Origin of the sequence: Pseudomonas sp. SWRI99, from assembly GCF_014270125.1 — a bacterium.
GTDB lineage: Bacteria > Pseudomonadota > Gammaproteobacteria > Pseudomonadales > Pseudomonadaceae > Aquipseudomonas > Aquipseudomonas hamedanensis.
The window spans coordinates 113,707-171,377 of the sequence record NZ_JABWQR010000008.1; the positions used below are offsets into that span (position 1 = coordinate 113,707).

Sequence of the window (57,671 nt, forward strand, 5' to 3'; positions counted from 1 at the left end):
CGTTCGGGCTACACCGGTGAAGACGGTTTTGAAATCTCGGTGCCGGCCGCCGAGGCGGAAAAACTCGCCCGCGCGCTGCTCGCCGAACCCGAAGTCCAGGCCATCGGTCTCGGCGCGCGCGATTCGCTGCGTCTGGAAGCCGGCCTGTGTCTGTACGGCCACGACATGAGCACCGACACCACGCCAATCGAAGCCAGCCTGCTGTGGGCAATCTCCAAGGCACGCCGCGCCGATGGCCCGCGGGCCGGCGGTTTCCCGGGCGCAGCGCAGATCTTTGTCCAGCAACAGAACGGCGTCGCGCGCAAACGCGTCGGCCTGCTGCCGCAGGAACGTACGCCGGTGCGTGAAGGCGCAGAGATCGTCAACGAGGCCGGCGAAACCATCGGCAGCGTGTGCAGCGGCGGTTTCGGTCCGACCTTGGGCGGCCCTTTGGCGATGGGGTACCTCGACAGCGCCTACGTTGCTCTCGACACACCCGTTTGGGCCATCGTTCGTGGGAAAAAGGTGCAAATGCTTGTAAGCAAAATGCCATTTGTTCCGCAACGCTACTATCGTGGCTGATTGACTGTTTCTATAAGTAACGCGATTGCGTTATGCATGCACTAATGTGTAACGCAATCGCCATAAAACAGTGCGTTTTTTAACAATCGAAACGAATATGAACGTTGCTTATAACGTTTGAAGAAAATAGAACCGAACAATCGTCTAAGGCCACACTAGTGGACTGACTAATTCCCGCCAAGCGCAATAAAACCGGGCCCCTCACAGGGGTTGTTTTTTCTCCCGTAGTTGGCGTAGAGTTTATCCACTGTGTTTGCATGGGTCAGCTTTGAATCGTGACCTGGGCAGTAGCCTACAAGTTAGCTACATCCCGCTCGACGTCTTCTTACTCCTTGCAACCAGCTCCAGTACTCTTTCATGAGAAAGAGGCTGTCATCAATTTTTGCGTCAAAGGAAATAAGAAATGTCCCAACGTCAGAGCGGTACCGTCAAGTGGTTTAACGACGAGAAAGGTTTTGGTTTTATCACGCCTGAAAGCGGTCCGGATCTGTTCGTGCACTTCCGCGCCATTCAGGGCAACGGCTTCAAAAGCCTGAAAGAAGGCCAGAAGGTGACTTTCGTCGCTGTGCAAGGCCAGAAAGGCATGCAGGCTGACGAAGTACAAGCAGAAGCCTGATCTCAGTAACGAAAAAGCCCCTGATATTGATATCAGGGGCTTTTTTGTGCGCGCGAATCCGTAAAATGGCGCTTCATTTTACGGCCAGAGGCTGCCATGTCGAAAAACCAGCTCACTCCACAGGGCGACTTTCCCGCCGTTGGCCTTGGCCGTCGACTGGCAGCGGTGTTTTATGACTTCCTGCTGTGCACCGCCCTACTGATCGTCACCGGATTCGTTTACAAGCTGATCCAGGCCGCGATCATCGGCGAAGAGCGCCTGCGGGCGCTGACCGATGCCGGGCAGCTTGATGGTGATCCGCTGTACTCGACGGTGCTGCTGTTGGTGTTGTTCGGCTTCTTTGCCAAGTTCTGGACCCATGGCGGGCAGACGCTGGGCATGCAGGTTTGGGGCATTCGAGTGCAGAACGCTGACGGCACGGCGATCAGCCTGTGGCAGGCGCTGCTGCGGTTTATGGTCTCGATCGCGTCGTGGCTGTGCGTTGGGCTGGGGTTCTTCTGGTCGCTGTATGACAAGCAGAAACGCACATGGCATGACATCTATTCGGATACTCGCTTGGTGCGAATCCCGAAAAAGAGTAAATAACCTACATACGCTGAGAGCTAATGTAGGAGTGAGCCTGCTCGCGATAGCGGTGTGTCAGTCAACTTATTGCTGACTGACACACCGCTATCGCGAGCAGGCTCACTCCTACAAGGGGTTTGCTTAAGCGTTACCGGCCAATTTCATCCGCGCCGCCTGGGTGAAGTCGAGCATGCGCTTCAACGGCCGGATCGCCTGGGGAATCAGCGCCGGATCGACAAAGATCTCGTTGCTACCTTCCTGCAAGCACTTGAGCGTGCGCTCAAGGGTGTTCATGGCCATCCACGGGCAATGTGCACAACTGCGGCACGCCGCGCCGTTACCGGCAGTAGGTGCCTCGATGAAGACCTTGTCCGGGCACAGCTGCTGCATCTTGTAGAAGATGCCACGGTCGGTCGCCACGATGAAGGTCTTGTTCGGCAGGGTTTGCGCAGCAGCGATCAGTTGGCTGGTGGACCCGACGGCGTCCGCCAGTTCGATCACCGATGTCGGCGACTCCGGGTGCACCAGAATCGCGGCATCCGGATACAGCGCCTTCATGTCCTCCAATTGCTTGGACTTGAACTCTTCGTGAACGATGCAGGCACCGTCCCACAGCAGCATGTCGGCGCCGGTCTTGCGCTGAATGTAGGTGCCCAGATGTTTGTCAGGCCCCCAGATGATCGTCTCGCCGTTATCCATCAGGCTCTCGACGATTTCCAGCGCGCAGCTTGAAGTTACCACCCAGTCAGCCCGAGCCTTTACCGCGGCGGAAGTGTTGGCGTAAACCACCACCGTGCGTTCCGGGTGCTGATCGCAGAACGCCGAAAACTCGTCGACCGGGCAACCCAGGTCCAGCGAGCAGGTCGCCTCCAGCGTCGGCATCAGCACGCGTTTTTCCGGGTTGAGGATCTTTGCGGTCTCGCCCATGAATTTAACGCCGGCAACCACAACGGTCTTGGCCGGGTGGGCATTGCCGAAGCGGGCCATTTCGAGGGAGTCGGAGACACAGCCGCCGGTCTCTTCGGCCAGGGCCTGAATCACCGGATCGCAATAAAAGTGAGCCACCAGCACCGCGTCCTGAGCCTTGAGCTCGGCGGCAATGGCAGAACGGTAATAAGCCTCTTCTTCGGCCGTCAGCGGTTTTGGCTGCTTGGCATCGAGGTGGGCTTGCACCAGAAGGCGTTCGGAAATCTGCGTCATGTTCGCAAGACCTGCAGGCGCTTTCGCGCGAAAGTCGAGTATACACCCGGCTCCGGACCGCTTGAGGGTACCGCCGGGAGAGTGAGTGTCATCAGGCACGGACAGCGTTGAAGCTGCGCAAGGCTACAGAATATCCCGTTGATACAAAAGATGATTCTGATCTGTGTCAGGCCGGGTGGCGCTGAAACGAAGGGCGTCTGAAATGCAGGCAAAAAAAAACCCGGAAATCCTCACTTTCGTGGGCCTTCCGGATTTTCTAAACCGCCAAATATGGTGGGTCGTGTGGGATTCGAACCTACGACCAATTGGTTAAAAGCCAACTGCTCTACCAACTGAGCTAACGACCCGCTGTGTGGTGGCGCGTATAATACTGATTTTTAAGGACTATTCAACACCTTTTTGAAAAAAATCAAAAATAAGGGGTTGGATCGCTCACACCCGCCGCTGCAAAGCCTTCTGCACGCAAGCGGCAGCTGTCGCATTTGCCGCACGCGCGGCCGTCATCGTCGGCCTGATAGCAGGAAACGGTCAGGCCATAATCCACGCCGAGCTTCACGCCGGCCTGGACAATCTGCGCCTTGCTCAGGTTCTGCAAAGGCGCCTGAATGCGGAAGCCATTGCCTTCCACACCAGCCTTGGTCGCCAGATTGGCCATGCGCTCGAACGACTCGATGAACTCGGGGCGGCAATCCGGGTAGCCGGAATAATCGACCGCGTTCACGCCAATGAAGATGTCGCGAGCGCCGAGGACTTCTGCCCAGCCCAGCGCCAGAGACAGGAATACCGTGTTGCGCGCCGGCACGTAGGTCACCGGAATGCCCTCGCCCAGCTCTTCGGGAATGTCGATACTGGTGTCGGTCAGGGCTGAGCCACCCATGCCGTTGAGATTGAGGCCGATCACCTTGTGCTCGACCACACCCAGATCGCGCGCCACCCGAGCGGCAGCGTGCAGTTCGGCGTGGGAACGCTGGCCGTAATCGAAGCTCATGGTGTAGCAGGCGTAGCCTTCAGCGCGGGCCATCGCTACCACGGTGGCCGAGTCGAGGCCGCCGGACAGCAGGATGACCGCGCGTTTTTCGGTGGTGTTCAGTTGTTCAGTCATGTCAGCGCCCCGGCTCGTCATTCCAAAGATATTTGTGCAACTGCAATTGCAGGCGTACTGGCAGGTTGTCCGCCACCACCCAGTCCGCCAGATCCCGTGCGTTGAGATCATGGTGACTTGGCGAGAACAGGACTTCGCCGGCACGTTGGTCGAGACCGTACTGAATCAGCTTGGAGACGGCCCAGTCATAGTCTTCCCGCGAGCAAATGACAAACTTCACCTGATCGTTGCGGGTCAGCAGTTCGATATTTTCGTAACGGTTGCGATGGGCTTCTTTGGAGCCCGGCGTCTTCAGATCGACCACACGACTGACGCGCGGATCGACCGCCGAAACGTCGAGGGCGCCACTGGTTTCCAGCGAGACCTCGTAACCGGCATCACACAACTGCTTGAGCAATGGAATGGCGTTCGGCTGCGCCAGCGGCTCACCGCCGGTGACGCAAACGTAGCGCGGACGAAACCCGGCCACTTGTTCAAGGATGTCGTCGAGGTTGCGAACGGTGCCGCCGCTGAACGCATAGGCGCTGTCGCAGTATTGGCAACGCAAAGGGCAACCAGTCAGGCGCACGAAAACCGTGGGCAGCCCAGCAGTCCGCGTTTCCCCCTGCAACGAGTAGAAAACTTCGGTGATTCTCAATGTGTCTTGCATAGTCGCCACGGGCGTAACAGCTAAACAGGCTGTCCGCCTCCGTCAGGCACTTCAGGCAATCCCGCCAACGCGTAGACCGCCAGAAGCGTGTTTCAGAAAAAGGGCGTGAATTCTAACGAAAAAACCCGCGACAAGCGCGGGTTTCTTCGTGAAGGGTCAAACAGCCTTACATGCGCTGCAGATCGCGTTGGGCCAGCTGCGCGGCGGAAGTGCCCGGATACTGGGCGACCACCTGCTGCAAAATGCCTTTGACCTTGTCGGTATGACCGAGGCGGCGCTCGACATCAGCCAGCTTGTACAGCGAGTCCGGCACTTTGTTGTGCTTGGGATAGAGCTGCGAAACCTTGGCAAAAGCCTGACCGGCGCCTTGCAGATCGCCTTTGGCCAGGTTCACTTCGCCCAACCAGTATTGGGCGTTGCCCGCGTACTGGCTGTTCGGGTATTTGCGCAGGAACGCGGCGAAAGCCTGGCTGGCCTTGTCGAAATCCTTGGCCTTGATCAGGTCGAAAGCGGCATCGTAATACAGCTTTTCCTTGGCCGGATCAGCCGGTTCGCTACTCGCTGCCGGCGCCTGGGCAGCCGCCCCGGCTCCTGCAGCAGCACCGGCAGCAGCACTTGCATCGCCACCGGTAGAAGAATTCTCTGGAGTCGCGGCTGGTGCAACGCCGGATCCTATGCGCCGATCAAGATCCTGGTATCGCTCCAGGGATTCCTGCTTCATGCGCGCAACCTGATTCTGCAGTTCTTCAATCACGCCTTGCTGGCGCGAGATCTGATCCTGCATCTGTTGCAATTGGTTGAACAGCATGCCTTGTGCCGAGGCAGGGGCCGAAGCCGCTCCCCCGGCATAGGCGCCGTTCGTACCGTAACCCGCAGGCGGATAACTGCTCCCGCTATTGTTATAACCGGAGTTGTCATCGACCACAGGAACCGCAGCCCACGCCGCAAGCGGCGCGAGACTGAGAGCCAGAACAGTTACAGCACGACGGCACGTTCGCATATCGAATTACTTACGCAGTTCGACGCGACGGTTCTGGGCCCAGGACTGCTCGTCGTTGCCGGTAGCAACTGGACGCTCTTCGCCGTAGGAAACCAGTTCCAGCTGAGCTGGGGAAACGCCTTGCAGTACCAGGTAGCGCTGAACGGCTTTCGCACGACGCTCGCCCAGTGCCATGTTGTACTCACGAGTACCACGTTCGTCGGTGTTGCCTTCCAGAACAACGCGAGCGCCGTTTGCTTTCAGGTCTTTGGCGTGAACGTCCAGAGCGCGCATGGCTTCTGGCTTCAGGTCCGAGCTGTCGTATTCGAAGTAGAAGGTGGTGATTGCGCGCAGAGCAGCTTCTTCGCTCAGGGAACCGTCAACGGCACCAGTGTTTGCGCCGTAACCAGCGTTTGGATCAACAGCGCCTTCACCGGCGTTGTCGCCGCCTTTGGACGAGCAACCTACAGCTACAGCCATGGCCAGAGCCAGCGCAGCAAATTTACCAAACTTCAGCATTTCCATCGTGAAACTCCTAATGAACCCCAGTGTGTTAAGTAAAACGTGTAGCGCCGCGTCAGTTCAGGTAAGGGGACCAGGACGGTTCTCTGACTTCGCCTTGAGCGGTAGGAAGCGGGAGCCTCACGCGTCCATTAATGGACACGAGCATCAAGACTCCCCGGCCCTGCTGGCGGGTGGCGTAGATTACCATGGTGCCGTTGGGCGCAACAGTAGGTGACTCGTCCAGAGTGCTATCAGTGAGGATCTTTACACTGCCTCGCTGCAGATCCTGAGCTGCCACCTTGAAATTGGTGAAGCCATCCTGACGGTGGATCATCACCAAAGTCTTTTCATCGGCCGAGAGTTTAGGGTTGGCGTTGTAGTTGCCTACGAACGTCACACGCTCGGCACCACCGCCACTGGCGCTGGTTTTGTAGATCTGCGGCTTGCCGCCACGGTCGGAGGTGAAATAGATGGTCGAGCCATCCTTGCCCCAGTACGGTTCGGTGTTGATGCCAGGACCTGCGGTCACGCGGGTGATCTGACGCGAACCGAGGTTCATCACGTAGATGTCCGGGTTACCGTCCTTGGACAGCACGAACGCCAGGCGATTGCCGTCCGGCGACCAGGCTGGCGCACCGTTCAGGCCTTCGAAGTTGGTGATCTGCTCACGGCGACCGGTATCAATGTTCTGCATGAAGATACGTGGGCGCTTCTGCTCGAACGACACGTAGGCGATACGCTTGCCATCCGGTGCGAAACGCGGCGACAGGATCGGCTCGCGCGATTGCAGCAGGGTCACGGCGCGGGCACCGTCATAGTCCGAACGCTGCAGGGTATAGCGGGTGTTCTTCTCGGAGAACCGCTCGGCCGTCACGTACAGCAGGCGGGTCGAAAACGCGCCTTTGATACCGGTGAGCTTTTCAAACGACTGATCGGAGATGTAATGCGCCATGTCGCGCAGCTGTTCGGTGGTACCGGAAACGCTGCCATCGGCCACTTTCTGTTCGGTAGCCACGTTGAACAGTGCCCACTGCACCTGCAGGCGACCGCCCGCTGGAACAATGCTGCCGATCATCATGTATTGCGCACCGACAGCCTTCCAGTCACGAAAGATGATTTCGCTCGGCTGGCTTGGCTGGCTGATCATGTTCTGCTTTGGAATCGGCGAGTAGTAGCCCGAGTTGCGCAGGTCGTTGCCAATGATCTCAGCCATGTCGTCCGGCAGGACGGCACCGCCCTGGAAGCCGAACGGTACAACGGCGATCGGGGTGGCCCGATCGCTGCCGCTGGTGACCAGAATGTTCTTTTCATCCGCCATCGCGATCCCTGCCATGCAGCAGATCACGACCAGCATTCCTCGAAGAAGGTTTCTCACAAGGCTAAATCCTCAGGTGTGAATGTCATCTTGAACGAACGATACGGAGCGAAATCGCTCGGCTTCATTCCCTGCATTTCTGTCAAACGTCCAATATTCTTGACCGCCGCCACTGCCGAAGCATCGAACGGACCGTCGCCACTGGATTTGGCCACGCTGACCGAGGTCACCGTGCCGTCCGGCAACATGCCGATTTGCAGCACGACCGTCATGCCTTTGCGTGCCGAAGGAGGACGCGCCCACCCTTCTGCCGCTCGTGCCCGAATCAGGTCATCGAAACTGCCCGCGACTTCGTCGCCCTGCTCATCGGCCAGGGCCTGCTGGCGCTGCGGCGTATCGGAAAGCAAATCTGCCAGGGCCTGAGCCTTTTTGTCTTCGGCGGATTTACGTGCCGCTTCCTGCGCTTTCTTCTTCGCAGCATCGGCAGCCGCTTTCTTCTTCGCGTCCTCGGCGACTTTCTTCTTCGCCTCGTCAGCTTCAGCTTTCTTCTTGGCGTCTTCGGCGGCTTTCTTCTTCGCGTCTTCGACGATCTTCTTCTTGGCTTCTTCGGCAGCGGCTTTCTTGGCCTCTTCCTCGGCAGCCTTCTTCGCTTCGTCTTCGGCTTTCTTCTTGGCTATATCAGCCAATTGTTTCTCTTCAGCCTTTTTGGCCTCGGCTTTCTTCGCGTCGTCGGCTTTCTTGGCTTCATCAGCCTTTTTCGCTTCGTCCGCTTTTTTCGCCTCGTCGGCCTTCTTGGCTTCCTCGGCCTTTTGAGCCGCCTCCTCTTTCTTTTGTTCCGCCGCCTTCACCGCTTCCTGCTCGATCTTTTTCTGTTCCATCTGTTCGACTTCGGTCTGGCGCGCGGCGGATTTCTTCGCCTCACCCGCAATCTTCTGATTGGTCTGGGTGGTCGCCTGACTTTTTGATTTCAGCTGGTACAGAGTCGCCTGGACGATCGGCTTGGCCGGCGGCAGTTCCGGCGTGAAGGCAAAGCTGACGAACAGCATGCCGAACACCAGCACGTGCAGGACAATTGCCAGAACACTAGGCCAGAAGTAGCTTTCCGAGGCGGACGGCTCTCGCTGTTGCTGCATCAGGGGGCCTCGGTAATCAGACCAACGTTACCGACCCCGGCTTTCTGCAGCCCGCCCATGGCACCCATGACGGCGCCGTAGTCGACGGTCTTGTCGCCACGAATGAACACCTGGGTACGTTTGCCGCCCTCGGTGCCGGCGCGAATGATCTTGGTCACCGCGTCCGTCATTTGCGGCAGGGTCATGGCCCTGTCCTGTTGCTTCTCGGTGTCGACTTCGCTGCCAAGGTTCCAGTAATAGGTCTTGTCAGCCTTGATCGAAATGGTCAGGACCTGAGTGTTGTTGTCCTGCGGCAAGGCTTCGCTGGAAACCTTGGGCAGATCAACTTTCACGCCCTGATTGAGCATCGGCGCGGTCACCATGAAGATGACCAGCAGCACCAACATCACGTCGATGTAAGGCACCACGTTCATCTCGGCGACCGGCTTGCGCTTTTTGCGAGCTCGAGCGATTAAAGCCATGGGGAAATACCTGCTTATTCTTCGCTGGTGTGCACTTTGCGGTGCAGGATCGCCTGGAATTCATCGGCGAAGGTGTAGTAACGGCCCAGCAAGGTTTCGCTGCGGGCAGCAAAACGGTTGTAAGCGATGACCGCCGGGATCGCGGCGAACAGGCCGATCGCGGTGGCGATCAGGGCTTCGGCGATACCCGGGGCCACGGTGGCCAGGGTCGCTTGCTGGGCACTGGCCAGGCCGCGGAAGGAGTTCATGATGCCCCATACGGTACCGAACAGGCCGATGTACGGGCTGACCGAACCGACAGTGGCGAGGAATGGCAGGCTCTGCTCGAGCTTCTCTTCTTCACGGGAGATAGCCACGCGCATGGCACGGGCCACACCTTCCATCACCGCTTCAGGATCGACCCCTGGCTGCTGACGCAGGCGGGAGAATTCCTTGAAACCGGCACGAAAGATCTGCTCGACGCCCGAATCCGGATCCGGGTTGCTGCCCGCCTGACGGTACAGCTTGGACAGGTCGATACCCGACCAGAAGCGCTCCTCGAAGCTCTCCAGGGCGCGTCGACCGGCACGCAGCAAGTTGCTGCGCTGAAAGATCATGATCCATGAGGTCACCGATGCGGCCACCAGAGTCAACATTACCAACTGCACCACGATGCTGGCATTGCTGACCAGGCTCCACATGGAGGAATGGTCGACGACGTTAGCTTCCACGCTTTATCTCCTGCTTTGAGTGTGTACCCGGGCCGACCGCGTCGGCGAAGGCCGCACGCAGGTCTTCGGGAAGGGCCCGGGGTTTCAAACTGTCGGTGCGCACGCAGGCCACCAAAAACTGCCCTTCACAGAGCAGCACATTATCCGTGGCCCGCCTGACCTGCTGTTTGAAGCGCAGGCTGGCACGGTTCAATTCGGTTACATCAGCGCTTACCAGCAGTTCGTCGTCCAGTCGCGCCGGCGCGTGGTAGCGCGCTTCGCTGGAGTGCACGACGAACAACAGGTCCTCTCCGGCAAGCTGCGATTGGGCAAAGCCCAGTTCGCGGAGCCGCTCGGTTCGAGCCCGTTCCATAAACTTGAGGTAATTAACGTAATACACGATGCCGCCCGCATCGGTGTCTTCGTAATAAACGCGACAACGATGTGCGAACGGCCCAAGCCCGTTTTGCGCGCGCATACTCTAGTGCTTACTCCTCAGGTTGCCAATCCGGCCAGGCAACTGTTTTTCATTGATTCGAGGCTTTACCGTAAAAGTACCGTCGTCTGACAGTACAAACCCTGAATAAATCGACAGCAAATGTGTATCAGTCGTCCACGGCATCAAGAAACTCGTCTGCCACGGGCATTTCGCCCATTCGTGACGGAATGTTTAAACCGAAATGCAGATAGGCATGCCGCGTCACCACCCTGCCCCGCGGCGTGCGCATGATATAGCCCTGTTGAATCAGATACGGTTCCAGCACGTCTTCAATGGTATGGCGCTCTTCGCTGATCGCGGCGGCAAGACTGTCGATCCCGACCGGCCCGCCATCGAACTTCTCGATCATGGTCAGCAGCAGACGCCGGTCCTGATGATCGAAACCGTGTTCATCGACATCCAGCAGGTTCAACGCCAGGTCCGCCACCGCTTTGGTGATGTGGCCCTTGGCGCGGACTTCAGCGAAGTCGCGCACTCGACGCAGCAGGCGGTTGGCGATCCGTGGCGTACCCCGGGCGCGACGAGCGATCTCGAACGCCCCCTCCGGATCGAGCGGCAAACCAAGAATGGCCGCCGAACGACTGACAATCGTCGCCAGATCCGCCGTGCTGTAGAACTCAAGGCGCTGGACGATACCGAAACGGTCACGCAGCGGGTTGGTCAGCATGCCGGCGCGGGTGGTCGCGCCGACCAGGGTGAACGGTGGCAGATCCAGTTTGATCGAGCGTGCTGCCGGCCCTTCGCCGATCATGATGTCGAGCTGAAAGTCTTCCATCGCCGGGTACAGCACTTCTTCCACGATCGGCGACAGACGATGGATTTCGTCGATGAACAACACGTCGTGCGGCTCAAGGTTGGTCAGCAATGCCGCCAGATCACCCGGACGCTCAAGCACCGGCCCCGAGGTGCTCTTGATCGACACGCCCATTTCCTGCGCGATGATATTGGCCAGGGTCGTTTTGCCCAGCCCCGGCGGACCAAAGATCAGCGTGTGATCCAACGATTCGCTACGGCCGCGAGCGGCCTGGATGAACAGCTCCATCTGCTCGCGCACGGTCGGCTGGCCAATGTAATCGGCCAGGCTGACCGGACGAATCGCCCGGTCCTGGACTTCTTCGCGTTCGCGCGGGCTGTGCGCGGCGGCAATCAGACGATCAGCTTCAATCACTTAAATCATTCCCTTCAGGGCGCGGCGGATCATGTCTTCACTGCTCAGGTTTTTCTCTTTGATCGCGGAAATCGCCTTGCTCGCTTCCTGCGGCTTATAGCCCAGGGAAATCAGTGCGCTGACCGCATCGTTCTCGGCGGTATTGACCGGCGCCGGGCCGTCCGGCTGATTCGGCACCAGCGCAAACATCGCCGGCGAGGTTTCCCAGGCCTTGAAGCGATCCTTGAGCTCGACCAACAGACGCTCGGCGGTCTTCTTGCCGACGCCCGGCACCTTGGTCAATGCCGACGTATCCTGGGACTGCACGCAACGAATCAGCTCATCGACTTCCAGGCTCGACATCAGCGCCAGCGCCAGTTTCGGCCCGACCCCATTGAGACGGATCAACTCACGGAAAAAGTCTCGCTCACGCTTGCCGGCAAAGCCATAGAGCAACTGCGCGTCTTCGCGTACGACCAAGTGGGTGTGCAGGGTCAGCGGTTCACCGACCGACGGCAGACGATAAAGGGTGGTCATGGGCACTTCCAGCTCATAGCCAAGGCCGTTTACATCCAGAATCAGGTGCGGCGGCTGTTTCTCAGCCAGGGTGCCGCGCAAGCGTCCAATCACGTTTTGAATCCTTGAGCGCTGGCCAGCCGTGGGCTGGCGACGATTGAATAGGGCTTGCGCGCCGACAACACAGGCATCGTAAAGCCACTTTCAGGAAAATTGATGCTGATGCTATCAGAGACGCAGGCGCCCGCCACGACTGCGTGCGGTTCCCAAGCCGTGCGGCAACAGACTGGAGCGGGTGTGGGCGTGACAAATGGCAATAGCGAGGGCATCCGAGGCATCGATTTGCGGTTTGCTGGTCAGTTTGAGCATGTGCATGACCATCATTTGCACCTGCTCTTTATTGGCAGCACCGGTGCCGACCACAGCCTGCTTGACCTGCGTGGCGGTGTACTCGGCGATTTCCAGGCATTCTTCTGCGCCGGCAACAATCGCTGCGCCGCGCGCCTGACCCAGCTTAAGCGCCGAGTCGGCGTTCTTCGCCATAAAGACCTTTTCGATGCCCATGGTCACCGGGCCATAGGTCTTGATGATCTCGCGCACGCCGCGATAGACGATTTGCAGACGCTCATGCAGCTCGCCGGACCCGGTGCGAATACAGCCCGAGGCCACGTAGATGCAGCCGCCCCGCCCGGTATCGCGAACGATCCCGTAACCGGTGATGCGCGAACCGGGGTCGATACCAAGAATTAGAGTCATAACGCCTGCAGATTCATAAAAACGATTTACCTGACACCCATTACAAATGTGGGAGCGAGCCTGCTCGCGAAGGCGGTATGTCAGCAGATACAGGTGCTGAATGACACACCGCTTTCGCGAGCAGGCTCGCTCCCACAGGAAGACTAGTCGCTAATCAGCCGAGCTGGGCGGCCACGTCTTCGGGGATATCCGCGTTGGAATAAACGTTCTGCACGTCATCCAGGTCTTCAAGCATGTCGATCAGCTTGAGCACTTTCTCCGCACCTTCCAGATCCAGTTCGGCGCTGGTGGTCGGCTGCATGACGATTTCCGCGTCATCACCTTTGAATCCAGCGGCTTCCAGTGCGTTACGCACCGCATAGAAGCTGGTGAAGGAGGTGAACACGTCGATCGAACCGTCTTCGTGAACGACGACATCATCGGCATCAGCTTCCAGCGCCGCTTCGGTCAGCGCGTCTTCGTCGACGCCTGGCGCAAAGCTGATCTGACCCTTGCGCTCGAACAGATACGCCACCGAACCGTCAGTGCCCAGGTTTCCGCCACACTTGCTGAAAGCGTGGCGCACCGCGGCGGCGGTACGGTTGCGGTTGTCGGTCATGCACTCGACCATCACCGCCACGCCGCCCGGGCCGTAACCTTCGTAGGTCAGCTCTTCGACGTTGTCGGCCTCGGTGGCACCGGCACCGCGCGCCACGGCGCGGTCGATGATGTCACGGCTCATGTTGGCGCTCAGCGCCTTGTCCAGGGCCAGACGCAAACGCGGGTTGGAACCCGGATCGCCGCCGCCCTGCCGGGCCGCAACGGTCAGTTCACGGATCCACTTGGTGAAGATCTTGCCCCTCTTGGCATCCTGACGTTCTTTGCGGTGCTTGATGTTTGCCCACTTGGAATGACCTGCCATAACTCGCTCCGAATTCTCTTTGAAACCTTGCCCGCCCAGCTTGTGCAGGGCTAGCAATTAAAAAATCTCGACCTGAGAAAGAAAAAAGGCGCATCCGAAGATGCGCCTTCAGGCCCGTCTTACTCAGCCTTTGGCGTTTCGCGCAAACGAATGTGCAGCTCGCGCAATGCCTTGGCGTCCACCACGCCCGGTGCTTGCGTCATCACGTCGGCAGCACTCTGGGTTTTCGGGAAGGCGATCACTTCGCGGATCGACTGGGCACCGGTCATCAGCATCACCAGACGGTCCAGACCGAAGGCCAGACCACCGTGCGGCGGTGCACCGTATTTCAGAGCGTCGAGCAGGAAGCCGAATTTCTCTTCCTGTTCCGCTTCATTGATGCCAAGCAGACGGAATACCGCTTGCTGCATTTCCTTGCGGTGGATACGGATCGAACCGCCGCCCAGCTCAGTACCGTTCAACACCATGTCGTACGCGCGGGACAGCGCGCCGGCCGGGTTGGCTTCGAGTTCTTGCGGCGAGCACTTCGGCGCGGTGAACGGGTGGTGCAGTGCGGAGAAGCTGCCGTCGTCGTTCTCTTCGAACATCGGGAAGTCGACGACCCACATTGGCGCCCACTCGCAGGTCAGCAGCTTGAGGTCGTGGCCGAGCTTGATGCGCAGCGCGCCCAGGGCTTCGCTGACGATCTTGGCCTTGTCGGCACCGAAGAACACGATGTCGCCATCGACTGCGCCAACACGATCGAGGATCACGTTGAGCTTGTCTTCAGGGATGTTTTTCACGATCGGCGATTGCAGACCCTCAACACCGGCCGCGCGCTCGTTGACCTTGATGTACGCCAGGCCCTTGGCACCGTAGATGCCGACGAACTTGGTGTAATCGTCGATCTGCTTGCGCGGCATGCTCGCCCCGCCAGGAACGCGCAGTGCGGCGATACGGCATTTCGGGTCGTTGGCCGGACCGCTGAATACTTTGAAGTCGACTTCTTTCAACTGGTCGGCAACGTCAACCAGTTCCAGCGGGATACGCAGATCCGGCTTGTCCGAACCGTAGCGGCGCATGGCTTCTTCGAAGGTCATGTGCGGGAATTCACCGAACTCCAGACCCAGCACTTCCTTGAACAGGTTGCGGATCATTTGTTCGGTCAGGCCCATGATCTCTTTTTCATCGAGGAAGCTGGTCTCGATGTCGATCTGGGTGAATTCCGGCTGACGGTCAGCACGCAGGTCTTCGTCGCGGAAGCACTTGGCGATCTGGTAGTAACGGTCGAAACCGGCCACCATCAACAGTTGCTTGAACAATTGCGGCGATTGCGGCAGGGCGAAGAACGAACCGGCGTGGGTGCGGCTCGGCACCAGATAGTCACGCGCACCTTCAGGGGTGGCACGGGTCAGGATCGGCGTTTCGACGTCGAGGAAGCCGTTCTCGTCGAGGAAGCGACGAATGCTGGTGGTCATGCGCGAACGCAGGCGCAGCTTCTCGGCCATTTCCGGACGACGCAGGTCGAGGAAGCGATAACGCAGACGGGTTTCTTCGCCGACGTCGGAGTATTCGTTGAGCGGGAACGGCGGGGTTTCCGACTCGTTCAACACTTCCAGTTCATAACCCAGCACTTCGATCATGCCCGAGGCCATGTTGGCGTTGGTGGCGCCGGCCGGACGCAGGCGCACCTTGCCGGTGATTTTCACGACGTACTCACTGCGCACGCGATCGGCAGCGGCGAAGCTCTCGGCGCGATCCGGATCGAATACCACCTGGGCCAGACCATCACGATCACGGATATCGAGGAAAATCACCCCGCCGTGGTCGCGGCGACGGTGAACCCATCCGCAAAGGGTAATTTCCTGGCCGTCCAGGCTTTCGTTCAGTTGGCCGCAATAGTGGCTGCGCATCATGATAATGGTTCGCTTCTCGTCATTCGATATTCGGTGGAGATTCCGGCGCACTGAGGCGGTGCGGAAACTCACGCGTGTCGTTCGTCCAGGGATTGAACCCTAGTCAGCTTTGTCGCCACCGGCCAGGTTCTTCTTGGCTCCGGTCTTGAAATCGGTCTCGTACCAACCGTTGCCGCTGAGGCGAAAACCCGGCATGGACAGCTGCTTCTTCAGTTCGGGCGCCTGGCAGGCCGGGCAGTCGACCAGCGGTGCGTCACTGATCTTTTGGATGGCTTCCAACTGATGACCACAGGAAGCACATTGGTAATCGTACATCGGCATGGAGGTGTCTCGGCGATCAGGTTGCCGCCGCGCGCGGGGCTTTGCGGCGAAAGGGCGGGATTATATCGATTAAATGCCGCCTGTGCAGCCGTAAGACTGCACAGGCGGCGGCCTCGTTTGCAACCGTCGCTCAGGGCGAATCGGTCGGCGTCGCTTGCCGGACGCCATTCATGACACACACCACCCGCACCAGCGCGCTGAAATTCTTCACCCCGCCATGGCGCAGATGCACCTCACGGTCGACGTGGGACAGCAGCGAGCTGATCGAACAGCAATTGTCTGCGGCCATGCTACCGAGGATGTTCCAGTAAACCTGCTCCAGCCGCAGGCAGGTCGCATAACCGTTCAGCCGCACGGATCGGGACAATGGCTGAATCAATGCCATGTCGAATGCGTGGATGAACGGATCGACTTTCAATTCATGTGGCAAGCCGACAATCCTGTCGCCTCGCCTGTCTCCTTCTACCATATCGCTGACACTCCTTTGCCATCTCTGCTTGTTTGAAAAGTCACATCCTGTGGCTTTCATAAAAGCGCAGACACAAAGTTATATCCAGACGACTAATTGACCGTCACCGTAGGATAAGCCGACGACACAGGTAAGATTGCGGACAGCGCGCGAGCCATGAACCTGATGGCCCGCGCGCCCGGCTTACGCTTCCAGCAGTGCGCGCAGCATCCACGCGGTCTTCTCGTGCACCTGCATGCGCTGGGTCAGCAGGTCAGCGGTCGGCTCGTCGCTGACCTTGTCGAGCAGCGGGAAGATGCCCCGCGCGGTGCGAGTCACCGCTTCCTGACCTTCAACCAATTGCTTGATCATGTCCTCGGCGCTCGGTACGCCCTCCTCTTCCTTGATGGAAGAAAGACGGGCGTAGGTGGCATAGGCGCCCGGTGCCGGGAAGCCCAGCGCGCGGATACGCTCGGCGATCGAGTCCACCGCCAGCGCCAGTTCGTTGTATTGCTCCTCGAACATCAAGTGCAGGGTGCGGAACATCGGACCGGTGACGTTCCAGTGGAAGTTATGGGTTTTCAGGTACAGCACGTAAGTGTCCGACAGCAGGCGTGACAGCCCTTCGACGATGGACTTGCGATCTTCTTCACTGATACCGATATCGATTGCCATGTTTACCCCCTAAAGGCGATTGAATTCATCCAACAGGTGCAGACCCACTCTAGCAAGACTGCCGGCAGCCTGCCGACCCCAAACGGCAAACAGGCTGCGACAAATCGACCGACAGCGTGCCATTGGCCGGGCTGATTTGAGTAGCCGCAGGCTTTGCTGTTAAATAGGCAGTGTGTCGCCATGCCCCATTTTCCGGGGTGTTGCGCATAGGCTGATGCCGTGAACGTGTCCACCGCCTCTTATTTTGTTCCGAAGCGAACCGTGCGCCTTCAGCTCTTCCTTGTGAGCCGTCATAACGTGAGCCAATCAAAATGTTGAAAATCGTCCACCTGCTAATGGGCGCAGCAGCCTTGCTGCTGTCGTTCATACCCAGCCTGAAATCCGAAGCCGTTCCTTACCTGCAACAACCCGATGCACTTTACCTGGCCTTTTTCGGCCTGCTGAACCTGGTCATTGCCCCAGTGATTCCTTACTGGAACAAAGGCCCGCGCCAGCATCTGCAAAACCTGGTCAGCGCGCTGCTGGTACTGACCGTCGTCCTGCAAACCCTGACCCTGATCGCGCCGATGCCCGTCATCGCCGGCCAGCCTGCGGTGTTGTTCAGCCTGTTGATCGCCGTGGTTGCCGTGGTGCTGCACCTGGCCGTCAGCTTCTACAAGTCGTCGCCGGCGGCCGCGCCGACCCATTACGACATGAGCAACCGCGATACCGGCACCGTGAAGTGGTTCAACACCTCGAAGGGTTTCGGGTTTATCTCCCGGGATTCCGGTGATGATATTTTCGTGCACTTTCGCGCCATCCGTGGCGAAGGCCACCGCGTTCTGGTTGAAGGCCAGCGCGTCGAGTTCTCGGTGATGAACCGCGACAAAGGCCTGCAAGCCGAGGACGTCATCGCCGCCTTGCCGCGCCGCTGATCCAAAGCAAAAAAAAACCGCGAGCAGTCTGGCTGTTCGCGGTTTTTTTATGCCTGCCGAATGGATCAATAATGCGGCGGCGGCGCGTCTTCTTCAAAAGCACCGAACTGCCCGACCATTTCCTCCTGACGCTTGAGCAGCGCTTGTATCTGCAACTGCAGACGCTCAACCACTCGCTGCTGGGCCACCAGCACATCGTTCAATGCCTGAATGGTGTCGTCCTGAAAGGCCATGCGGCTTTCCAGATCGGTAACGCGTTGTTCCAGGCTCATGACTCAGCCCTCCACAAAAGTGAATTCTTCGGTCAGCACCAGACGCAGGCGTTCGCGAATGGCCGCTACCTGTTCTGCGCTGTACGGTTTGGCCGGATGCCTGCCCCAGACCGGCGCCGGCCAAGCGGCATCGTCCCGCTTGCGCACGATGACATGCATATGTAACTGACTGACAACGTTACCCAACGTCGCGACGTTCAGCTTGTCGGCGTCGAACGAATCCTTCAGCAGTTCGGCCAGCGCGGTGGTCTCCTGCCAAAGCTGCTGCTGGTCAGCGACATCCAACTGAAACAACTCACTGATATCGTCGCGACGAGGCACCAGGATGAACCACGGGTAGTTCGAGTCGTTGGACAACAACAGCCGGCAGAGCGGGAAATCGCCGATGACCAGCGTGTCCTGTTGAAGTCGTGAATCTAAAGCAAACACAGTGTGTACTCCCGGCTGATCCTTTAACTCAGCTTAGCGGTCGCTCCCAAGAAGCGGCGCACCAAGCGACTGAACGGCAGCATACCTGCGAACGCAGCGACCTTCACCTCAACCGCACCCTCAAATCGCCGATGCCCCGACATGAAACATTTATCTCAGCAGCGCACCAACACGAGCCTTACCTTAAGTCTGGACTTGAGAAACAGGACGGAAATCCTTGAGGCGCGCCACCCTGGATCCTTCTCCGCCAGATTAACTCAGAGTCAGCTGTGATTTTTTTGCACCAAAACCGCACATCACGTCTACGCTCACTGGGTCGGGCATCCGCCAAATACTCACTGCGGGGTGAACCGGTAACGTTTTTGGTTGTCATGCGCGCCTTTGGTGCGCTGCAACACCATTGTGGGAACGCCGTCAAGCCCACGACAAAAACAGGCCAGAGGCCCCGTTTTCACAAGGTTTTCACATATGCGGGCGCAACGCAGAAAAATAACCGCAGCGGTTTTGCGGTTTGTGCACGCTTGTTGCATTCATAACCGTATGGACTATAAGCGCACTGCTGGAAGCGGTCGCCCAGGTCCCATAAGAACAGTGGCAGGGTTGCCCGATGGAGATTCAAGTGTTTTGCCAGGGACTCTTTTTTACCGATGCAAAAAGGCCCAGAAACAGCGATAAAGTTGTCAGTCCGGCTGCATCGGTACTGTGAATTTGCGACATCCACCGCTTCCTTTGCGACAACCGCGTAAAGAAGCTGAAAGGTTGGTTTCGCAAGTATCGCCAACATTGTCGGCGTGATATAAGTTTGCGCCGACACAAAAAGAAAGAGCCGCCCAGATAATAAAACAGGTGGGACGGCAGTACTCTTCTAAAAACCAAAGGAGCAAATCACGATGCGCGTGATGAAGTGGAGCATGATCGCACTGGCAGTTGCAGCAGCCGCCAGTTCTCAGTTGGCTACGGCCGCCCCGTTTGTAAGTGATCAGTCTGAAGCCAAAGGCTTCGTTGAAGACGCCAAAGCCGATCTGTTGATCCGCAACTATTACTTCAACCGCAACAACAAAGATGGCGGTGACGACCAGAAAGACTGGACCCAGGGTATCTGGGGTAACTTCAGCTCTGGTTATACCCAAGGCACCGTAGGCGTGGGCATTGATGCCTTCGGCTACCTGGCAATCAAACTCGACGGTGGCGATGGCACCGGTGGCACCGGCAACATGAGCCGCGACGCCGATGGCCACGTCAACGACAGCCAGGGCAAAGCCGGCGCTGCCGTCAAGTTCCGCGTATCGAAAACCGAGCTGAAAGTCGGTGACATGCAGCCGAGCACCGCTCCTGTGTTCGCTGTTGGTGGCTCCCGAATCCTGCCGCAAACTGCCAGCGGCTTCCAGCTGCAGAGCAGCGAGATCAAGGATCTTGATCTGGAAGCCGGTCACTTCTACTCCGGTACCAGCCAGGACCGTAACTCCCGCGAAGGTGGCCTGTACGCCAACTACGCTGGCGTTGAAGCCAACACCATCGACTATTTCGGTGGTAAATACGGCATCACCGAAAACCTGAGCGCTTCGCTCTACGGCGCGAAACTGGAGGACGTCTGGAACCAGTACTACGCCAACGTCAACCTGACGACTCCGTTCAGTGGTGACACGTCGTTGAACACTGACTTCAACATCTACCGCACCAGCGATACCGGTGATGCGAAAGCCGGCGACATCAGCAACACCACGTTCTCCCTGGCCACCGCCCTTTCGTTCCTGAAAGCGCACACCATCACCGTAGCCTTCCAGAAGGTCAACGGTGACACGCCGTTCGACTACATCGGCGTCGGCAAAAACAACCGTGGTGGCGACTCGATCTTCCTCGCCAACTCCATCCAGTACTCTGACTTCAACGGCCCGAACGAGAAATCCGCTCAGATCCGTTATGACATCAAGATGGCCGAGTACGGCGTTCCAGGTCTGAGCTTCATGACCCGCTACGTTAAAGGTTGGGATATCGATGGCACCGGCCTCGCCGACAACAGCCAGTATCGCACCCGGACTGGCGCACCACTGTATGGCGAAGACGGCAAGCACAACGAAACCAACCTGGAAGCCAAGTACGTTGTTCAGTCTGGCCCGGCAAAAGACTTGTCCTTCCGCATTCGTCAAGCATGGCACCAGGCTAACGCTGACCAGGGCGAAGGCGACATCAAAGAGTTCCGTCTGATCGTCGACTACCCGCTGTCGCTGTTGTAATCGCATCCAGTTAGTTTGCGATAACAAATAAAAAGGCCCATCTCAGGATGGGCCTTTTTTATTGTTGCTACGTTCACCTGCATTGACTGCCAGGTCAGGCAGTTAATTAGCAACCTATCATTTAGTTGCCGGTTCCTGCATGACACGAATAACGCGCTGCGGAAAAGGAATATCAATTCCTGCAGCCTTCAAACGATCGCGCGATAGTTCATTGAACATGAACATCACATCCCAGTAATCGGCAGTTTTAACCCACACACGCAGGGAAACTGTGATCGAACTGTCGCCCAGTGTCGAAATCACCGCTTGTGGCTCAGGGTCCTGCAGCACGCGCTCGTCTTTGGCCAGGTCCAGCAGCACCTGCCGGGCCTTCTGCAGATCCGCCTCGTAATCGACACCGACATCGAACACAACCTTGCGGGTAGGCTGACGGTTGGTATTGGTGATAATACCGTTCGACAGGTTGCCGTTGGGCAGGATGATGGTCTTGTTGTCGCCGGTACGCAGCACCGTATGGAAAATCTGAATGCTGTCGACGGTGCCCGCCACGCCCTGGGCTTCAATCCAGTCGCCGATACGGAACGGACGGAACAACAAAATCAGCACGCCGCCGGCGAAATTCGCCAGGCTGCCTTGCAGCGCCAGACCAATGGCGAGACCGGCAGCACCGATGGCGGCAACGAACGAGGTGGTTTCCACGCCGATCATCGAGGCGACGCTGACAATCAGCAGCACCTTGAGAATGATGTTCGCCAGGCTGCTGATAAAGCCTTGCAGCGCCAGGTCGGCATTGCGCAGGGCCAGCAGGCCGCCGAGCTTTTGCGTGACCTTGTTGATCAGCCACCAGCCGATCGCCAGGGTAATCACCGCCAGCAGCACGCGGCTGCCGTATTCCATGATCATCGGGATCCACGCCTGGGATGCCTTGACCAGGTTGTCCACTTCAGCATTCAAGTCCATGTTCCATCTCCTGATTTTCCCCTTCCCGGGGGATACACAAAATAATATGGGAGCAAGCCTGCTCGCGAAAACGCTGTGTCATTCAACAAGAATTGACTGACACATTGCATTCGCGAGCAAGCTCGCTCCCACACAGTCACAAACCAAGCTTAGTCGCGGAAATTGTTGAACTGCAGCGGCATGCCGAATTCCTTGGCACGCAGGGCCGCGATGGCTTCCTGCAAATCGTCACGCTTCTTGCCGGTCACCCGGACCTGCTCGCCCTGAATGGCGGCCTGGACCTTGAGCTTGGCATCTTTGATGTGGCCGACAATCTTCTTCGCCAGCTCTTTGTCGATGCCTTCCTTGAGGATGGCGTCCTGCTTCATCAGTTTGCCGGAAGCGTAAGCGTCCTTGACCTCAAGGCACTGCACGTCGATCTTGCGCTTGACCAGCGCCAGCTTGAGGATTTCGATCATCGCTTCGAGCTGGAAGCCGGCTTCGGCGGTCAGGCTGACGGTCAGGTCCTTTTCCTTGAACTCGAAGCTGCCCTTGCCTTTCAGGTCATAACGACGATCGAGTTCCTTCACGGCGTTCTCGACCGCGTTGGTGAGTTCGTGTTTGTCCAGTTCGGATACCACGTCGAACGACGGCATGTAATCTCTCCAATAAAAAGGCGCGCTCGATGGGGGCGGAGCGCGCTTGGCTTGCGGTTAAAATCGGGCTCATTATAACGGGACTTTTCCTACCCATACGGCGAGCCGCACATGCCTGTACGCAATCGAGCAAAAAACTGATGTCGACTCCCTGGCATGTTCTCGGCGCCGGCAGCCTCGGCACACTTTGGGCGACACGACTGGCCCGTACGGGATTGCCGGTGAGGCTGATCCTGCGTGACCCGATGCGCCTGCGCAGCTATGAAGCCGCAGGCGGACTGACCCTGTTAGAAAACGGACAAGCCAGCACCTATGCAGTTCCCGGCGAAACCGTGGACAACCCCGCACCGATTCGCCGCCTGCTGGTCGCATGCAAGGCCTACGACGCTGAAGAGGCCGTTGCCCGGCTTGCGCCGCGCCTGGCACCCGATGCCGAACTGATCCTCTTGCAGAATGGCCTCGGCAGCCAGGACGCCGTGGCTGCACGAGTCCCCTTGGCGCGCTGCATCAGCGCCTCGAGTACCGAAGGCGCGTTTCGCGATGGCGACTGGCGCGTGGTGTTCGCCGGCCATGGCTTCACCTGGCTGGGCGATGCCGGGCATCCCGTCGCGCCGGTCTGGCTGGACGATCTCGACGCAGCGAAGATTCCCCACGAATGGAGCACCGACATCCTCACGCGGTTGTGGCGCAAACTGGCGCTCAATTGTGCAATCAATCCACTGACCGTACTGCACGACTGCCGCAACGGCGGGCTGCAACAGCACCAGTGCGAAGTCGCCACGCTGTGCGGTGAGCTTGCCGAGTTGCTCGAGCGCTGCGGCCAGCCGGCAGCAGCCGACAATCTGCAACAGGAAGTTGAACGGGTGATCCATGCCACGGCGGCCAATTACTCCTCGATGTACCAGGACGTTGCCAACCGCCGTCGCACCGAAATCAGCTATCTGTTGGGGCACGCCTGCACAGTCGCCGCGCGTCATCAGATGAACCTGCCGCACCTCAGCCAATTGCAGCAGCGCCTGATCAGTCATCTGCGCAGCCGTGGATTGCCCAGCGACTGAGCAGCGGCTACGCTGGCGACTTGTTCCTTTGTTGCGATAAACCCGATGCCATTGCGCCAGCGCCTTGAAAACCTGCCGGTCGGCCAGAAATTGCTGGCTGCCCTGCTGGTGCTGTTGACCACCGTTCTGCTGGTCGCCAACCTGACTTTTATCAGCGCCGCCTATTACATTTCCCAGGAAAGCATGGCGCCTCAGGCCTTGCAGACCATCGGCCGGCTGATAGCCAATCCAAGCCTGGTCAGCGACGCCCTGCAATCGCCGCGCAACGCCGAGCGACTGCTCAAGGAACTCGACAGCTATTCGCCCCTGCGCGCTGCCGCCTTGTATGACGGCAAGGGCGAACGCCTCGCGCAGGTGCAGCATGGCGAAAAACTCAGCCTGCCAGCGCACTACCGGCATGTCGAAAGCTGGCAGCTAACCGAGTTTCGCAGTAATCAACTGATCACCCTGCCCCGCCCCGGCACCGAGCCTGGGCACCTGCTGCTGGTGGCGAGCAGCGAATTGCCGATGGCCTTCTACACCGGCACCCTGACGGCCAGCCTCGGCATTCTGATTTTCAGTGTGTTGCTGTGGCTGGTGATTGCCCGGCAGATCAAACGCCTGATCACCCGGCCGATTCATCAGCTCGAAGAACTGTCACGCCAGGTCACCCGAGAAGAGAACTACGCCCTGCGCGCCGCCCGTGGCAACCACGACGAAATCGGCAGCCTCGCCGAGGCCTTCAATACCATGCTGTCGCGCATCGAGGCCCGCGAGCAGCAGCTCAAGCGCGCCCGCGACGACTCGCAAGCCGCCTACGATCAGGCTCAGGGCCTGGCCGAGGAAACCCGGCACACCAACCGCAAGCTGGAACTGGAAGTCCAGGTGCGCAGCAAGATCGAGAAAAAACTCACCGGTTTCCAGAACTACCTCAACAGCATCATTGACTCGATGCCTTCGGCGCTGATCGCCCTCGACGAGCAGCTCTATGTCACCCAGTGGAATCAGGAAGCCAGCGCGCTTTCCGGCACGCGCCTGGACGAAGCGCTGAACCAGCCGATCTTCCTCGCCTTCGAACCGCTGAAACCGTTTCTGCCGCAGCTCAAGGAAACGGTCGAGCAGCACACCGTGGCGAAAGTAGAGCGGGTCACCTGGCTCAAGGGTGACGAACCGCGGCATTACGCGCTGACGTTTTATCCGTTGATGGGCGGTGCCGGGCGTGGGGTGGTCATCCGTATCGATGACATCACCCAGCGCTTGTCGCTGGAAGAAATGATGGTGCAGTCGGAAAAAATGCTCTCGGTCGGCGGTCTTGCCGCCGGCATGGCCCACGAAATCAACAACCCGCTGGGCGCGATTCTGCACAACGTGCAGAACATTCGTCGGCGGCTGTCGACGGAGCTGCCGAAGAACCTTGAAACCGCCGAGCAACTGGGCATCGAACTGGATGCCGTCAATCGTTACCTGCAAGGCCGCGAAGTCCCGCAACTGCTCGACGGCATTCAGCAGGCCGGGGCGCGGGCGGCGAAAATCGTTACACACATGCTCAGCTTCAGCCGCCGCAGCACCCGGCAAATGGCCCCGTGCGATCTGCCGGCGCTGATCGATCAAGCCGTGGAGATCGCCGGCAATGACTTCGACCTGGCGATCGGTTTCGACTTCAAGGGTCAGGCAATCATTCGCCAGTTCGACCCGGCCCTCGGCCCGGTGCCCGGCACCGCCAACGAACTGGAGCAAGTGTTGCTCAACCTGCTGAAAAACGCCGCCCAGGCCATTCACCAACGCGAAGACGACAGCGAGCCGGGGCGCATCATTCTGCGCACCCGACTCAATCCGCCGTGGGCCGAGATTCAGGTCGAAGACAACGGCATCGGCATGAGCGAAAACGTGCGCAAACGCACCTTCGAACCGTTCTTCACCACCAAGGAAATCGGCCAGGGCACCGGGCTGGGTTTGTCGGTGTCGTACTTCATCATTACCAACAACCACAAAGGGCAGATGGAAGTGCAGTCAGCGCCCGGCCAGGGCACCTGCTTCACCCTGCGCCTGCCGCTGACGCAGCCAACGCCCGTCACCGCCGAAACCAATCAACTACCGAGGTAACCCATGGGCTTTCGCTTGTCGAAGATCTACACCCGCACCGGCGACAAAGGCGAAACCGGCCTGGGCGATGGCCGCCGCGTGCCCAAGGATCACCCGCGTATCGAGGCGATTGGCGAGGTCGATACGCTGAACAGTCAGGTCGGCGTACTGTTGGCCGGGTTGCTCGGCGAACGTGAGGCGTGTCCCGGGCTCAATGAAGTGATCGAAGTGTTGGCGCCGTGTCAGCACCGGTTGTTCGATCTGGGCGGCGAGCTGGCGATGCCGGCGTATCAGGCGCTGACCGAGGCCGAAATCGAACGGCTGGAAGCAGCGATCGATGGGTGGAATGAAGAACTGGGGCCGCTGGAGAATTTCATTTTGCCGGGCGGTTCAACGCTGATTGCCCAGGCCCATGTGTGTCGCAGCCTGGCGAGAAGCGCCGAGCGACGCTGTCAGCACTTGAATGCGATTGAACCGCTGGCCGGGGTTGGCCTGGCGTATATCAATCGGCTGTCGGATTTGCTGTTTGTCGCGGCGCGGGTGATTGCGCGGCGGCAGGGGGTGGCGGAGATTCTGTGGCAGCCGGCGGCCAAGCCTCAAGATTCGTAGCGTTTAAAGATAGGCTATCGCGAGCAGGCTCACTCCTACATTCGACCGTATTCCAACTGAAGGAACGCGATCACTGTAGGAGTGAGCCTGCTCGCGATAGGGCCATCAGTTTTTACAGAGGATCAGGCCAGAACGCCCGAATCCCCGCCACACCCTGAGCCCCAACGCTCCAGGCCTGTTCCCGCTCCGCCGGCCCTACTCCACCGAGCAGAAACACCGGTTTGCTGAAACCGTCGATCAACACCGCGGCCTGCTCCCAACCCAGTGGCTGTGCATCCGGGTGCGTCAGGGTCGGCTGCACCGGCGACAGGGTGACGAAATCCACGCCCATTTGCTCGGCCAGCGCCAGTTCTTCAGCGTTATGGCAGGACGCCGCCAGCCAGCGCTCGGCCGGCAATGGACGCCCCGCCGCCGCGTATTTACGCAGTTGTGCAGCGGTGATGTGCCAGCCGGCCGAGGGGAAATCGCCGAGCCATTCGAACGGCCCCTTGATCATCAACTGCGCCTTGCCGGCACACAGACCCACCGCATCGACCGCCAGATCGCGGTATTTCGGATCGTAGCCGTTTGGTGCCCGGAGCTGGATCAGTTTGATTCCGCCGGCAATCGCCTTCTGGATGCCGCGCAGCAGGGCCGGCGTTTCCAGATCCTCGGGAGTAATCAGGTAGTCGGCAGGCAGACGCGCTGCCGCAACGATCGGCTGGTTGGCCGCCGGAAACTCATAGTTGACCAGCTCGCGCGCGGTGACCCACGCGAGTGGCTGGCCTTCCGCGCCGTGGGGTTCGCCGCTGAACGACGAGACTTCCCAGACATCCAGCAAGACCTGTTTGTCCGGGTAATCGTGACGAACCTTGATCAGCGGGCGGGCTGCGCCGACGACGATCCCCAGCTCTTCGTGCAGCTCGCGAGCCAGTGCCGACTCAACCGATTCATCGGCCTCGACCTTGCCACCGGGGAACTCCCACAGACCACCCTGGTGCTGGGTGTCGGCGCGGCGGGCGATGAGGATTTTGCCACTGTCGTCACGAATGACGGCAGCGGCGACGTGGACACGTTTCACCGGTTCAATTCCTCCAGTCCTGCCTTTTGCCATGCCTTGAACGCGGGCCACTGGTAAAGGGTTTCGACATAAGCTTCGTCGATGGTCGGCAGCTTCACCTGATAGGTGCGCAGGCGTACGGCGATCGGCGCGAAGAAGGCATCGGCCAGACTCAAGCGGCCGAACAGGTACGGCCCCTCCTCTGTCGCCGCCCCACGGCATTCGGCCCACAGCGCGAGCATGCGCTCGATGTCGCCCTTCACTTCCGGCGGCATCGGGCTCAGCGCAGCGTCATGGCCAAGATGGAACGGCATATGGTTGCGCAGGGCGAAGAAGCCGCTGTGCATCTGTGCGCAGGCCGAGCGTGCTTGCGCGCGCGAGAAGATGTCGCTCGGCCAGAGCGACTCGGACGGAAACTGCTCGGCCAGGTATTCAGCAATGGCCAGCGAGTCGGCAATGACGCCGCGAGTGGTTTTCAGCAAAGGCACCTTGCCGGTCGGCGAATGCTCGAGCAGGCGCTCGCGGGTGTCGGGCTTGCCGAGCTTGATCACTTCTTCCGTGTACGGTGCGCCGGTCAACTCCAGCGCCAGAGCCGCGCGCAGGGACCAAGAGGAAAGGAGTTTGTCGCCGATGATCAGGTGCAGGGACATGGTGTGGCGCCTTTTCGTCAGAGGAATGCTTCTGAATGTGTTGTGTCCGGATCGCCGCTTTCGCGAGCAGGCTCGCTCCTACATTGGAGCGAGCTGCGACGAGAATACCTTGTGGGAGCGGGCCTGCTTGCGAATGGAGCGACTCGGTCCCGGATCAGATCAAGTGCGGTATTCAGCGTTGATCTTCACGTATTCATGCGACAGGTCGGTGGTCCAGATGGTTTCGCTGCAATCGCCGCGCCCCAGTTCGATGCGGATGGTGATTTCTTCCTGCTGCATCACCGCCGAGCCCTGGGCTTCAGTGTAGGTCGCGGCGCGGGCGCCACGGCTGGCGATGCACACCTCGCCGAGGAACACGTCGATCTTGCTCACGTCCAGATCCGGCACACCGGCACGGCCAACAGCGGCGAGAATACGACCCCAGTTCGGGTCGGAGGCGAACAGCGCCGTCTTGATCAGCGGCGAGTGCGCCACGGTGTAACCGACGTCCAGGCATTCCTGATGATTGCCGCCGCCGTTCACTTGCACGGTGACGAACTTGGTCGCACCTTCGCCGTCTCGCACGATGGCTTGGGCCACGTCCATGCACACTTCGAACACCGCTTGTTTCAGCTTGCCGAACAGCTCGCCTTCAGCGCGGGTGATTTCCGGCAGCGCGGCTTTGCCGGTGGCGATCAACATGCAGCAATCGTTGGTCGAGGTATCGCCGTCAATGGTGATGCGGTTGAACGACTTGTTCGCGCCGTCGAGCATCAGGTTGTGCAGTACATCGCGCGAGACTTTGGCGTCAGTGGCGATGTAGCCGAGCATGGTCGCCATGTTCGGGCGGATCATGCCCGCGCCTTTGCTGATGCCGGTGACGGTGATGGTCACGCCATCATGCTGGAACTGGCGACTGGCACCCTTGGGCAGGGTGTCGGTAGTCATGATGCCGGTGGCGGCAGCTTCCCAGTTGTTTTCCGACAGATCGTCCAGCGCCGCTTGCAGCGCGCCTTCGATCTTCTCGACCGGCAGCGGCTCGCCGATGACACCCGTGGAGTACGGCAGGATCTGGCTGGCGTCGACGCCGGTCAGTTCGGCCAGTTTCGCGCAAGTGCGCTCGGCCGCGGCCAGGCCCGGCTCGCCGGTGCCGGCATTGGCGTTGCCGGTATTGGTCAGCAGGTAGCGCACGGCGTTCTGCACGCGCTTTTTCGCCAAAATCACCGGTGCGGCACAAAAGGCGTTCAACGTGAACACGCCCGCCACGGTCGAGCCTTCGGCACAACGCATTACGACGACATCTTTGCGCCCGGGGCGCTTGATGCCGGCCGAGGCGATACCGAGTTCAAAACCGGCAACCGGGTGCAACGTTGGCAAAGGACCAAGACCAACAGCCATGAATGCGCTCCTTACTCAATGATGTCAGCACCGCCACGGGAAAGGACGGTGGTGTAAATGGCAAAACGCCGCGACGGCAGAAGCCGGTCGCGGCGCGGGTGTTCAGCGATTGAAACGGGTTTACTGAATCTGCCCGTGGCAATGCTTGTATTTCTTGCCCGAACCGCAGAAGCACAGTTCATTGCGGCCCAGCTTCTGCTCGTTACGAACCGGGGCAGCGGCGAGGGCCACATCGACCTCTTCACCCAGTGCTTCCGGCTGATCCAGCCCTGGCGCTTCGGCGTGTTCGAACTGCATGCGCGCGGCCAGTGCTTCGGCTTCCTGACGCAGGCGTTGCTCTTCGGCTTCCGGATCTTCACGGCGCACCTGAACGTGCGACAGCACACGGATCGAGTCGCGCTTGATCGAATCCAGCAGCTCGGAGAACAGCGTGAACGACTCGCGCTTGTATTCCTGCTTCGGGTTCTTCTGCGCGTAGCCACGCAGGTGGATGCCGTGACGCAGGTGGTCCATGGTCGACAGGTGGTCTTTCCACAGGTCGTCCAGCACGCGCAGGACGATCTGCTTCTCGAACGAGCGCAGCGCCTCGGCACCGGCCTGATCTTCTTTCTCGTTGTACGCCGCCATCAGCTCGGTCATGAGCTTCTCGCGCAGGGTTTCTTCGTACAGGTGATCGTCTTCGTCAAGCCATTGCTGGATCGGCAGTTTCACGCCGAAATCGCTTTCGATCGACGCTTCCAGACCGGCCACGTCCCACTGCTCTGGCAGCGATTGCGGTGGAATGTGGGCGCTGACGGTGGCGTTGAGCACGTCCTGACGGAAATCGGCGATGGTTTCACCGATGTTGTCGGCGGCCAGCAACGTGTTACGCATGTGATAGATCACTTTACGCTGTTCGTTGTTGACGTCGTCGAACTCGAGCAGTTGCTTGCGAATGTCGAAGTTGCGGCCTTCCACCTTGCGCTGCGCCTTCTCGATCGCGTTGGTCACCATGCGGTGTTCAATCGCTTCGCCCGGCTGCATGCCCAACGCTTTCATGAAGTTCTTCACCCGGTCGGAGGCGAAGATGCGCATCAGGCTGTCTTCCAGCGACAGGTAAAAGCGGCTCGAACCGGCGTCACCCTGACGGCCGGCACGGCCACGCAGCTGATTGTCGATACGGCGCGATTCATGACGCTCGGACGCGATCACCTGCAAGCCACCGGCTTCCAGCACTTGCTGGTGACGCTTCTGCCAGTCGGCCTTGATCTGGGCGATCTGCTCAGGCGTCGGGTTTTCCAGCGAAGCGACTTCCACTTCCCAGTTGCCGCCCAACAGGATGTCAGTACCACGACCGGCCATGTTGGTCGCGATGGTCAGTGCCCCCGGACGACCGGCCTGGGCGATGATCTCGGCTTCCTTTTCGTGGAACTTGGCGTTCAGAACCTTGTGTTCGATGCCTTCTTTCACAAGCAGTGCCGACATGTGCTCGGACGTCTCGATGGTCGCTGTACCGACCAGCACCGGACGCCCGGCCGCCATGCTTTCCTTGATGTCGGCGACGATCGCCGCGTATTTCTCTTCGGCCGTGAGGAAGACCAAGTCGTTGTAGTCTTTACGCGCCAACGGCTTGTTCGGCGGAATGACCATGACTTCCAGACCGTAGATCTGGTGGAATTCGAACGCTTCGGTGTCGGCGGTACCGGTCATGCCGGACAGCTTGGTGTACAGACGGAAGTAGTTCTGGAAGGTGGTCGAGGCCAGGGTCTGGCTCTCGGCCTGGATGTTCAGGCCTTCCTTGGCTTCGATGGCCTGGTGCAGGCCCTCGGAGAGGCGACGGCCCGGCATGGTACGACCGGTGTGTTCGTCGACCAGTACGACCTGACCGTCCTGCACAATGTATTCGATGTTGCGGTTGAACAGTTTGTGCGCACGCAGACCGGCATAGACGTGGGTCAACAGGCCCAGGTTGTGTGCCGAGTACAGGCTCTCGCCTTCGGCCAGCAGGCCGACGCGGGTGAGCATGTCTTCGATGAACTGGTGACCGGCTTCGTTGAGCTCGACCTGACGGGTTTTCTCGTCAACGGTGTAATGGCCGGCCTTGGTGACTTCGCCTTCGACTTCTTCGACGTGCAGTTCCAGCTGCGGGATCAGTTTGTTGATCTCCATGTACAGCTTGGAACTGTCCTCGGCCTGACCGGAGATGATCAGCGGGGTACGCGCTTCGTCGATGAGGATGGAGTCAACTTCGTCGATCACGGCAAAATTGAGTTCACGCTGGAATTTTTCATCCATGCTGAACGCCATGTTGTCGCGCAGGTAGTCGAAACCGAATTCGTTGTTGGTGCCGTAGGTGATGTCGGCGGCGTAGGCGGCGCGTTTCTCTTCCGGCGGCTGGAACGGCGTCACGACGCCGACGGTCAGGCCGAGGAACTCATAAAGCGGGCGCATCCAGTTGGCGTCACGGCGGGCCAGGTAGTCGTTCACGGTCACAACGTGCACGCCCTTGCCGGACAATGCGTTGAGGTAAACAGCCAGGGTAGCCACGAGGGTCTTGCCCTCACCGGTGCGCATTTCGGCAATCTTGCCTTCGTGCAGGGTCATGCCGCCGACGAGTTGCACGTCGAAGTGGCGCATGCCCATGACGCGCTTGCCGGCCTCGCGGGCAACGGCGAAGGCTTCCGGCAACAGCTTGTCGAGGGTTTCCCCTTTGGCGATACGGGCCTTGAACTCTGCGGTCTTGGCGCGCAATTGATCGTCCGAAAGGGCCACCATTTGCTCTTCGAAGGCATTGACGAGCTGCACCGTCTTGAGCATGCGTTTGACTTCACGCTCGTTCTTGCTTCCAAAAAGTTTCTTTAACAAAGGCGCAAACATATCGGCAGGATCTTCCACACTAAAGGGATGGAGGGCGGCCCCGTGAGTCGCCCGTGCAGCCCTCATGGCCGCATGCGAACGAGCATTCTACCCGGAAACGGTGGTGAGGAAAGTGGCGATGTTCCACGATGCTGGCACTGCGCTTTGACGGGGCTCACATAAAATAGGGGCGTTTTGCTCAACTTCAAGCCGTTCGGGCAAGAAGTTAGTCATTGATTTAATGAGCAAAGCAGGGACAAAAGCAATGGGCGAGTGGTTCCGTCGCTTTCTGCTACCATGGCGCCTCTGTTACTTCAGGTGTTCGATCATGGCATTTCGCCCTCTCACGGCCAGAGCACCCGCCGTTCTGCTACGCGAAGCCAAGCCGCTCAAAGCCATCCTCGGCCATGCCCAACGTCTGGGGCATTTGCAGCGCCTGCTCGAAAGCCAGTTGCAACCGGCCGCGCGCGAACATTGCCACGTAGCTTCGTGGCGCGAAGGCAGTCTGCTGCTGATTGTCACCGATGGTCATTGGGCCACTCGCCTGCGCTATCAGCAAAAACGGCTGCAACGGCAACTGCAGATGTTCGACGAGTTCGCCAGCCTGACGCGGATTCTGTTCAAGGTGCAGCCGCCGACTGTCCAGCACGGTGCCGCCGGGCATACGATGGACCTGTCGACGGATGCGGCGGCGACCATTCAGGCGACGGCGGACGGAATCAGTGATCCGGGCCTGCGCGCGGCGCTGGAGCGCCTGGCGGCGCATGCCAAGGCCAAGACCTGACATCTAGCCAAACATCCCCCCATCCCCTGTGGGAGCGAGCTTGCTCGCGAATGCGCTGTGTCATTCAACGAATGGGTTATCTGACACGCCCCCTTCGCGAGCAAGCTCGCTCCCACAGTTTTGACCTCCGATTGTCCTGAGATCAGCGGCGTTTGCTGCCGCCGAGCAGGGAGCCCATCAAGCCACGCACCAGTTGCTTGCCCAGGTTATTCGCCGCCTGGCGCATCGCCGATTTCAGCGCCTGTCCCGCCGCTGTGCCGAGGAACTCTCCAGCCCTGTCGGCCAGACTCGGCTCTTGCTCAGCGGCAGGTGCTTCGGCCTCCGGCGCCAGCCCTTTGCGGCCCATCAGAATTTCATAAGCGGACTCGCGATCGATCGGCTTGTCATACCGCCCCTTGAACGGCGACCCGGCGATCAGCACCGTGCGCTCGGTTTCGGTCAGCGGGCCGATGCGCGATTGCGGCGGCGCGACCAGTACGCGCTGGACGATTTCCGGCGTGCCCTTCTCGGTCAAGGTGCCGACCAGCGCCTCGCCGATGCCCAGTTCGGTCAATACCGACAGGCTGTCAAAGGCCGGATTGGGCCGGAAGCCCTCCGCTACCGCGCGCAGGGACTTCTGCTCCTTGGCGGTGAATGCGCGCAAACCGTGCTGGACGCGCAAACCGAGTTGCGCGAGCACATCATCCGGCAGGTCCGCCGGCGATTGAGTGACGAAATACACACCCACGCCTTTGGAGCGGATCAATCGCACCACTTGCTCGAGGCGTTCCTGCAGGGCTTTGGGCGTGTCGCCGAAAAGCAAGTGCGCCTCGTCGAAGAACAGCGCCAGCAACGGTTTGTCAGCATCGCCGCGCTCCGGCAATTGTTCGAACAGCTCGGCCAGCAGCCACAGCAGAAAAGTCGCGTAGACCTTCGGCGCCTCGTGCACCAGACGCCGCGCATCGAGCAAATGAATGCGTCCACGGCCGTCGGCCGTCGGTTGCAGAATGTCTTCAAGTTGCAGCGCCGGTTCGCCGAACAGGGCTTCAGCCCCTTGCTGCTCCAGGGTCGCCAGACGACGCAACAGCGCCTGACTGGAGCCGGTGGTCATCAGCGCCGCGTCTTCGCCCAATAATTGCGGGTTGTCCTTGAGGTGATTGAGCAGCGCTTTCAGGTCTTTCAGATCGAGCAGCAACAACCCTTCGCGATCGGCGACTTTGAACGCCGCATACAGCGCCGACTGCTGGCTGTCGGTCAGTTCCAGCAGGCTGCCGATCAGCAACGGCCCCATTTCACTCAGCGTGGTACGCAACGGATGACCGGACTCACCGTGGATGTCCCACAGCGTGACGGGATAAGCCTGAGGCGTGTGGTTGAGCCATGGCATGCCGGCAATGCGCTCGGCGACCTTGCCTTGCGGGTTGCCAGCGGCACCGAGGCCGCACAGATCACCCTTGATGTCAGCGGCGAACACCGCGACACCGGCGTCGCTGAACGCTTCGGCCAGACGCTGCAGCGTGACGGTTTTACCGGTGCCGGTCGCGCCGGCGACCAGTCCGTGGCGATTCGCCAGGCGCATGGCCTGAGCGATCGGTTGCGCGGCCGGATCAGCGCCGATAATGAGTTGCGAGGAGTCAGGCATTTTCTCACCCAATGGTTAATCTTTGATGACACATGGCCGATAAATAAATTGGACAGACCCGTCTGAAATTCGGGTCGGACATTTCCCTAAGGAGAGCCGGAAATATCAGTTTTTCAACCTTGCCCATATTGCGCGCCTTTATAAAAGCACGCCCAGGACATTAAGACCTTAGCGGAACCCCAAGCTATGAACAAAAACCTGCGCTTCAGCCATAAGATTTTGCTTGCCGCCGCTCTCATCGTCATCGCCGCTTTCGCCTCGTTCACGCTGTACAACGACTGGTTGCAGCGCAACGCGATCCGCGATGACCTCAATAACTACCTCAACGAAATGGGCGAGGTCACGGCCGGCAATATCCAGACCTGGCTCAGCGGCCGCATTCTGCTGATCGAGAACGCCGCCCAAAACATCGCCATCAATCCCGAACCCGCCACCGTCGCCAGCCTGTTGGAGCAGAAAAGCCTGACCTCGACGTTCATGGCCACTTACCTGGGCGACGCCACCGGGCACTTCACCATCCGCCCGGACGTGAAGATGCCGGACGGTTTCGATCCACGCGTGCGCCCCTGGTATAAAGGGGCCGAGAGCAGCAGCACCTCGACCCTGACCGAACCGTACATCGACGCTGCCACCGGCCAGTTGATCATCTCGATTGCCACTGCCTCGAAAAAAGCCGGCCAGAGCGTCGGCGTGGTGGGCGGCGACCTGAGCCTGCAATCGCTGGTCGACACCCTGGCCGCGCGGGATTTCGATGGCATGGGTTATGTGTTTCTGGTCAGCGCCGACGGCAAAATCCTCGTGCACCCGGACAAAGCCCTGGTCATGAAGTCGCTCAAAGAGGCTTATCCGCAGGACACCCCACGCATCAGCAGCGACTTCAGTGAAGTCAGCGTCGATGGCAAGACCCGCATCGTCACCTTCGCGCCGATCAAAGGCCTGCCGTCGGTGAATTGGTACATCGGCCTGTCGATCGATAAAGACCAGGCCTTCTCGATGCTCAGCGAATTCCGCACCTCGGCGGTGATCGCGACCCTTATTGCCGTGGCGATCATCATTGCCTTGCTCGGCATGCTGATCCGCCTGCTGATCCAGCCGCTGCACGTGATGACCCGCGCCATGGAAGACATCGCCGACGGCGAAGGCGACCTGACCAAGCGCCTGACCATCCAGAATCAGGACGAATTCGGCATCCTCGGCACCGCGTTCAACCGCTTTGTCGAGCGCATTCACGGATCGATCCGTGAAGTATCGTCGGCCACCGGGCAGGTCAACGAAGTCGCCCTGCGCGTGGTCGCGGCGTCGAACTCGTCGATGTACAACTCCGATCAGCAAGCCTCGCGCACCAGCAGCGTCGCCGCCGCGATCAATCAGCTCGGCGCCGCCGCCCAGGAAATCGCCCGCAACGCCGCGCAAGCGTCGAATCAGGCCAGCGATGCCCGCGGTCTGGCTGAAGACGGCCAGCAAGTCGTCGAGCGCAGCATCAAGGCGATGAATCAACTGTCGAGCATGCTCAGCGCGTCGAGCAGCAACATCGAATCGCTGAACAGCAAAACCGTGAACATCGGCCAGATCCTTGAAGTGATCACCAGCATTTCCCAGCAGACCAACCTGCTCGCCCTCAACGCGGCGATTGAAGCGGCGCGCGCCGGTGAGGCCGGTCGCGGTTTTGCCGTGGTGGCCGATGAAGTGCGCAACCTGGCGCATCGCACCCAGGAGTCGGCGCAGCAGGTGCAGACGATGATCGAGGAGCTGCAAGTCGGCGCCCGTGAATCGGTCAGCACCATGAGCGACAGTCAGCGTCACAGCCAGGACAGCGTCGAGATCGCCAACCTGGCAGGCGAACGCTTGAACAGCGTGACCCAGCGTATTGGCGAGATCGACGGGATGAACCAGTCGGTGGCCACCGCGACCGAGGAGCAGACGGCGGTGGTCGAATCGATCAACGTGGATATCACCGAGATCAACACCCTGAACCAGGAAGGCGTAGAAAACCTGCAGGCGACGTTGCGCGCGTGTTCGGATCTGGAGCAGCAGGCTTCGCGGTTGAAGCAGTTGGTCGGTAGCTTCAAAATCTGAGGCGCACCTACCGGCCTCTTCGCGAGCAGGCTCGCTCCCACAGTGTCTTGTGTTGCAACACAAATTGTGTGAACACCAAAGATCTCTGTGGGAGCGAGCCTGCTCGCGAAGACGGCCCTTCAAACAACACAAAAACCCGACTGACACCCCACCGCGCAATCCCGACCGAACATCTATTCTGGATAACGGTCAACCAAGGGAGAACAACACAGCGGAGGGTTGCTCACCGTGCATATCGCCGACATCACCATGTTCTACGCCCCGGCCAGCGGCGGCGTACGCACTTATCTGGACGCCAAACACCGTCGCCTCGGCGACCGACACGGAATTCGCCACAGCTTGCTGATCCCCGGCGCGCGCCTGGGTGAACACGACGGCATCTACACGGTTCCCGCCCCCGCGCTGCCTTTCGGCAAAGGCTATCGCTTTCCCCTGCGCCTGGCGCCGTGGCGCAACGTGCTGCAGGATTTGCAGCCGGACCTGATCGAAGTCGGCGATCCCTATCTGACGGCCTGGGCGGCACTGGACGCCCGGCGTCAGCTGGACGTGCCGGTAATCGGTTTTTACCACTCCGACCTGCCGCTACTGGTCGGCAACCGCATGGGGCATTGGGTTACGCCGAATGTCGAGGCCTACGTGACCCGGCTCTACGGCAACTTCGACCGGGTCCTCGCGCCCAGCCAGGTCATGGCCGACAAGCTCACCGGGCTCGGGGTGCGCAATGTTTATGTACAGCCCCTGGGTGTCGATCTGCAGACCTTCAACCCGGATGCCCGCGATCCGGGCCTGCGCGCCGAACTGGGCATTGCCGAAGACACCCGTCTGCTGATTTTTGCCGGGCGCGGTTCCAAGGAGAAAAACCTCCCGGTGTTGCTCAAGTGCATGCAACGCCTCGGTCCGCGTTATCACTTGCTGCTGGTCGGCTCATCGATGCCGGCCGTGGTGCCGGACAACGTCAGCGTGATCGATGAGTTCCGCCCGGCGCCCCAGGTCGCGCGACTGATTGCCAGTGCCGACGCATTGCTGCATGCCGGCGATCAGGAAACCTTCGGACTGGTCATCCTCGAAGCCATGGCCTGCGGGATTCCTGTGGTGGCGGTGGCGGCCGGGGCGTTCGAAGAGATCGTCAACGATGCCTGCGGCCTGCTGTGTGCGCCGAACAACCCGCAATCGATGGCCAATGCCGTGCGCGAGCTGTTCAGTCGCGGCAATGCAACACTCGGCAAACAAGCGCGCCGGCATGTCGAACGGCATTACGCCTGGGACACCGTGGTCGACAGCCTGCTCAGCCATTATCACGCCGTGCTCGGCCATACACTGCCGCGGGTGGCCAATGCTTGAATCGATGAGCCGCCCTGCGGTGCTGCTGGTTTTGCACGATGTCGCCCCCTCGACCTGGGCCGATTACCGGCCTTTCGTCGAGGCCGTCGACGCCTTGGATAACGTGCCGATGACCTGGCTGGTGGTGCCGGACTTCCATCGCCGCGATGCCCTCGCCGGACACCCGCAGTTTCGGCGCTTGCTCGACGCGCGCGTCGCCCGTGGTGACGAACTGGCCTTGCACGGCTACTACCATGACGACGGCGAGCCCGCGCCGACCACCCCGCGCGACTGGTTCATGCGCAGGATCTATACCCACGAAGGCGAGTTTTACCGTTTGTCACAAGAGGCCGCCCGCGCCCGCCTGCAAGCCGGCATTGAGCTATTCCAGCGCTACGACTGGCCGCTGCACGGTTTCGTCGCCCCGGCCTGGCTGATGAGCGACGGCACCCGCCGGGCCCTGCGCGAAACGCCGCTGCGCTATACCAGCGATCCCCGCCACCTCTACCGTTTGCCGGACTTCACCGCGATCACCGCGCCGGGCCTGGTCTGGAGCGCGCGCAGTGCCTGGCGGCGCGGCGTGTCGAAAATCGTCAGCGACCAGCGTGAACAGCGCTGGCGCCAGGCACCGGTGATTCGCCTGGGCCTGCATCCGGTCGATATGCGTCACCGTTTTTCCCGCGACTACTGGCTACGCACGCTGCAACGCCTGCTGGCGGAAGGACGCGTGCCGATGACCAAAATCGACTGGCTCGCGCAACAACAGCGCAATCGATCGGAACGTGCCGCATGAAGCGCAGCCTGTTGTTGCTGCTCGGCCTGCTGGCGGCGGTGCTGATTCCGGTGGTGCTCGGCGGCGGCGAAACCTGGGCGCGCCTGCAACGGTTTCCGCTGAGCTGGCTGTTGATCATGTTTGGCATGATCCTGCTGTGCTGGGGGATCAACACCTTGCGCTTGCGCCTGTTGCTCGGCGATCAGCGTGAGCGAGTACCGCCGCTCAAAAGTCTCGGCGTGGTCATGGCCGCCGAGTTTGCCTACTGCGCCACACCCGGCGGCAGCGGCGGGCCGTTGACGATCATGGCCCTGCTGGCTCGTTGCGGCGTACGTCCGGCACGGGGCAGCGCGGTGTTTGCGATGGATCAGCTCAGCGACTTGCTGTTCTTCCTTTGCGCCCTCAGCGGGATCTTGATTTATGCGTTGTTCCAGCACTTGAGCGATCGCCTGGAGTGGCTGCTGATGGTCAGCGCCGTTTCGCTGTTCGGCGGATTGTTCAGTTGCGTATTGATTGCACGCTACCACCGCGCATTGATTCGCCTGAGCGGACGCGTATTGGCGCAACTGAATGTTGCGGCCCGCACCCGACGCCGCTGGGCACGCAAGCTGCTGCACTTTCTCGCAGCGTTCACCGATACGTTGAAATTGCCTTGGCAGACACTGGTCAAGGTCTTCGCCCTAGCCTGTGTGCATTGGCTGCTGCGTTACAGCGTGCTGTACCTGGCCTTGCGCGGGCTGGGCGCGGAGTTGCAATGGGCCTGGAGCTTTCTGGTGCAGATGCTTTCGCTGGGCGCGGGCCAGTTCAGCCTGCTGCCAGGCGGCGCGGGCGCGGCGGAATTGACCTCGGCCGCGCTGCTCGCGCCGATGGTGGGTAAATCCACCGCAGCGGCGGCCATCCTGATCTGGCGGGTGGTGACCTATTACTTTTATCTGCTGGTCGGTGGGCCTGTGTTCGTGTTGATGCTGGGCAAGCCGCTGCTGAAGAAGTTGCTGAAAGTCAGGCAGGCTTCTTAGGTTCGTCCGGCTCTTGCTGAAGCTGCTCCCACAACTCGGCGGCGCCGGGAAACTCGGTGCCGTCCTCGGGGCTCATGTCGTCCGGATCGTAGCGACTGAGGCAACCTTCGCCGAGGGTGGCGGGTGCTTTCGACGTGGCTTTGTCGCGTGGATCGCTCATGGGTTTTTCTCGCACAGAAATAACAAAGGGCCTGAGCGATTCAACGCCCAGGCCCTTCGTATTTCAAGCACATCGTGTCGGATCAGAACACCACGGTCTTGTTGCCGTGTACCAGCACGCGGTCTTCAAGGTGATAACGCAGGCCGCGGGCCAGCACCATCTTCTCGACGTCACGGCCGAAACGCACCATGTCTTCAATGCTGTCGCTGTGGCTGACCCGGACCACGTCCTGCTCGATGATCGGGCCGGCGTCCAGCTCTTCGGTGACGTAGTGGCAGGTCGCGCCAATCAGTTTCACGCCGCGCAGGGACGCCTGGTGATAAGGCTTGGCGCCGACGAACGAGGGCAGGAAGCTGTGGTGGATGTTAATAACCTTGTGCGCGTATTCACGGCACAGTTCCGGCGGCAGGATCTGCATGTAGCGCGCCAGTACCACCACTTCGGCGTCGTGCTGTTTGACCAGACGCGACACCTCGGCAAAGGCCGGCTGCTTGTCCTGCGGATTGACCGGCACGTGGTAATAAGGAATGCCATGCCATTCGACCATGCTGCGCAGGTCGTCATGGTTGGAGATCACGCAGGAGATTTCGCAGTCCAGTTCGTCGCTGTGCCAGCGGTGCAACAGGTCGGCCAGGCAGTGGGATTCGCGGCTGGCCATCAACACCACACGCTTTTTCTGCTCGGTGTCGGTGATGCGCCAGTCCATCGAGAACTCTTCAGCGATCGGCGCGAACTTCTCGCGCAAGACTTCGATACCGAACGGCAACGAATCGGCACGAATTTCGTGACGCATGAAAAACCAGCCGACCTGATTATCCGAGTGGTGGCTCGCTTCGGTGATCCAGCCATTGTGGGCTGCCAGAAAATTACTGACTTTGGCAACGATGCCAACGCGGTCCGGGCAAGATATCACCAGCCGAAAAGTGCGCATGAGGGGGGAACTCCAGAACTTCGCAAAGGCCGCCATTCTAGCGACTGCGCAGGAAAACTGCAGTATCGATGACCGCGGGATGAGCAGCGCTGGGGCTAAACGACTTTTTGACGCCCTTCATCGTCAAGCCAATGGCGCATGAGGCAGCGACTGATCGCATAACTGTGAATAGGCTGATGACTGGATCACATTATTTAACTGAATAATCAATTCAGCGCTAATTCTCGTAACTAAATTAAATAAAACCTTCGGACAAATGTTTACTTGATGAAACAGCCTGACTATTATTGCGGCACTGTATCCCTGCCGTTCAGCATTCTACAAAAGGTAGTAATCATGTCCTTGATCAACGAATACCGTGCCACCGAAGAAGCCATCAAAGAGCTGCAAGCCCGTTTGAAGAACCTGTCGCAAGACGACAAACTGCAAGCCGAGCTGGAATTCGAAGGCAAACTGCGCACCCTGATGGGCGAATACTCCAAGTCCCTGCGTGACATCATCGCGCTGCTGGACCCGGAAGCAAAAACCAAAAACGTTCGTGGCGGCGCAGTAAAAACTACCGGCACCAAGCGCGCGCGCAAAGTTAAACAATACAAAAACCCGCACAACGGCGAAGTCATCGAAACCAAAGGTGGCAACCACAAGACTCTGAAAGAGTGGAAAGCCAAGTGGGGCGGTGATGTGGTTGAAGGCTGGGCTACCCTGCTGGGCTAAGCCGCAACGTCTGCGCAGCCCCGTCTGCGCTAAAAGGAACGCCAGCATTCGCTGGCGTTTTTTTATGCCTGGCGATCGCCCGGACCTCTGTTCGATTTCAAAGATTCAAACGTTTGCGTAATGCCTGGACATAATTCTGCCATTCATTGAGCACCTCTCTCTGCATCGGTGTCGCACTAAGCGCCCATTGCTCGGCTGCCTCGATAAATGCTTTCAAGGTATTTGGCGCGCCCGCTTGCGGGTCCGACAAACGTTGCCGACAGAATATTTCCCAACGTTCTTGCTCCGCCGAACTCAACGTCTGCGCAAAGTTGCGCGCTCGATATCGAAAGAGTAATTCGGGCAAACGTTCATCATCGAAAGGCCACTGCTCTTGCGCTAATTGCGCCGGATCCGCCATTCGCACTTGCTCACATAGACGCCGGTCGCGGTCACCGATAAATCCGTCGTACAACTGTTGCTCAGGGTCTTCGCTCGGGATGAAATCTTCACTGGCATAAATGGCTGCAACTTTATCCCTCCAGACTTGTTGTGCGTCAGTTAGCCGCACCGCCCGTTCCTGATAAAGCGCCATGTCCAGCCCAAGGCGTTGCTGGTCTTGCGCGCGCAATACCGACAACGGAGCGACGATCGGACAGCGGTTGATGTGAATCAGCTTGAGCGGCACCGGCAATTCGCCCTCGGCCAATGCCTCGCGACGGGTATACAAGCGTTGACGCAAGGTTTGCGCGTCATCGTCCAGCAGCCCCTGCGGGTCCAGGTGCAGGTCGCAGACGATCAGCGCATTGCGGTTCTTCGGGTGCCAGGCGAGCGGCAGCACCACGCCGACGTAACTGCGTGCGGCCGAGAAGCGCCCGGAAATGTGCACCATCGGTTGCAACAGGCGAATCTGGTCCATGACCTTTTGCTTGCTGCGCAACTGGAACAGCCACTCATACAGTCGCGGTTGTTTATCGCGGATCAGCCGTGCCAGCGCGATCGTTGCACGCACGTCCGACAACGCCTCGTGGGCATGCCCGTGATCGATATGGTTGGCGGCGGTCAGACGTTCGAGTTTGAGCGTCACGCGGCCTTCGTCATCTGTTGGCCAGACCAGTCCGTCGGGGCGCAACGCATAGGCCGCGCGCACGACATCGATCAGGTCCCAGCGACTGTTGCCGCCCTGCCACTCGCGGGCGTAGGGGTCGAAGAAATTTCGATAGAGGCTGTAGCGGGTCATCTCGTCGTCGAAACGCAAGGTGTTGTAACCCGCGCCACAGGTGCCCGGCGCTGAGAGTTGCGCATGCACGCGAGTCATGAAATCGGCTTCGCTCAAACCGTGCTCGGCGAGCTGGCCAGGGGTGATCCCGGTGATGGCGCACGCGGCAGGGTGCGGCAGGATGTCCTCGCTGGGCTGGCAATAGAGATTGACCGGCGCGTCGATTTCGTTGAGCGCGTGGTCGGTGCGAATGCCAGCCACTTGCAACGGACGATCATTACGAGGATTGATGCCAGTGGTTTCGTAGTCGTACCAGAAGATGGAAGTCACGGGCGGATCCTGAACTTGAGATCGGCGAAGTCTAGGCTTTACAGGGATGCAAGGGCCAGTCTTGCAGACCTCGAACAGCAATTTCTCCAGATTCCTACAGGTAAATGCATTTCCCTTGTGGGAGCGAGCCTGCTCGCGAAGCTTTCTGTCAGTTACATTTACACCAACTGTTCGACCGAATTCGCTAGCAGGCTCGCTCCCACAACATAGTTATGTCGTTTCCCCCCGAGAGGCTGCTAGCATCGGGTTCACTTGCATCCCGAACAGGCGAACATCAGGTAGCCCATGCTCGAACCCACAGCACCGCCAAGGACAGCACCGCTGGATACGCGCCATCAGGTCGAAACGCCGGAGGGTATCGATCTGCCGTTGCGGCCGGCCGGGCTGATGGTGCGCAGCATTGCCTTTGCGATCGATCTGGGTATCCGCGGAGTGATCGCCGGGGTGTTGTTTATCGTCCTGGCGTTTCTCGGCAAGCTGGGCATGGGCCTCGGTTCGCTGCTGCTGTTTGCCATCAGTTGGTGGTACATGGTGCTGTTCGAAGTGCTGCGTCAGGGCCGCTCGCCGGGCAAACAATGGATGGGCCTGCGGGTGGTGCACGATGACGGCACGCCGGTCGGCTGGTCGGCCTCGTTGTTGCGTAACCTGCTGCGGTTCGTCGACCTGCTGCCGTTCGGCTATTTCCTCGGCGCGATCAGTTGCCTGCAACACCCGACTTTCAAACGCCTGGGCGACCTGGCCGCCGGCACCCTGGTGGTCTACAGCGAACGCCCGCTGGCCCGCCCGCCATTGCCTTACGCCGAACCGCGACGCTCTCCGGTGTCCCTCACGCTCGCCGAACAACGCGCCCTGCTCGGTTTCGCCGAACGTCAGACCGAACTGTCACCGGCGCGAGTCAGCGAACTGGCGGCCTTACTGGCCCAGCCCCTGCATATTTCCGCGCCCAAAGCCGTGGCCGAACTCAACGGCATCGCTCGCGGTTTGTTGGGGCCGACATGAAGCAAAGCCTGTTCGAAACCCGCCACAAGGCTGAATGGGAGCGCTTCGCCCTGGCGCTCGAACGCCTTGAACGCGGCAAGGACACCGCGCAGGTGGCCGATTTCCCCAAGGCTTATCGGCACGTGTGCCAGCACCTGGCCCTGGCTCAGGAACGCGGCTACAGCAGTTTTCTGATCGACTCGCTGCAACAACAAGTACTGCGCGGCCACCAACAGCTTTACCGCCATCGCAGCCATCTGGGCGCCAATCTGCTGGGGTTCATCCTCGCCGACTTCCCGCGACGCGTGCGTCAGGAGTGGCGCTTGATACTGGCCGCGAGCCTGCTGTTCTTTGGCAGCCTGGGCGGTTTCGCTGTGCTGGTGTATCTGTTTCCCGAACTGATCTACAACCTGATCCCGGCCGAGCAGGTGCGCGAAATGCAAGGCATGTACGATCCCGTCGCCGGTCACCTCGGACGCTCGGCCGAGCGCGCCGCGAGTGAGAATTGGGTGATGTTCGGCTACTACGTGATGCACAACATCGGCATTGCCTTCCAGACCTTCGCCAGCGGTTTGTTGATGGGCGTGGGCAGTGGCTTTTATCTGCTCTACAACGGCATGATCATCGGCGCCGTGGCCGGGCACCTCAGCGAGATCGGTTTCGGCCAGACGTTCTGGTCGTTCGTGATCGGTCACGGAGCGTTTGAATTGCCGGCCATTGCGCTGGCCGGGGCGGCCGGTCTGAAGCTGGGCTGGGCGCTGATTGCCCCGGGACGCCTGCCCCGCGGCGAGGCACTGCGGCTGGCCGCGCGTGCAAGCGTCGCGCTGGTGTGCGGGGCCATGCTGTTTCTGTTGATCGCCGCGTTTGTCGAGGCCTATTGGTCGTCGAAAACCAGTGTCACACCGCTGACCAAATATGCGCTCGGCGGCGCGCTCTGGCTGGCCGTGGCGGTTTACTTGTCGTTCGCCGGAAGGACCCTCCATGCGCCTGAGTGACGCCAGCGTAGTGATCCGCCCGCGCACGACCTGGGAAGCCATGGACCTGGGTGTGCTGATGAGCCAGCAGCATCGCCGTCTGCTGATGACCAGTTGGGCGATCATCACCCTGCCGCTGTTTGCCCTGCTCAGTCTGTTGCTGTGGGATTCGCCGTCGCTGGCGGTGTTTATTTTCTGGTGGCTGAAGCCGGCCTATGAGCGCCTGCCGCTGTACATCCTCTCCAAAGCGCTGTTCGGCGAAACGCCGACACTCAAACAAGCCTTGCGCGAGTGGCCACGCTTGCTCCGGCCGCAACTGCTGGCCAGCCTGACATGGCGGCGCCTGAGTCTGAGTCGCAGCTTTGTGTTGCCGGTGCTGCAACTCGAAGGCCTTGACGGCGAAGCCAGACAGCAACGGGTGCAGGTGCTGCTGCAACGCAACGGCGGCGCGGCGCAATGGCTGACGATCATCGGCATGCAACTGGAAACTGCACTGTGGATCGGCCTGATGCTGCTGTTCTACATGCTGTTGCCCCAGCAGATCGAAACCGACTGGGACTGGCAGTCGCTGCTGTTCGCGGTCGATCAGGACTGGCACTGGCTGGAACACCTGACCAATGCTTTTTATGCACTGATCCTGGTGCTGTGGGGACCGATCTATGTCGCCTGTGGGTTCAGCCTCTACCTGAACCGTCGCACGCAACTGGAAGCCTGGGACATCGAACTGGTGTTCCGGCGTTTGCGCCAGCGTCTGAACAACGGCGTACTCGGTTTGTTGCTGGCGGCCTGTCTGCTGCTGCCAAACGTGCAGCCAGCGTGGGCTGCCGAGCCGGACAGCGCCGCTGACGCGCCGGATGCGCCGCGCCTGTTGAATCAGCCGCTGAGCAGTCAGGCCTCGCGTGACAGCATCGAGTCGTTGCTGCAACAACCGCCGTTCAAGAACCAGGAAACCGTCACCCGCTACCGCTTTGGCGACGACCCGGCGAGCCCGGCCAGGGACGCCCAAGCGGGAGACGCACCGCAGTGGCTCAAGACCCTGCTGGACTGGCTCGACGGCCAACACCTCAACGCTTTCACCAAGATCATCGAAGTGCTGCTCTGGGCCACGCTGCTTGCCGGGCTGGGCTGGCTGCTGTGGCGCTATCGCGACTTTCTCCAGGCCTTCGTCAGCCGTCGCCCGAACCTGCCGAAGCGCAGCCAACGACCAGCGCCGCCACAGGTCTTCGGCCTGAATCTGGGCCGCGAAACCCTGCCCGCCGACATCGCCGCCAGCGCCGAGCAATTGTGGCTGAGCGAGCCGCGCACCGCGCTGGGTCTGCTCTACCGCGGGCTGCTGAGCCATTTGCTGCATGACTTCGATCTGACGCTCAAACCCGCCGACACCGAGCAGCAGATACTGGAGCGCATCGAACACTTGCAGCGACCGGACCTGCTCGCCTACAGCAAAAGCCTGACCGGCCACTGGCAGAACATGGCCTACGGGCACCGGATTCCGCCGGCGCACCTGCAAGCGGAACTGTGCAACGGCTGGCGTGCATTGTTCGCCAAAGGTCGTGCGCATTGAACCGGCGCACCGCGTGGTGGCTGGGCGCGCTGGCGGTTTTGCTGCTAGGCGGCCTGAGCCTGCTGCTGTACCTCAAGGCCCGGCCGTATCAGCAAGTCATCGATCACGGCCCCTCGCCCGCCGCACAAGCCAACCCTTACCTGGCGGCCGAACTGTTCCTGCGCGGACGCGGCCTCGCGGTCAGCCACGCCGAAACGCTGGCGGTCTTGCCGCAGACCGATCCCCACGGCCACACCTTGCTGTTATTTGGCGAGCGTGCGCGGATGACGCCGCGTGAGGTCGATCAGGTACTTAACTGGACCCGTGCCGGCGGGCGTCTGGTGTTTGTTGCCGAATCGTTGTGGGACGCGCGCAGCCAGCAAAGCAACGATCTGCTGCTCGATCGGGTGCAAGTGCAGCAGTCACTGAGCAAGGACCTCAAGGCCCCAGCAGAGGATCTGCAAAAAGATCGCTACCCGGCGCTGACCAAGCTGTATCTGGAAGACGAAGACGCGCCAGCCTACGCCGGGTTCGACACGGATTTTCATCTCGACGATCCGCACAATCTTGCTCAGGCGTGGGCCAACAGCGCCAAGGCCACGCACATGATGCAACTGGCTTACGGCCTCGGCACCATCACCGTAGTCACCGATGCCGAGCTGTGGAAAAACCCGCACATCGGCAAATACGACAACGCCTGGCTACTGTGGTATCTGAGCGCCGACACCGACGTCACGCTAATTTTCAGTACGACGCACGATGGCTTGTGGACGTTGCTCTGGCGCTATTTTGCACAGGCGATGGTTGCGCTGCTCGCCTTGCTCGGCCTGTGGTTGTGGCAGGCCAGCGTGCGTCACGGCCCCGTGCAAATGCCTGCGCCTGCGGGTCGACGGCAGTTGCAAGAACACCTGCGCGCCAGCGCCGACTTCCTGCTGCGCCACAATGGCCAGCGCGCGCTGTTGCAGGCCTTGCAACAGGACGTGCTGCGTCGCGCCCGACGCCGCCACCCGGGTTTCGATCAGTTGAACGTTGCCGAACAATGGCTGGCGCTATCGCGCCTCACGCGCCAGCCCACCCGCGCTATCAGTCAGGCCCTGAGCCCGGTCCGGAACCTGCGTCTGTCCAGCGCCGAGTTCTGCCGTCAGGTGGCCAACCTGCAAACCTTGAGGAACACGCTATGAGTGAACACATCGAGCCCGGCAGCGCCAGTCATGCGGCCCAGCAACGTCAGCGCGCCAGTCAACTGGCGCAGGCAGTGCGCAGCGAGTTGCACAAAGCGCTGATCGGCCAGAGCGCCGTGATCGACGACGTGTTGACGGCGCTGATCGCTGGCGGCCATGTGCTGCTCGAAGGTGTGCCGGGACTGGGCAAGACCCTGCTGGTGCGGGCCTTGGCGCGCTGCTTCGGCGGCGAGTTCGCGCGGATTCAATTCACTCCGGATCTGATGCCCAGCGACGTCACCGGTCACGCCGTGTACGACCTGCAGACCGAGCAGTTCAAGCTGCGCAAGGGCCCGGTGTTCACCCACCTGTTGCTGGCCGACGAGATCAACCGCGCCCCGGCGAAAACCCAGGCAGCGCTGCTCGAAGCGATGCAGGAGCGTCAGGTCACCCTCGAAGGCCGGGCGTTACCGATCGCGCAACCGTTCATGGTGCTCGCCACGCAAAACCCGATCGAACAGGAAGGCACCTATCCCCTGCCGGAAGCCGAGCTTGACCGTTTCATGCTCAAGGTGCGCATGGACTACCCCGACGCGGATCAGGAGTTGAACATGGTGCGCCAGGTCTGTCGTTCGACCCGCGCCGACATGCTCGATGTGCAACCCCTGCGCACGGTGTTGCAGGCCAAGGACGTGCAAGCCTTGCAGCGCATCGCCAGTGACTTGCCGCTGGATGATCAGGTGCTCGACTACGCCGTACGACTGGCACGCAGCACGCGCACCTGGCCGGGACTGACGCTCGGCGCCGGACCACGGGCCTCGATTGCGCTGGTGCGGTGTGCCCGCGCCCGGGCGTTGCTGCGCGGTGGCGAATTCGTGATTCCGGATGACGTCAAGGGCTGTGCATTGGCGGTACTGCGCCATCGCGTGCGCCTCGCACCGGAACTCGACATCGAAGGCCTGCAGGTCGATCAAGTGCTCGCGCAATTGCTCGACCAAGTGCCGGCGCCGCGCCTGTGAAACCCTCGCGCCTGCTGCTGATCTGGCTCGCCTTGCTGCTGCTCATCAGTCTCGTGCTCGGCACGTTGCTGGCCCTGGGTGCCGAGATCCCGCCCAGCCTGGTTTCAATCAACTGGGGCTTGCTGCTGGCCCTGCTGGCATTGGCGCTGCTCGACGCGTTGCGGCTCAAACGGCGGCCCTCGCCCCGCGTCAAACGGCAGATGCCCGGCAGCCTCGCACTGGGTCGCTGGGGCGAGGTACAACTACAGGTTGAACACGACTTCGCCGCGTCACTGCATCTGCAGCTTTTCGACCATGTCCCGGACGGTCTGAGTTTCGAAAACCTGCCGTTGAACGTCGAGTTGCAGGCCGGGCAATCCAGCCGGATCAGCTACCGTGTGCGCCCGCTCAAGCGCGGTCACTTCTGCTTCGAGCGCTGTGAAGTGAACCTGCCAAGCCCGTTGGGTTTGTGGTCGGGCAAGCGCCTGCTCAGCGTAATCGACCAGACTCGCGTCTACCCCGATTTCGCCCGACTTTACGGCGGTGAGCTGCTGGCCGTTGACAACTGGCTGAGCCAGCTGGGCGTACGCCAGCGGCAACGCCGTGGACTGGGTGTGGAATTCCATCAATTGCGCGAGTTTCGCGAAGGCGACAGCCTGCGCCAGATCGACTGGAAAGCCACCGCCCGCCAGCGCACGCCGATCGCCCGTGAGTACGAGGACGAGCGCGACCAACAGATTATCTTCATGCTCGACTGCGGCCGCCGCATGCGCAGCCAGGACGATGAGCTGTCGCACTTCGATCACGCGCTCAATGCCTGTCTGCTGCTCGGTTATGTGGCGCTGCGCCAGGGCGATGCCGTGGGCCTGAGTACCTTTGCCAGCGATCCACCGCGCCATGTCGCGCCGGTCAAGGGCAGAGGGCAGCTCAATGTCTTGCTCAACAGTGTTTACGACCTCGACAGCAGCCAGCGCGCCGCCGACTATCAGGCGGCGGCCAACCAGTTGCTGACTCGTCAGACACGCCGTGCACTCGTGGTGTTGATCACCAACCTGCGCGAGGAAGACGATGACGGACTGCTGAACGCGGTGCAGCGCCTGAGTACCCGACATCGTGTGCTAGTCGCGAGTCTGCGCGAAGCAGCACTCGATACGCTACGCCATGCACCGGTGCAAACCCTGCCCGAAGCGCTGGCCTACTGTGGCACCGCAAGCTATTTGAATGAGCGCGCAGAACTCCATGAGCGGTTGAGCGCTCATGGAGTTCAGGTGGTGGATGTACGGCCCGCCGAGCTGGGCGCCGAACTGGTAACGCAATACCTCGGCTGGAAAAGGAGCGCTGCCATTTGAGGGTTCACGTCAATTGATGACTCTGACCTCGACAAAACCGCTGTCCGAGGTCCCATCACCATTGTTGACTTCGACGCGAAGCGAGACCTGTTCCGTCACGCGCATCGGCCTGAAATGAGTCTGGTATTGCCCGCGCTGATCAGTAGCGCTTATGTAGGGTTGCAACCCGTTGAGGGAAACGAAGATTCTGCGACCCGGCATTGGCTCCCGCGATTCCCTGGCCACGATTAGTGCCGTCAGGGTTACGTAGGTCTCAACTGGAACGGGATTTGGCGAGGCAGTCACTGAGGCCACTGCTGCAGGAAGTTCCTCGTTGACAGTCATCAACAAACTTGCCACCTGCCAGCCACTCCGACCTCCTTTTACCGTTGCCGATAACGAGGCCTCCCCCGACACCGTCAAGGTAAAACGAACCGTCGCCCTGCCATCGTCCCCCGTCATTGTTTCCGGCAATGGCGTATCGTCGTACTCCCACATCACTTCGACATTGGCCAATGGTTCCCCAGTGATTGCCGACACCACCAGCGCCTGTGCTGTCATCTGTTGCCCCGGATAACCGGAGAAAGAGTCGCTGAGCAGTTCTTTGATTTCTCGAGGCTCGTGCAGAAAAAACGGCAACGAAATCGACTCCGAATACTGCTCACCACCCACCGTGGCGGTCAGTTGCGCCGCTCCCGGTGTCGTGGGCACAAACCGAACCCGCGCCTCGCCATGGAAATTGGTCGTGGTGGTCACCTCGCCAAGGTCCGGACTGTGCCAAAGGACCTTCATCCCAGCCATAGGCCTGCCACTGATAGCGGAAACAAGCGTGATCTGCTCCGACACAGCCTCGCCCCACAACAGCGTCTGACTGCTTCGCGAACGTTCCGCAATTTTCACCGTCTGTTTGCCCTGCCCCAGTGACATTGCAATAACAGGAGACAAACGGGCCAACCGAGCAGAGGAAAAGAGCAAGGCAAAACTCCCATCCTTGACGTCGCTTGCCTCAAACTGATAGGTCATTCCGGCGTCTGAAAACAACCGGGGTTCACCCAGCCGTGGCTCCTTAAAGCGTATCCCCAGCTCCGTCGGCCCGGTGCCCCTCATTCCCAGTGTCAGGTATTGATTCAGCAAAGCGTTGCCATCCGCGGCTCTCACGCGCAGGTTGTGCTGGCCATTGCGCCGCGGGAACTCAGTGTTTTGCCCCAATGGCTTGAACGGCCTGGAGTCGAAACTGTATTCAAACGCGGCCCACGGATCGTCCGCCAACGATACGATTTTCATCGAGCGACTTTCTTCGAAACCGTCATAAGGGCTGCGAATCGACGCGGTCACCACCTGCTCACCTGCGATGGCTGGCACAACGGGAAAACCACTCCAGCCGTCGGCACCCGTCGAATGCTCTTCGGTAGTGCCGTTGACTGTCCATTGAACAGGTATTCCCTCCAAAGCCAGATCGGAAAGAAACGGGGAGCTTACTTTCAGCCACATCCATGCTGGCTCTTGTCCAATGACCGGATCCACCGCGGCTCCACGCGCGTCCGAAATCGTGATTTTATTGTGGGCAAGGGACATTTCGTTAACGTCGCTCGAGCCAGAGTAGTGAATAACGAACTGGAGGCTGAAAGTCCCGGGGTTCATACTTTTTGAACAGTCCAGCGTCCACGTAAACCCGCTGTCATCCACAATATTCAGGCTTTTCGGTGGTGGGCTCAATTCGATTCCAAGCGCTTCTGCCGAGCTTCCACTCCAGAACAGATCCATGTCGATACCCACTAAAGGGCTTAGCGCATTTGTACGGAAGATATAGCGATGCACAGCGCCAATACACGGAAAGAGTGGCTGCCCCCTCAGGTCGGTCAGTTGATCCAGGACGACGGTCATTTCGTCATGAATGTCAGTTGATAACAGTCGGCAGAACAACTCTCGATCCACGAGAGAGTCGGTCACCAACTTCACCTCGAAAATACTGCTGGTACTCTCGATACGATCAGAACTGAACGTCCACTGAAGATCTTCCCCTTCGCGCAATATTTTGGGTACGCCCTCGTCGCTCACATCCAGGCCAATTGCTGGTTTTTCGCCTCGCCAGCCAAGCGTGATTGCCTGGCCAATCAGCGGGCTGTCAGCAAGCGCGCGGACCGCCAGGATATGCGTCTGGCCCCGCTTGCAAACGATTCCTGCCTGGGTAGGTCGCCCGCCATCAAAGGTGATGCTGATCTTGTCTTTCCACTCGTCGCGTTCAAACGCCGTAACAAAAAACACGTGTTCATCTACCGGTCCGCCTTGGTAGGCACTGACCCTTGCGCTGACTGGCTCGTTGTTCAGAGCCGTCAACGGCCGGTAGTACAGGCTGGCCCAGCCCCCACTGCCGGTACGAGACGTGACAATACTCTCGGGGGTCTGCCAGTCGACCAGCGCATCAATCACTGGCTCACCGGCCCCCTTGTCGGTGACATGCACCACTTGCACCCGCATCAATGTCTTTCCAGAGTCCTCGACTACCGGCGAAAGGTTCGGTCCGCGCGTGTCAACGATCCTGACCTTGTTGCGCGCCAGCGACATGGGTTTACGCGGCGATGGCAACAACAGCTTCGAGCAGACCAGTGACAGCTCAAAGCGACCGTCGAGCCAGTCCTCGCAGGCCAGCGTCCAGACACTATCGTCCCCATCGAAGGCGACCGGTTGCTTGAGGGGCGGGTCAATCGTGACCTTCAACTCTTCATGTCCGACGCCGCTCCAGTGCAGCGACAGGGCAGTCCCCAGCAAAGCACTGCCGACCGGCCAACGCACGACGAAGGGATAATCGGTGCCACGATTGGGATAGCCGATCACATTCCAGAGGGTAACTTGCTCCTCGACAACGCAACGCAACTCGTCCCAGGGATCGGTTTGCAGCACTGTCACCGGAAATTCATGAGTCACCTCGCCACTGGCGTAATAAGGGCTGTCGACCGACGCCGTGATGACAAATTCGCCCGCTTGCTCAGGGACAAAATCGAAGTACACCCAACCCTGTTCATTGGTAGTGCCGGTGCCCAGCAATCCCTGCGCTGCACTCGTCCACCTGACCTGCCGGTCATCAAGCGCCTGACTGGTGTAGAACGAAATGACCTGCACGCCCAACTGGACACTCTGTTTCAATTCCAGAACGGGGTAATAAGCCGCTTCCTGCACGTAGCGGATAGCCAGGCGGTGATGTCCCAACGACACATCGATTACATAAGGTTCAGCGTTGTACTGATTAACCAGGCTGATCGAGAAGTCGTGACTTTTCTCTTCACCGATTACCGGGCAGTCGAGTACCCAACGCGACGTCAGTTCATGTTCGACGCCCCAATCAGGGGTGGCCTTAACCGCTTCCATCGGGTTACCGTGCTGGATCAAGGCAGTTTTGGTATCCAGCCAGGCGCTGTCTGCCACAGCTTTAACCGACAGATTGTGCGGCATGTAAAGCGGGTTGCCCTGGCTGTTACCAAGCGATGCCCCCAGGCACAGATACACGGTTGAACCCGGTGCCAAGGTTTGTTCATCCAGATCTATTTCCTTGAGTTCCAACGCCTCCAGCTTCAATTGGAGGTCAATGTGAGTGATGCAGACTGACGAGCGATTATCTGGCGGATTGGCCGGAACACCGTTGACCTCCACGGTTAGCTTGTCACCGCTGACCAAGCCAAAAGGATCCAGTGAGGCCTCATAGTAAAGCGGCTCGAAAACCAGCGGCTGCCCCTCCGCCAGGCGTGCCTGATCTTGCTCGGGGTCGCGATCGAGCCCCTCGACAAGTTCCAGTCTCAGCAACTCGTCATCACCATTGAGGATGCGCAAACAGCCTGGTTGTCCCGACCATTGCGCCCCTTTGCGCAGCTCGCACAGAAACGAAAACCGGTAACTCGCGTTGGCAGCGGATGTTTTAGGGAGCGTAATGACCTGAGTGGCCGAGCCCCCGGCATTTAGCTCCATAAATGCGGTTAACCACCCTTCATACATTTCACTGCCCCGGCCGACGATTCCTTTACGCCTCCATTCACTGAGCGCCTCGGTGAAATAACCATTGCGTACCAGACTTTCATTCGCCTGGATGGCGGGTTCAGTCATGACTGCTCACTCCTTTGCCGGGCCTATTCAGGCCAGGGGTTTCAGCCTGGGGGACCAGACCCGCGACTTTTTGCTCGAAGGTGGGTTCACCAGGCTTGGCGGTATAGCGAATACGCATAATGATGTCGGGCAACGACTGAAGCATGCCGGCTTGCGGTTGTTTCTTCGGCCAAGGGAAAGTCAGTCTCCAACGAGAGATCACACCAGTGTTTTCAAACGGATTGAGCAACCCTTCATCAGGTTTCACGTGGGTCATGCCGTCGTCGGCAATCCCCTTCGACAACGCGATCTGCTGGGCGCTGCGCAGGTTGATCAGCACATCCAGAGGCGCTACCCCTGAAGGGTCATGCAAATACTGCACAGACTGCGTGGTTGGCCGGGTAGCCGTCATGCTGCTGATCTGGAGCAAGGTCGCCCGCACATCTTCGAACGGTCCGGTCAGCACGGGCAGATCGATCTCTACCGCACTGATCTGCCGGCAGAAATGGCCCGGGTAATCACGATCAAACAGCAGTTGGGTCAGTTTGAATTCGAGCACGCCCGTTTCGCGCAGTTGCTGCAACGCTTGCGCCCAGTCGGCAATGCCGGCTTGACGATCGTTCGAATCCTCGAACAACTGCCGCAAGGAGATGGTTTTTACCAATTCCAGGCGCCGCTCCCGGCTTTGCACGTATTTTTGCTCAAGACCCATCATGAAGTGACGCAGTTGGTCACCGGCGGTCAGACCATAGCGGTGATCGAGCCAGACCTGAGGCAAGGGTGCTTGTGCATCGTAGTCTCCGGTTTCGGCAGCCAGCGAGGCCTGAGCGCTGAGGCACAGACTGATGACCGCATCGTAGGCCTGATAATGGAGCGCCTTGAGCTGACCAAGCATCCAGTCAAATAACTCGGCGTTGGCCGCGCGTTTTTTCAGGTAGTTGAACACCGTCAATACCTGGCTGTTGGCCCTCACGGCCTGTTCCAGGCTGGTTCGTGCCGCGCTGACCGCGTGGCCCTGCGCAACAATCTGCGCATCGATGGCACGCACTTCCGCCAACGCCTGATTGCGTTGCAGTGCCCAGTCACCGCGGCGCCGACGGTATCCTTCAGTGGTGGCCTGTCGGTCGGCGTCGATTTGCAGCAATGACGAATTGACCCCCAAGACAAAAGCAGCGGCATCCAGCGTATGCTCGGGTTTGAAGCCGCCATTGGACATGCCAAAGATTTTTGGCAACGCCGCGACGACGCCTCCTGCGGTTTTCAGGATCGTGGATTGCAACGCCAGAGATTTCGACTGGCTCAGGCTCGCCATGACCTGATACTCGATGGCAGAAACGTTTTCGTCGTAACGCGCTGCGTAAGCGCTGGCCCGCTCTTGCGCCAGTGCCCGGTTCTGCTGCAGCGCCGTCACAGAGGCCTCCAACTGGGCGATGGACTGTTCCTGAACCGTCTGGGCATAGTGACCCAGTTCGACCAGATGACTTTGCTGCAACTCTTCCTGTTCGGCGCGATCGCGGCGCTCCAGCAGACTGAGTACCTGATTGCCGTACTCCTGTAATGCCTGCACCGCTCGCAATGCGACTTCGAATGTCACGCGCCAACGGAAAGCATTGACCACCAGTCGCCCGCCCATCGGTCTCGGCCCGGCCGCGCCACCGGCCGCCAGATCGCGCAGCAATTGATTCGGGTCCGTGGGCGGACTGAACAGCAGAATGTACAAGGGCGTGCCGTCGAGAGTGAGATTGTTACGCAAGTTATGCAGCCGAAGTTCAGGCGCGGCAAACAGGTCAAGCAGCCTTTGATTGATGGGAATTTTAAAGGGCTCGCACCCCAGCAACCCGAGCATCGGCGGTATGTCGGAGGCGGCGGGATAGTCCTCCAGACTGAAGTCCAGCTCCTGTTCCAAGGCTTCGAGCCAGGGCCGCGAGGCGCTTTGGGCCAGGAGGCTTGCAACCGTGTCGGTTTTCCAGCGGGTCGCCGTGTTGGCGGTAGGCGCCTTGCCCATCAGAAAGCCGGCCTGGACGTAGCACAACTTGGCCGCCACCAGACTGTCACGGGTCAGTTGCCGGTAATACCAGTCGCCCCAGGCCATCAGGTTTTTCACGTATTCGGTGAACATCAGGATCTGGAAATGCGCCGGCGCCGCATAGCCAATAGCATCCGGATCCGTGGGGTTCTGGCTCTCACACCCAGGATCCCCGGAACCCTTTTTGACGTCCAGAGGCCGGCAACGCCAGTACGCTGGTTTCGGATCGGGAAAGGCTGGATCGTCGAGCGGGTCGGCAGGCGCCTGGGGATCGAACACGTAGTGTAGCCAGCGTTGCGCCTCCCGGAAGCGATCTTCATCGCGCAAGCGCGTCGCCATCAAATGCGGCAGGTGAAAAAACAGCTCATAGAAGCACAAACCATTGGCGCCGTTGAAGGCACCATTGGGTTCATCGACACTATGTCCGACCGGCGCAGGCTCCTGAATGAACTGCAGGTGCCAGTCCAGTACAGCATCGACGGAAATATGCGAACTGCGCACCAACTCCGAGCCAAACAATGAGTTAAGCCGGACAAACTTCAGCTTCAGCTTATCCTGATTGAAGGATAGAAACTGTGCAGCATCGACGCTGTTTTTGTGCAGCGTCACTGGGACGAAGTCCAGCAGATCGATGACCGTCAGATCAAACAGCTTTACTCCCAGCGCGGCAGTGGAGGATCCAAATGAAAAAGTGCTCGGATTCGGCCATGTGCCTTTGTCCCGCTTGAAGGTCAGCGGCTCGGTGACCCAGCCGCCCGCCTGATCGAAATTTATCTTTATCGGTGCTGGGTCTCCACCCGCTGGCAGCAGCAGCAGCTCGAGTGTCAGCTCTTGCTGCCCGGAGGGTAGCCCCGTAGGCCAGCAAAAACCACGCACGGTCAGTACATCTTTTTCAAGCTTCTCAACCTCATCAAATACCCGCAGAGCCGTCACTTGCAGACCCAGGTACGGTGTGAGGCTACCCGCAGGCTCCGTACGGGTTATCACCGGCACTTGACTGTTCAGCGAATGTTGTACGGTTTCGCGACTGATGAATCGATTCAACGCCTGCTCCAGCCAGTCGCCGGGATCATAGGGATCGGGGCGCATCAGCACGTCGTAAACCGCATGCACCCTGAAGTCTGCAAGCTTTACCTCAGTAAACCTGCCCGTCATCAAAATACCCAGCTTGCCCTTGGGATTCAGGTAATCGATGCGCACGCTCGCAATCAAGCGTGTGCCCGGCGCAAGTGCATGATCGTGCTCCGAACTGTGAACATTCAACGGCGGCGACCATTGGCCACTCTGCGTCTTGAACGCCAGGTTGATATCCAGTTTGTACGGGACAGAATCCGTCTCTTCCCGAGCGATGACTTTGTCGCGCCACTGCGCCCAGACCAGGCACAGACGGCCATTCCAGAACACCGGGCGGACATCCAGTACCTGGTCGGCAGCCGGGATATCCACCGCTTGCCATTCACTCCAGGCCGCCGGATTGACCGCCGTGCTGGTGGTACCCAGTTCAATCTCGGCCTTGCGCCAGAAATACTGGAACGGCTGCACTCGCTGGCGCCCGACAAAGTAATAATCGGCTCTGGCAGGCGTCGTCCCGTCCATGTAGCAACTGATCACGTCCAGGTCGCAGGTTTGCTCGAATTCCTGCAGATATTCCTGCAATGCCGCCT

The 57,671-nt window shown here is 59.8% G+C and carries 52 protein-coding genes, 1 tRNA gene and 1 pseudogene (2 of these 54 only partly in view); 20 read left to right on the forward strand and 34 right to left on the reverse strand.

What is annotated here, in order from left to right; all coding sequences use genetic code 11:
- From gcvT to HU743_RS08920, 3 genes are all read left to right on the forward strand, one after another.
- Positions 1-561: the final stretch of a glycine cleavage system aminomethyltransferase GcvT gene (gene gcvT / locus HU743_RS08910; RefSeq protein WP_186648165.1), read on the forward strand. The gene continues 564 nt to the left of window position 1, outside the view; the window shows 561 of its 1,125 coding nt (coding positions 565-1,125); its start codon lies off the left edge, out of view; the stop codon is at positions 559-561.
- A 403-nt stretch (positions 562-964) separates the two neighbouring features.
- The gene (locus HU743_RS08915) at positions 965-1,177 is read left to right on the forward strand and encodes a cold shock domain-containing protein (RefSeq protein ID WP_003175786.1); all 213 of its coding nucleotides are present in this window, start codon (positions 965-967) and stop codon (positions 1,175-1,177) included.
- A 96-nt stretch (positions 1,178-1,273) separates the two neighbouring features.
- Positions 1,274-1,762, forward strand: coding sequence for an RDD family protein (locus tag HU743_RS08920; protein ID WP_186648167.1), 489 nt, complete (start codon positions 1,274-1,276; stop codon positions 1,760-1,762).
- Positions 1,763-1,882: 120 nt separating this feature from the next.
- Here HU743_RS08920 and nadA read toward each other — a convergent pair whose 3' ends face one another.
- From nadA to HU743_RS09015, 19 genes are all read right to left on the reverse strand, one after another.
- On the reverse strand, positions 1,883-2,941 hold the full coding sequence (gene nadA / locus HU743_RS08925; RefSeq protein ID WP_186550570.1) for a quinolinate synthase NadA: 1,059 nt from the start codon (positions 2,939-2,941) through the stop codon (positions 1,883-1,885).
- A gap of 271 nt (positions 2,942-3,212) precedes the next feature.
- A tRNA-Lys gene (locus HU743_RS08930) sits at positions 3,213-3,288 on the reverse strand.
- A gap of 62 nt (positions 3,289-3,350) precedes the next feature.
- Positions 3,351-4,043, reverse strand: a complete 693-nt coding sequence (gene queC / locus HU743_RS08935) for a 7-cyano-7-deazaguanine synthase QueC (protein ID WP_125925576.1) — start codon at positions 4,041-4,043, stop codon at positions 3,351-3,353.
- Between the two features lies 1 nt (position 4,044).
- Positions 4,045-4,692 (reverse strand): 7-carboxy-7-deazaguanine synthase QueE, encoded by a 648-nt coding sequence (queE, locus tag HU743_RS08940; RefSeq protein WP_186648169.1) that lies wholly within the window; start codon positions 4,690-4,692, stop codon positions 4,045-4,047.
- Positions 4,693-4,858: 166 nt separating this feature from the next.
- Complete coding sequence (ybgF, locus tag HU743_RS08945; RefSeq protein WP_186550564.1) at positions 4,859-5,692, reverse strand: tol-pal system protein YbgF; 834 nt, start codon at positions 5,690-5,692, stop codon at positions 4,859-4,861.
- Positions 5,693-5,698: 6 nt separating this feature from the next.
- Positions 5,699-6,196 (reverse strand): peptidoglycan-associated lipoprotein Pal, encoded by a 498-nt coding sequence (pal, locus tag HU743_RS08950; protein ID WP_003178634.1) that lies wholly within the window; start codon positions 6,194-6,196, stop codon positions 5,699-5,701.
- A 52-nt stretch (positions 6,197-6,248) separates the two neighbouring features.
- Positions 6,249-7,529, reverse strand: coding sequence for a Tol-Pal system beta propeller repeat protein TolB (gene tolB / locus HU743_RS08955; protein ID WP_186648213.1), 1,281 nt, complete (start codon positions 7,527-7,529; stop codon positions 6,249-6,251).
- A gap of 17 nt (positions 7,530-7,546) precedes the next feature.
- Positions 7,547-8,623, reverse strand: a complete 1,077-nt coding sequence (gene tolA, locus HU743_RS08960; RefSeq protein ID WP_186621568.1) for a cell envelope integrity protein TolA — start codon at positions 8,621-8,623, stop codon at positions 7,547-7,549.
- Positions 8,623-9,075 carry a protein TolR gene (tolR, locus tag HU743_RS08965; RefSeq protein WP_160767866.1) on the reverse strand — a complete coding sequence of 151 codons (453 nt, stop codon included), beginning with the start codon at positions 9,073-9,075 and terminating at the stop codon, positions 8,623-8,625. The genes tolA and tolR overlap by 1 nt, the downstream gene beginning before the upstream one ends.
- Before the next feature lie 23 nt (positions 9,076-9,098).
- Entirely contained in the window at positions 9,099-9,794 is a 696-nt protein-coding gene (gene tolQ, locus HU743_RS08970; RefSeq protein WP_008080223.1) for a protein TolQ, read from the reverse strand.
- Positions 9,784-10,251 carry a tol-pal system-associated acyl-CoA thioesterase gene (gene ybgC / locus HU743_RS08975; RefSeq protein WP_186550560.1) on the reverse strand — a complete coding sequence of 156 codons (468 nt, stop codon included), beginning with the start codon at positions 10,249-10,251 and terminating at the stop codon, positions 9,784-9,786. Before ybgC ends, tolQ begins: the two co-directional genes overlap by 11 nt.
- A 127-nt stretch (positions 10,252-10,378) precedes the next feature.
- The gene (gene ruvB, locus HU743_RS08980) at positions 10,379-11,440 is read right to left on the reverse strand and encodes a Holliday junction branch migration DNA helicase RuvB (protein ID WP_186648170.1); all 1,062 of its coding nucleotides are present in this window, start codon (positions 11,438-11,440) and stop codon (positions 10,379-10,381) included.
- Positions 11,441-12,049, reverse strand: a complete 609-nt coding sequence (gene ruvA / locus HU743_RS08985) for a Holliday junction branch migration protein RuvA (protein WP_186550556.1) — start codon at positions 12,047-12,049, stop codon at positions 11,441-11,443.
- Positions 12,050-12,163: 114 nt separating this feature from the next.
- Complete coding sequence (gene ruvC / locus HU743_RS08990) at positions 12,164-12,691, reverse strand: crossover junction endodeoxyribonuclease RuvC (protein ID WP_016773501.1); 528 nt, start codon at positions 12,689-12,691, stop codon at positions 12,164-12,166.
- A 154-nt stretch (positions 12,692-12,845) separates the two neighbouring features.
- The gene (locus HU743_RS08995; protein WP_186648171.1) at positions 12,846-13,592 is read right to left on the reverse strand and encodes a YebC/PmpR family DNA-binding transcriptional regulator; all 747 of its coding nucleotides are present in this window, start codon (positions 13,590-13,592) and stop codon (positions 12,846-12,848) included.
- A gap of 119 nt (positions 13,593-13,711) precedes the next feature.
- The gene (gene aspS / locus HU743_RS09000) at positions 13,712-15,487 is read right to left on the reverse strand and encodes an aspartate--tRNA ligase (protein ID WP_186550554.1); all 1,776 of its coding nucleotides are present in this window, start codon (positions 15,485-15,487) and stop codon (positions 13,712-13,714) included.
- A gap of 99 nt (positions 15,488-15,586) precedes the next feature.
- Positions 15,587-15,808 (reverse strand): zinc ribbon domain-containing protein, encoded by a 222-nt coding sequence (locus HU743_RS09005; protein WP_016773499.1) that lies wholly within the window; start codon positions 15,806-15,808, stop codon positions 15,587-15,589.
- 130 nt (positions 15,809-15,938) lie between these two features.
- A complete protein-coding gene (locus HU743_RS09010) occupies positions 15,939-16,277 on the reverse strand; it encodes a ribbon-helix-helix domain-containing protein (protein ID WP_186648172.1) in 339 nt (112 codons plus the stop codon).
- A 183-nt stretch (positions 16,278-16,460) separates the two neighbouring features.
- On the reverse strand, positions 16,461-16,931 hold the full coding sequence (locus tag HU743_RS09015) for a Dps family protein (RefSeq protein ID WP_007951212.1): 471 nt from the start codon (positions 16,929-16,931) through the stop codon (positions 16,461-16,463).
- 311 nt (positions 16,932-17,242) lie between these two features.
- Here HU743_RS09015 and HU743_RS27345 point away from each other — a divergent pair, with 311 nt between their 5' ends.
- Entirely contained in the window at positions 17,243-17,845 is a 603-nt protein-coding gene (locus HU743_RS27345; RefSeq protein WP_186550550.1) for a cold-shock protein, read from the forward strand.
- Positions 17,846-17,910: 65 nt separating this feature from the next.
- Here HU743_RS27345 and HU743_RS09025 read toward each other — a convergent pair whose 3' ends face one another.
- Both HU743_RS09025 and HU743_RS09030 read right to left on the reverse strand, forming a co-directional pair.
- Entirely contained in the window at positions 17,911-18,117 is a 207-nt protein-coding gene (locus tag HU743_RS09025; RefSeq protein WP_186648173.1) for a SlyX family protein, read from the reverse strand.
- 3 nt (positions 18,118-18,120) lie between these two features.
- Complete coding sequence (locus HU743_RS09030; protein ID WP_186621560.1) at positions 18,121-18,546, reverse strand: HIT domain-containing protein; 426 nt, start codon at positions 18,544-18,546, stop codon at positions 18,121-18,123.
- An 890-nt stretch (positions 18,547-19,436) separates the two neighbouring features.
- Between HU743_RS09030 and HU743_RS09035 the strand changes: the two genes are divergently transcribed.
- Positions 19,437-20,780: an OprD family porin gene (locus tag HU743_RS09035; RefSeq protein ID WP_186621558.1), complete on the forward strand. Its 1,344-nt coding sequence runs from the start codon at positions 19,437-19,439 to the stop codon at positions 20,778-20,780.
- Positions 20,781-20,897: 117 nt separating this feature from the next.
- Here HU743_RS09035 and HU743_RS09040 read toward each other — a convergent pair whose 3' ends face one another.
- Positions 20,898-21,740, reverse strand: a complete 843-nt coding sequence (locus tag HU743_RS09040; protein WP_186550542.1) for a mechanosensitive ion channel domain-containing protein — start codon at positions 21,738-21,740, stop codon at positions 20,898-20,900.
- A 149-nt stretch (positions 21,741-21,889) separates the two neighbouring features.
- Positions 21,890-22,375, reverse strand: coding sequence for a YajQ family cyclic di-GMP-binding protein (locus HU743_RS09045; RefSeq protein WP_008080210.1), 486 nt, complete (start codon positions 22,373-22,375; stop codon positions 21,890-21,892).
- 140 nt (positions 22,376-22,515) lie between these two features.
- Here HU743_RS09045 and HU743_RS09050 point away from each other — a divergent pair, with 140 nt between their 5' ends.
- From HU743_RS09050 to HU743_RS09060, 3 genes are read left to right on the forward strand one after another with little or no spacing between them, the layout of a single operon-like run.
- Positions 22,516-23,433 (forward strand): putative 2-dehydropantoate 2-reductase, encoded by a 918-nt coding sequence (locus HU743_RS09050; RefSeq protein WP_186648174.1) that lies wholly within the window; start codon positions 22,516-22,518, stop codon positions 23,431-23,433.
- A 45-nt stretch (positions 23,434-23,478) separates the two neighbouring features.
- Positions 23,479-25,515 (forward strand): ATP-binding protein, encoded by a 2,037-nt coding sequence (locus HU743_RS09055; protein ID WP_186648175.1) that lies wholly within the window; start codon positions 23,479-23,481, stop codon positions 25,513-25,515.
- Positions 25,516-25,518: 3 nt separating this feature from the next.
- Positions 25,519-26,103, forward strand: a complete 585-nt coding sequence (locus tag HU743_RS09060) for a cob(I)yrinic acid a,c-diamide adenosyltransferase (RefSeq protein ID WP_186648176.1) — start codon at positions 25,519-25,521, stop codon at positions 26,101-26,103.
- Between the two features lie 112 nt (positions 26,104-26,215).
- Here HU743_RS09060 and HU743_RS09065 read toward each other — a convergent pair whose 3' ends face one another.
- The 4 genes from HU743_RS09065 to secA form a co-directional block, all read right to left on the reverse strand.
- Positions 26,216-27,163 carry a Nudix family hydrolase gene (locus HU743_RS09065; RefSeq protein ID WP_186648178.1) on the reverse strand — a complete coding sequence of 316 codons (948 nt, stop codon included), beginning with the start codon at positions 27,161-27,163 and terminating at the stop codon, positions 26,216-26,218.
- Complete coding sequence (locus HU743_RS09070; RefSeq protein WP_186648180.1) at positions 27,160-27,792, reverse strand: glutathione S-transferase family protein; 633 nt, start codon at positions 27,790-27,792, stop codon at positions 27,160-27,162. Before HU743_RS09070 ends, HU743_RS09065 begins: the two co-directional genes overlap by 4 nt.
- Positions 27,793-27,951: 159 nt before the next feature.
- Entirely contained in the window at positions 27,952-29,169 is a 1,218-nt protein-coding gene (gene argJ, locus HU743_RS09075; protein ID WP_186648181.1) for a bifunctional glutamate N-acetyltransferase/amino-acid acetyltransferase ArgJ, read from the reverse strand.
- A gap of 120 nt (positions 29,170-29,289) precedes the next feature.
- Positions 29,290-32,025 (reverse strand): preprotein translocase subunit SecA, encoded by a 2,736-nt coding sequence (secA, locus tag HU743_RS09080; RefSeq protein ID WP_186648184.1) that lies wholly within the window; start codon positions 32,023-32,025, stop codon positions 29,290-29,292.
- A 307-nt stretch (positions 32,026-32,332) separates the two neighbouring features.
- Here secA and HU743_RS09085 point away from each other — a divergent pair, with 307 nt between their 5' ends.
- Positions 32,333-32,788, forward strand: coding sequence for a DciA family protein (locus HU743_RS09085; RefSeq protein WP_186550524.1), 456 nt, complete (start codon positions 32,333-32,335; stop codon positions 32,786-32,788).
- 26 nt (positions 32,789-32,814) lie between these two features.
- Here HU743_RS09085 and HU743_RS27145 read toward each other — a convergent pair.
- Together HU743_RS27145 and HU743_RS09090 are read right to left on the reverse strand one after the other, a co-directional pair.
- A pseudogene (locus HU743_RS27145) lies at positions 32,815-32,934 on the reverse strand (metal ABC transporter ATP-binding protein); the annotation flags it as partial.
- Positions 32,931-34,409 (reverse strand): helicase HerA-like domain-containing protein, encoded by a 1,479-nt coding sequence (locus tag HU743_RS09090; protein WP_186648186.1) that lies wholly within the window; start codon positions 34,407-34,409, stop codon positions 32,931-32,933. The pseudogene HU743_RS27145 and the gene HU743_RS09090, both read right to left, overlap by 4 nt.
- Positions 34,410-34,595: 186 nt before the next feature.
- On the opposite strand from HU743_RS09090, the gene HU743_RS09095 reads away from it, so the two are divergent.
- The 4 genes from HU743_RS09095 (at position 34,596) to HU743_RS09110 (ending at position 39,593) form a co-directional block, all read left to right on the forward strand.
- Positions 34,596-36,485 carry a methyl-accepting chemotaxis protein gene (locus tag HU743_RS09095; protein WP_186621539.1) on the forward strand — a complete coding sequence of 630 codons (1,890 nt, stop codon included), beginning with the start codon at positions 34,596-34,598 and terminating at the stop codon, positions 36,483-36,485.
- A gap of 249 nt (positions 36,486-36,734) precedes the next feature.
- Complete coding sequence (locus HU743_RS09100; protein ID WP_186648215.1) at positions 36,735-37,826, forward strand: glycosyltransferase family 1 protein; 1,092 nt, start codon at positions 36,735-36,737, stop codon at positions 37,824-37,826.
- Positions 37,819-38,598, forward strand: a complete 780-nt coding sequence (locus HU743_RS09105) for a DUF2334 domain-containing protein (RefSeq protein WP_186648188.1) — start codon at positions 37,819-37,821, stop codon at positions 38,596-38,598. Before HU743_RS09100 ends, HU743_RS09105 begins: the two co-directional genes overlap by 8 nt.
- Complete coding sequence (locus tag HU743_RS09110; protein WP_186648189.1) at positions 38,595-39,593, forward strand: lysylphosphatidylglycerol synthase transmembrane domain-containing protein; 999 nt, start codon at positions 38,595-38,597, stop codon at positions 39,591-39,593. Before HU743_RS09105 ends, HU743_RS09110 begins: the two co-directional genes overlap by 4 nt.
- Here the strand turns inward: HU743_RS09110 and HU743_RS09115 are convergent.
- Positions 39,577-39,753, reverse strand: a complete 177-nt coding sequence (locus tag HU743_RS09115; RefSeq protein ID WP_186550514.1) for a hypothetical protein — start codon at positions 39,751-39,753, stop codon at positions 39,577-39,579. The two genes, HU743_RS09110 and HU743_RS09115, sit on opposite strands and share 17 nt — an antisense overlap.
- An 82-nt stretch (positions 39,754-39,835) precedes the next feature.
- Complete coding sequence (gene purU, locus HU743_RS09120) at positions 39,836-40,684, reverse strand: formyltetrahydrofolate deformylase (RefSeq protein ID WP_186550512.1); 849 nt, start codon at positions 40,682-40,684, stop codon at positions 39,836-39,838.
- Between the two features lie 336 nt (positions 40,685-41,020).
- Between purU and mvaT the strand changes: the two genes are divergently transcribed.
- The gene (gene mvaT / locus HU743_RS09125; RefSeq protein WP_186550510.1) at positions 41,021-41,398 is read left to right on the forward strand and encodes a histone-like nucleoid-structuring protein MvaT; all 378 of its coding nucleotides are present in this window, start codon (positions 41,021-41,023) and stop codon (positions 41,396-41,398) included.
- A gap of 97 nt (positions 41,399-41,495) precedes the next feature.
- Here mvaT and sbcB read toward each other — a convergent pair whose 3' ends face one another.
- Positions 41,496-42,926, reverse strand: a complete 1,431-nt coding sequence (sbcB, locus tag HU743_RS09130; protein WP_186648190.1) for an exodeoxyribonuclease I — start codon at positions 42,924-42,926, stop codon at positions 41,496-41,498.
- A gap of 285 nt (positions 42,927-43,211) precedes the next feature.
- Here sbcB and HU743_RS09135 point away from each other — a divergent pair, with 285 nt between their 5' ends.
- From HU743_RS09135 to HU743_RS09160, 6 genes are read left to right on the forward strand one after another with little or no spacing between them, the layout of a single operon-like run.
- Complete coding sequence (locus HU743_RS09135; protein ID WP_186648191.1) at positions 43,212-43,925, forward strand: RDD family protein; 714 nt, start codon at positions 43,212-43,214, stop codon at positions 43,923-43,925.
- A complete protein-coding gene (locus tag HU743_RS09140) occupies positions 43,922-44,899 on the forward strand; it encodes a stage II sporulation protein M (protein WP_186648192.1) in 978 nt (325 codons plus the stop codon). The genes HU743_RS09135 and HU743_RS09140 overlap by 4 nt, the downstream gene beginning before the upstream one ends.
- Positions 44,886-46,442 carry a DUF4129 domain-containing protein gene (locus HU743_RS09145; RefSeq protein WP_186648193.1) on the forward strand — a complete coding sequence of 519 codons (1,557 nt, stop codon included), beginning with the start codon at positions 44,886-44,888 and terminating at the stop codon, positions 46,440-46,442. Before HU743_RS09140 ends, HU743_RS09145 begins: the two co-directional genes overlap by 14 nt.
- Positions 46,439-47,602 carry a DUF4350 domain-containing protein gene (locus HU743_RS09150; RefSeq protein ID WP_186648194.1) on the forward strand — a complete coding sequence of 388 codons (1,164 nt, stop codon included), beginning with the start codon at positions 46,439-46,441 and terminating at the stop codon, positions 47,600-47,602. Before HU743_RS09145 ends, HU743_RS09150 begins: the two co-directional genes overlap by 4 nt.
- The gene (locus HU743_RS09155; RefSeq protein WP_186621532.1) at positions 47,599-48,600 is read left to right on the forward strand and encodes a MoxR family ATPase; all 1,002 of its coding nucleotides are present in this window, start codon (positions 47,599-47,601) and stop codon (positions 48,598-48,600) included. The genes HU743_RS09150 and HU743_RS09155 overlap by 4 nt, the downstream gene beginning before the upstream one ends.
- Positions 48,597-49,928, forward strand: a complete 1,332-nt coding sequence (locus HU743_RS09160) for a DUF58 domain-containing protein (RefSeq protein WP_186648195.1) — start codon at positions 48,597-48,599, stop codon at positions 49,926-49,928. Before HU743_RS09155 ends, HU743_RS09160 begins: the two co-directional genes overlap by 4 nt.
- Positions 49,929-49,937: 9 nt before the next feature.
- Here the strand turns inward: HU743_RS09160 and HU743_RS09165 are convergent, their stop codons facing one another.
- Both HU743_RS09165 and HU743_RS09170 read right to left on the reverse strand, forming a co-directional pair.
- Positions 49,938-54,002 carry an Ig-like domain-containing protein gene (locus HU743_RS09165; RefSeq protein WP_186648197.1) on the reverse strand — a complete coding sequence of 1,355 codons (4,065 nt, stop codon included), beginning with the start codon at positions 54,000-54,002 and terminating at the stop codon, positions 49,938-49,940.
- Positions 53,995-57,671, reverse strand: the 3' portion of a protein-coding gene (locus tag HU743_RS09170; protein WP_186648199.1) for a neuraminidase-like domain-containing protein. The gene runs 436 nt beyond the window's last position; only the last 3,677 of its 4,113 coding nucleotides appear in the window; its start codon lies beyond the right edge, outside the window — the gene reads right to left on this strand; its stop codon occupies positions 53,995-53,997. Before HU743_RS09170 ends, HU743_RS09165 begins: the two co-directional genes overlap by 8 nt.

Coding starts and splice junctions, on each gene's coding strand:
- HU743_RS08915 (WP_003175786.1), top strand. CDS start 965: ATGTCCCAACGTCAGAGCGGTACCGTCAAGTGGTTTAACGACGAGAAA.
- HU743_RS08920 (WP_186648167.1), top strand. CDS start 1,274: ATGTCGAAAAACCAGCTCACTCCACAGGGCGACTTTCCCGCCGTTGGC.
- nadA (WP_186550570.1), bottom strand. CDS start 2,941: ATGACGCAGATTTCCGAACGCCTTCTGGTGCAAGCCCACCTCGATGCC.
- queC (WP_125925576.1), bottom strand. CDS start 4,043: ATGACTGAACAACTGAACACCACCGAAAAACGCGCGGTCATCCTGCTG.
- queE (WP_186648169.1), bottom strand. CDS start 4,692: ATGCAAGACACATTGAGAATCACCGAAGTTTTCTACTCGTTGCAGGGG.
- ybgF (WP_186550564.1), bottom strand. CDS start 5,692: ATGCGAACGTGCCGTCGTGCTGTAACTGTTCTGGCTCTCAGTCTCGCG.
- pal (WP_003178634.1), bottom strand. CDS start 6,196: ATGGAAATGCTGAAGTTTGGTAAATTTGCTGCGCTGGCTCTGGCCATG.
- tolB (WP_186648213.1), bottom strand. CDS start 7,529: ATGCTGGTCGTGATCTGCTGCATGGCAGGGATCGCGATGGCGGATGAA.
- tolA (WP_186621568.1), bottom strand. CDS start 8,623: ATGCAGCAACAGCGAGAGCCGTCCGCCTCGGAAAGCTACTTCTGGCCT.
- ybgC (WP_186550560.1), bottom strand. CDS start 10,251: ATGCGCGCGCAAAACGGGCTTGGGCCGTTCGCACATCGTTGTCGCGTT.
- ruvC (WP_016773501.1), bottom strand. CDS start 12,691: ATGACTCTAATTCTTGGTATCGACCCCGGTTCGCGCATCACCGGTTAC.
- HU743_RS08995 (WP_186648171.1), bottom strand. CDS start 13,592: ATGGCAGGTCATTCCAAGTGGGCAAACATCAAGCACCGCAAAGAACGT.
- aspS (WP_186550554.1), bottom strand. CDS start 15,487: ATGATGCGCAGCCACTATTGCGGCCAACTGAACGAAAGCCTGGACGGC.
- HU743_RS09005 (WP_016773499.1), bottom strand. CDS start 15,808: ATGCCGATGTACGATTACCAATGTGCTTCCTGTGGTCATCAGTTGGAA.
- HU743_RS09010 (WP_186648172.1), bottom strand. CDS start 16,277: ATGGTAGAAGGAGACAGGCGAGGCGACAGGATTGTCGGCTTGCCACAT.
- HU743_RS09015 (WP_007951212.1), bottom strand. CDS start 16,931: ATGGCAATCGATATCGGTATCAGTGAAGAAGATCGCAAGTCCATCGTC.
- HU743_RS27345 (WP_186550550.1), top strand. CDS start 17,243: ATGTTGAAAATCGTCCACCTGCTAATGGGCGCAGCAGCCTTGCTGCTG.
- HU743_RS09025 (WP_186648173.1), bottom strand. CDS start 18,117: ATGAGCCTGGAACAACGCGTTACCGATCTGGAAAGCCGCATGGCCTTT.
- HU743_RS09035 (WP_186621558.1), top strand. CDS start 19,437: ATGCGCGTGATGAAGTGGAGCATGATCGCACTGGCAGTTGCAGCAGCC.
- HU743_RS09040 (WP_186550542.1), bottom strand. CDS start 21,740: ATGGACTTGAATGCTGAAGTGGACAACCTGGTCAAGGCATCCCAGGCG.
- HU743_RS09045 (WP_008080210.1), bottom strand. CDS start 22,375: ATGCCGTCGTTCGACGTGGTATCCGAACTGGACAAACACGAACTCACC.
- HU743_RS09050 (WP_186648174.1), top strand. CDS start 22,516: ATGTCGACTCCCTGGCATGTTCTCGGCGCCGGCAGCCTCGGCACACTT.
- HU743_RS09055 (WP_186648175.1), top strand. CDS start 23,479: ATGCCATTGCGCCAGCGCCTTGAAAACCTGCCGGTCGGCCAGAAATTG.
- HU743_RS09060 (WP_186648176.1), top strand. CDS start 25,519: ATGGGCTTTCGCTTGTCGAAGATCTACACCCGCACCGGCGACAAAGGC.
- HU743_RS09070 (WP_186648180.1), bottom strand. CDS start 27,792: ATGTCCCTGCACCTGATCATCGGCGACAAACTCCTTTCCTCTTGGTCC.
- argJ (WP_186648181.1), bottom strand. CDS start 29,169: ATGGCTGTTGGTCTTGGTCCTTTGCCAACGTTGCACCCGGTTGCCGGT.
- secA (WP_186648184.1), bottom strand. CDS start 32,025: ATGTTTGCGCCTTTGTTAAAGAAACTTTTTGGAAGCAAGAACGAGCGT.
- HU743_RS09085 (WP_186550524.1), top strand. CDS start 32,333: ATGGCATTTCGCCCTCTCACGGCCAGAGCACCCGCCGTTCTGCTACGC.
- HU743_RS09090 (WP_186648186.1), bottom strand. CDS start 34,409: ATGCCTGACTCCTCGCAACTCATTATCGGCGCTGATCCGGCCGCGCAA.
- HU743_RS09095 (WP_186621539.1), top strand. CDS start 34,596: ATGAACAAAAACCTGCGCTTCAGCCATAAGATTTTGCTTGCCGCCGCT.
- HU743_RS09100 (WP_186648215.1), top strand. CDS start 36,735: ATGTTCTACGCCCCGGCCAGCGGCGGCGTACGCACTTATCTGGACGCC.
- HU743_RS09105 (WP_186648188.1), top strand. CDS start 37,819: ATGCTTGAATCGATGAGCCGCCCTGCGGTGCTGCTGGTTTTGCACGAT.
- HU743_RS09110 (WP_186648189.1), top strand. CDS start 38,595: ATGAAGCGCAGCCTGTTGTTGCTGCTCGGCCTGCTGGCGGCGGTGCTG.
- HU743_RS09115 (WP_186550514.1), bottom strand. CDS start 39,753: ATGAGCGATCCACGCGACAAAGCCACGTCGAAAGCACCCGCCACCCTC.
- purU (WP_186550512.1), bottom strand. CDS start 40,684: ATGCGCACTTTTCGGCTGGTGATATCTTGCCCGGACCGCGTTGGCATC.
- mvaT (WP_186550510.1), top strand. CDS start 41,021: ATGTCCTTGATCAACGAATACCGTGCCACCGAAGAAGCCATCAAAGAG.
- HU743_RS09135 (WP_186648191.1), top strand. CDS start 43,212: ATGCTCGAACCCACAGCACCGCCAAGGACAGCACCGCTGGATACGCGC.
- HU743_RS09140 (WP_186648192.1), top strand. CDS start 43,922: ATGAAGCAAAGCCTGTTCGAAACCCGCCACAAGGCTGAATGGGAGCGC.
- HU743_RS09145 (WP_186648193.1), top strand. CDS start 44,886: ATGCGCCTGAGTGACGCCAGCGTAGTGATCCGCCCGCGCACGACCTGG.
- HU743_RS09155 (WP_186621532.1), top strand. CDS start 47,599: ATGAGTGAACACATCGAGCCCGGCAGCGCCAGTCATGCGGCCCAGCAA.
- HU743_RS09165 (WP_186648197.1), bottom strand. CDS start 54,002: ATGACTGAACCCGCCATCCAGGCGAATGAAAGTCTGGTACGCAATGGT.